Source organism: Myxococcus sp. AB056 (genome assembly GCF_006547365.1).
Lineage (GTDB): Bacteria > Myxococcota > Myxococcia > Myxococcales > Myxococcaceae > Myxococcus > Myxococcus virescens.
On record NZ_VHLB01000002.1, the window covers coordinates 57,672 to 115,342 of the forward strand.

Below are 57,671 nucleotides of genomic sequence, written 5' to 3' on the forward strand. Positions count from 1 at the left end.
GGGACACCCGCGCGACTTCTGGCGCGCGGCGTGTCACCACGCGGACACACGCACTGAAGAGGCCGCCGTCCCACGCCCACGGCGCTTCCTCCAGCAGCCGGTTGTGCACCAGGCTGCCCTCCTCTCCGCCGAGCCAACGCTCCGCCTGCACGTTGGCGGAGACACACTCGAAGTCGACGATGCTGCCGACCGCGGAGCGCACGCTCCGCAAGACGACCACCGCCTCGGAAAGAGGTTCGTCCCCTTCGGTGCCCTGGCACCTGTTGATTCCACGGCCAGATGACATGTCGGCGTGGCCCCCGATGCTGCCGTTGTGAGCCACCCTAACCCCGCAGCAGGGGGTGGGGCCAACCGGTCCCCGGGGTGGCTGAACAGTGCCCGAGCTAACCAGAGCTTCCGATTTCTCCTGTTTCGCTCGACAGCCGAAGCGCTCAGTCGTTGACCTGACAGGGTGAGACTCCTAATTACCCTGGGGCCCTCAGGGTCCACTCATGGACACTTCCTTCACACAGACGCAGGACGGCGGCGCGGCGGGCGACCCTTTCGCCCAGGTGGTTGACGGACTTCGGGCGGGGCAGCGCGTCCGGACGCAAGGGCTCAAGGGGGCAGCGCGCGGGCATGTGCTCGCCCGCCTGCATGGCGCGCTGAGAGCGCCGCTGGTCTGCGTGGCGGTGGACGAGGAAGCCGCCGACGCGCTCGCCGCGGATCTGTCCTTCTTCCTGGGCGGCCAGGGCAGCCTGCTCGCGCCGCGCGTGCTGCGGCTGCCCGCGGACGAGGTGCTGCCCTACGACGAGGTGTCTCCCGACGCGGCGGCCGTCACGGAGCGGCTGGGCGCCCTCTTCCATCTGGGCCAGGGCACGCGATTCCCCGCGCTCGTGTTGTCGGTGCGCGCGCTGCACCGCAAGGTGCTGCCGCTGGCGGTGATGCGCGCGCTGGCCGCGCGAGTGGCCGTGGGGCAGGACTTCGACCGGGACTCGCTGGCGCGCCGGCTGGTGCGCATGGGCTACCAGAACAGCCCCCTGGTGGAGGACGTGGGCACGTTCAGCGTGCGCGGCGACCTGCTGGACGTCTTCAGCCCCCTCTACGACAAGCCCGTCCGCCTGGAGTTCTTCGGCGACACCATCGAGTCCATCCGCGCCTTCGACCCACAGTCCCAGCGCACGGTGGACGCGCTGAAGGAAGTGGACCTGGTCCCCGCGCGCGAGGTGCTGCTCACCGACGAGACGCGCCCACGCGCCGAGTCCGCCGCCCGCGCGGTGGCCGACCGCATCAACCTGCCCACCATCAAGCTGCGCGAGCAGCTGGATGCCCTGCGCGAAGGCCTGCCCGGCTTCGGGATGGAGGGCCTGCTGCCCGGCTTCTTCGAGGGCGGGCTGTCCACGCTGTTCGACTTCCTGCGGGACTGGAGCCCCGAGGCGCCCGTCATCTACCTGGACGACCCGCTGGGCCAGGACCGCGCGGCGGACACGCTGTGGGAGGAACTGGAGCGCTCGCACGGCGCGGCCGAGGCCCGGCAGGAGCTCATCTGTCCGCCGCTGGAGCACTTCCTCTCCCGTGAGGACGTGAACCAGCGGCTGCAGTCCTTCCGCGTGCTGGAGGGCGGTGGGCTGTCGCTGGTGCAGACAGAGCGCCCGCCGGTGCACTTCAGCTTCGGCGGCACCCAGGACCTGCGCGAGGCCATCCTGGCGCACCACGGTGAAGAGGGCGCGCTGTCCCCGCTGGTGGAGCGGCTGGAGCGCTGGCGCGAGCTGCGCGTGGCCTGCGTGGTGGCGTGCGGCACGCTGAGCCAGGCGGACCGGCTGAAGCGGCTGCTGATGGACCGAAACGTGATGGTGAAGGTCCACACGGAGCCGCTGGAAGACGCTGTGGCGCTGTACGAGCCCTCCATCCGCGCGCACCTCTTCACGGGCGAGGTGAGCCACGGCTTCGTGGATGGGCCGGGCGGGCTCGCGGTGCTGGCGGACGAGGAGATTTTCGGCGCGCGCGCGCGCCGGCGTCCCAAGCGCAGCAAGAAGCTGGACGCGTTCGGCTCCGGCTTCGGGGACCTGAAGGAAGGCGACCTCATCGTCCATACCGACTTCGGTATCGGCCGTTATTCGGGCCTGACGAAGATGGAGGTCAACGGCGTTCCCGGGGACTTCCTCGTCCTGGAGTACGCGGGCCGGGACAAAATCTACCTGCCGGTGGGCCGCATGCGGCTCATCCAGAAGTTCTCCGGCGGCGACCCCACGCAGGTGCAGCTGGACAAGCTGGGCACCACGAGCTGGGAGAAGACGAAGAAGCGCGTCAAGGAGCAGCTGCTCAAGATGGCGGCGGAGCTCCTCCAGATTGCCGCCGCGCGCAAGGCGCACCCCGGCCATGCCTTCAGCGCGCCGGACCGGTACTTCGCCCAGTTCGAAGCGGACTTCGAGTTCGAGGAGACGCCGGACCAGGCCAAGGCGATTGAGGACGTGCTGGCGGACATGCAGAAGCCGGAGCCCATGGACCGGCTCGTCTGCGGCGACGTCGGCTACGGCAAGACGGAGGTGGCCATGCGGGCCGCCTTCAAGGCCGCGCTGGACCGCAAGCAGGTGGCGGTGCTGGTGCCCACCACGGTGCTGGCGCAGCAGCACTTCCTGTCCTTCAAGAAGCGCTTCGCGGACTACCCCGTCACGGTGGAGGTCATCTCCGGGATGAAGAAGGCGCCAGAGGTGCGGGAAATCCTCAAGCGCGCCAAGGAGGGCAAGGTCGACATCCTCATCGGCACGCACAAGCTGCTGGGCGGCGAGGTGGCCTTCAAGGAACTGGGCCTGATGATTGTCGACGAGGAGCAGCGCTTCGGCGTGAAGCAGAAGGAGTCGCTGAAGAAGTGGCGCTCCCAGATTGACGTGCTCACGCTGACGGCCACGCCCATTCCCCGCACGCTGCACATGAGCATGTCAGGCGTGCGCGACATGAGCATCATCGCCACGCCGCCGCAGGACCGCCGGGCCATCCGCACCTTCGTGATGAAGTACGAGGACACGGTGGTGAAGGAAGCGATTGAGCGCGAGGTGGCGCGCGGCGGACAGGTGTTCTTCGTCCACAACCGCGTGGAGTCGCTGCCCTCCATCGAGACGCAGCTGCGCGCGCTGGTTCCCCAGGTCAGCATCGGCGTGGCGCACGGGCAGATGGGCGAAGGGCAACTGGAGAAGGTGATGCTCGCCTTCACGGAGAAGAAGTACCAGGTGCTGCTGTGCACCAGCATCATCGAGAGTGGCATCGACATCTCCAGCGCCAACACGATGATTGTGAACCGGGCGGACCAGTTCGGCCTGGCGCAGCTCTACCAGCTCCGTGGCCGCGTGGGCCGGTCCAAGGAGCGCGCGTATGCGTACCTGCTGGTGCCGTCGCGGCGCGCGGTGACGAAGGACGCGCAGCGGCGCCTGGAGGTGCTCCAGAACTTCACCGAGCTGGGCGCGGGCTTCTCCATCGCCAGTCATGACCTGGAGATTCGCGGCGCGGGCAACCTGCTGGGCGACAAGCAGTCGGGCGCCATCGCAGAGATTGGCTTCGACATGTACGCGCAGCTCCTGGAGGAAGCCGTCGCGGAGATGCAGGGCCAGCCGCCCAAGGTGCAAATCGAGCCGGACGTCACGCTGCCCATGCCGGCGCTCATCCCGGACGACTACGTCAGCGACGTCCACCAGCGGCTCGTCTTCTACAAGCGCTTCAGCCAGGCCAGCCACCCGGACGAAGTCACGGACCTGCGCGCCGAGCTGGTGGACCGGTACGGCGAAGCCCCGGACGAGGTGGACCACCTGTCCGAGCTGACGCTGCTGAAAATCGACATGCGCGACCTGCGCCTGCGCGGGCTGGAGGTGGGCACCACCCGGCTGGTGGTGACGCTGGGCGCGGACGCGCTGCTGGATGGCCCCAAGGTGGCGGGGCTGGTGCAGCGCTCCAAGGGCGTCTACCGCCTCACCCCGGACATGAAGCTCATCGCCCGCGCGCCACAGGGCGCCAGTGGCCAGGACCTCATCTCCGAGGCCAAGAAGGTGCTGAGGGATTTGAGCCACTGCGCACTGCCGCAGGCGTAGGCGCGGACCTCGGCGGCCGCTCCGCCGCCGAGGCCGTGCGCTGAGGCGGGTGCTTCCGCCCAAGCGCAGTCACTCAGGCTCAGCGCCCGCCGCAGAAGTGGGCCACGGCGCGAGCCAGGACGGCCTCGCAGCGCACCAGGTCTTCCACGGGCACGTATTCGCCCGTCTGGTGCGCCACGCGGATGTCGCCGGGGCCGAACACCACCGCCTCCGCGCCCAGCTCCGTCATCTGCGGCGCCTCCGTCCCGAAGGACACCGTCTCCGGCGCGTTGCCGCTGGCCTCCGCGAGGAAGCGCACCACCTCCGCGTCCGCCCGCGTATTCACACCCCGGTCCGTGCGCACCACGCGAATCTGCGCCTCGAAGGCGGGCTCGTCCCGCACCAGCTCCTGGCGGATGGTCTCCAGCAACTGAGACACGCGCTCCGGCGGCTGCCCGGGAATGGGCCGCCACTCCACGACGAAGCGGCAGGCACCGGGGATGACGTTCTTCGCCTTGCCGCCCTGGATGACGCCCACGTTCACGGTGGTGAAGGGCGGCTGGAAGCCCTCGTCGAGGTCCTCGCGCAGCACCGTCAGCGCCAGGTGCTCCAGGCGCTGGAGGAAGCGGCCCGCGCGGAAGATGGCCGACGCGCCCGAGTCCGGGTACGCGCTGTGCCCTTCCTTCCCCCGCACCTCCACCTCCGCCAGGCAGTAGCCCTTGTTGGCGCGCACCGGAATGAGGCGCGTGGGCTCGCCGACAATCGCGTGCCGCGCGCGGCCCAGTCCCGCCTCCACCAGCTTCTTCGCGCCCGTCAGACCGACTTCCTCGTCCGCGGTGAGGACCACCATCAGCGGGGCCTTCAACTGCTCGGCGTTCAACGCCGCGTGCAGCGCGCAGGCGATGAAGCCCTTGGTGTCACACGCGCCGCGCGCGTAGAGCCGCCCGTCCTTCTCCGTCAGCCGCAGCGCGTCCGTCCAGGCCGCGTCGTAGGGCACGCAGTCGGAGTGCCCCACCAGGGCCAGCGCGGCGCGGCCGGAGCCGGAACCGCCCTTCACCGCGACGAGGTTCACCTTCTCCACGCCCGCGTCGTCCAGGAACTTCTGGCGCTCCGCGCTGAAGCCCGCGGCCTCCAGGCGCGCCTGCGCGTAGTCGATGAGCGGAACGTTGGGGCGGAAGGACGTGGTGTCCATCGCCACCAACTCCGTCAGGGTGGCCCGCAGCGCGGGCAGCGTGTCACTCATGGGTAAGACCTCCAGGGACGGGTCATGCCACGGCACGCCAGCCCCCGGAAGGCCCTTCCCTCCCCCATGTCTACTCAGCGAACGGACGCCACCTGGGGCGCGGCCTCCTCCAGCGGAGACAGCGAGTTATCCCCCGCTCCAGGCCGCCCCAGGCCCTTGTGCACCGCGGGCGCCGCCGCGTTCACCGCTCCCACGTAGAAGACACCGTGGTAGCCGTCATCGTTCGTTCCGCCCCACGTGTGCACGAAGAAGCGGTCGCCGTTGTCCCGCCCCTTCGCGTCACGCACGCCGCAATCCAGCCGGTCCTTCACGCCCTTGCGGTCCACCGCGCAAATCCACGCCGACCCGCTGTTGTACGCCATGTCCAGCGCCACCACGCTGTCGAGCTCGTCCTTCAGCACCAGCCCCATCGGCCGGAAGGACTTGTCCCAGGGCAGCCCCTTCTTCGTGCGCGAGTGGATGTTGCCGGACAGGACGATGTGGAAGCGCTGGGGGCCCGACTCCACGTGGTGCCGAACCGTCGCCGCCATCGCGTCCTCGCGCGCCTGCCCCTGCATCGTCGGGTGGTCGAAGACGAACACATCCACGTCCAGCCCGCGCGAGCGCAGCTGGCGCAGCTGCTCCAGCATGTTCGCTACCGCCTCGCTGCTGCGGCCGTCCGGGTACGGGCTGCGCCAGAACGGCGCCTCCATCAGCTTCAGCCAGTCATCCTCCGCCCCCGCGCTCTCCAGGAACGCCCCCACGCGCGTCTGGCTCTCCAGCGGCAGCTCCAGCCCCACCGTCACCGGCATGCCGGCCACCGCCACCTGGCATGACGCCTGCGCCACGAAACGCGGCACTTCCTGCGTGCCGTGCATCTCCCCCAGCAGCAACGTGCCACCTGGCTTCACCTGCTTGCCCAACCCCAGGATGGGCAGGCCACATTCAAAGGCCATGGCCTCCGCGCCCGCGTTCGCACTGGGCGTCGTCGCCACCTGCACCGGCTTGGGCGCGTTCTCTTCCTTCATCAGCTTGGGCGCGATGGAGCGGAACACCCGCCACTCCATGACCAGGTCCCGCGAGCCCTGACCCGAACCCGCGTAGAAGGAGTTCTCTCCCCGCGGCGCGGCGAGGCGGGCCTCCCAGTCCTCCACGCTGAGCGTGGGGTCCGACGCGCCCCCCCCTGTCGCCCCCATCATACTCTCTGTCTCCACGGCCGCTTGCCGTTCAGAAAGACTCCCGCCTGTGAGGCCACGGCCCGGCCCCCAATCAATCTCACGGCCCGGAGGACTCAGCGCAGTGCTGGAGCTCTTGGTGATGCGGATGATCCACAGCTTGCTCTTCGTCGGCGTCTCGCGCTTTCCCAGCACCATGTACCGGTGCCAGAAGCTCGAAATCTTCGAGCCGCCGAACTCCTGGCGCCAGTCCGTCTCCAGCACCAGGCTCCCCTTGTCCTCCTTGAAGGGCAGCTTGTTCTCCGTGAAGAACTGCCGCACCTCGGGCCAGACTTCTTCCAGGGGCCGCTCGTAGATGGCCTCGCCATCCGGGATGAACAAGTCACTGAAGGTGCTTCCCTGCCGGGCCGCGCAGCCCACCTGGAAGCACATCAACGTCACCACCGCGAACCACTTCGCGCGCATCGGCCCCTCCGGGAATGAACTCCCGGGGTGAACGCGCCGCGCCCCAATGCCATATCGGAGGAGGACTGCCGCTCAGGCGTACAGCGCGCGAGACAACACCTGGAACGCGCGGCCGCTCTCCTCCGCGAGCGCATGCCTGCCCTCACGGACGACCTCGCGTCCGCCCACCACGACATCGCGCACCGCCGCCTTCTCCGCGCCCAACACGATGGCGGGCAGCAGCGATGCGGGCAAGGCGCCCACGAGCGACGGATGGTGCAGGTCCACCGTGAAGAAGTCCGCGGGCGCGCCCGCCTCCAGGGCGCCCGTGGCGAGCCCCAGGCTCCGCGCGCCGTCCACGGTGGCCATGTCCAGCAGCCGCGCCGCCAGCCCATCCATGGCGCCTCCGCCCGGGTCCAGCACGGCGCGCCGAAGCCGAGACAGCCGCAGGTGCCCTTCCAACTGTCGCGCCTCATCCAGCAGGTCCACCGTGGCCTGGCTGTCCGAGCCCAGGCTGATGCGCGCGCCCGCCTTCACCAGCGCATCCGCGGGAACGATGCCGTCCCCCAGGTTCCGCTCCGTGGAAGGACACGCGCACACCGTGGCCTCGGCCCGGCCCAACAGCGACACCTCTTCGTCCGTCAGGTGCACCCCGTGGACCGCCGTGAAGCCGGGCCCCAGCAGGCCCAGGTCCGCCAGCAACTCCACCGGCCTGCGGCCATGCTCCGCCAGACAGGCTTCGATTTCCTTCGGCTGCTCCGCCACATGCATGTGGACGGGCAGGCTCCGCACGGACGAACCCGCGAGCGCCGCCAGCCACTCCCGAGGCACCGCGCGCACGCTGTGCGGCGCGAGCCCCACGCTGACCGCCGCGTCGGAGCGCACCTCGCGGGCCAGCGCCTCGACCGAACCCAGGAACGTCTCCACGTCCGGGTCGATGAAGCGGCGCTGCCGCGGATTCGCCGCCACGCCGAAGCCCGCACGGGCGTACCCCACGCGCAGCAGGCAGATGCGCAGCCCCACGTCCCGCGCGGCGCGAATCACCGCGTGCGCCAACGTGTTGCGGTCCGCGTACGGCGTGCCGTCGGACTGGTGGTGGACGTAGTGGAACTCCCCCACGGTGGTGATGCCCGCGAGCGCCATCTCCACGAAGGCCTGCCGCGAGGCGACGTAGAGGTCCTCCGGGCTCAGCGACTCAGCGGCGCGGTACATCGCCTCGCGCCAGCTCCAGAAGTCGTCCGCCTCCCGGCCCGATGCCACGTACTCCGTACGCCCGCGGATGAGCCGCTGGAACGCGTGGGAGTGTCCGTTGACGAGCCCCGGCAGCAAGGCCCTTCCCGGCAGCGCGACGGTGCGCGCGCCCGCGGGGACGGATTCTGGGGCCAGGATGCGGCCGTCGGCGCTCACCGCGAGGCCGCGCCCTTCATGGAACCGGCCGCCCGTGTAGAGGAGCTCCGGCTGATAGACAGTGATGTCGCTCACGCCGGCAACTTACGCCAGCGCCACGGGGCGCGCAGCAGCCGCGGCGCGCCCCGTGAAATGCCAGACGTCAGTGGAGCGCGAGCGCCGGAGTCCGGTCTTCCGTCGGAACCCCCGAGTTGTCTCCCCCACCCGGACGTCCCAGCCCCTTGTGCATCGCCGGCGCCGACGCGCTCACCGGCCCCACGTAGAAGACACCGTGGTAGCCGTCACCATTGGTGCCCCCCCACGTGTGCAGGAAGAAGCGGTCGCCGTTGTCCCGGCCCTTCGCCTCGCGGATGCCGCAGGCCAGTTGGTCCTTCACGCCCTTGCTGTCCACCGCGCAAATCCACGCCGACCCGCTGTTGTACGCCATGTCCAGCGCCACCACGCTGTCGAGCTCGTCCTTCAGCACCAGCCCCATCGGCCGGAAGGACTTGTCCCACGGCAGGCCCTTCTTCGTGCGCGAGTGGATGTTGCCCGACAGGATGACGTGGAAGCGCCCCGGGCTCGACTCCACCTGGTGCCGGACCGTGGCCGCCATCGCGTCCTCGCGCGCCTGCCCCTGGGCCTTCGGGTGGTCGAAGACGAAGATGTCCACGTCCAGTCCGCGCGAGCGCAGCTGACGCAGTTGGTCCAGCATGTTCGCCACCGCCTCGCTGCTGCGGCCATCCGGATACGGGCTGCGCCAGAACGGCGCCTCCATCAGCTTCAGCCAGTCATCCTCCGTCCCCGCGCTGTCCAGGAAGGTGTCCACCCGCGTCTGGCTCTCCAGCGGCAGCTCCAGCCCCACCGTCACCGGCGTGCCGGCCACCGCCGTCTGGCAGGACGCCTGCGCGATGAAGCGCGGCACTTCCTGCGTGCCGTGCATCTCCCCCAGCAGCAGCACCCCACCCGGCTTCACCTGCTTGCCCAGGCCCAGAATCGGCAGGCCGCATTCGAAGTCCATGGCCGCCGCGCTTCCCTCTGCGTCAGGCGCCATCGCCACCTTCACCGGCTTGGGCGCGTTCTCCTCCTTCATCAGCTTGGGAGAGATGGAGCGGAACACCCGCCACTCCATGACGAGGTCCCGCGAGCCCTGCCCCGACTCCGCGTAGAAGGAGTTTTCCCCCACCGGCGCATCCAGCCGATCCTCCCAATCCTCCACGGAGAGGCCCGGGGCCGAGGAGCCACCGCCCCCCTTGTCACCGATGATGCGCGCCACACCCCAGTCCAGCTCACGGCCCGCCGGGGCCAGCGCCTTGTTGCGGCTCTTGGTGATGCGGATGATCCACAGCTTGCTCTGGGTGGGGGACTCGCGCTTGCCCATCACCATGTATCGGTGGAAGAAGCCGGACACCTTCGAGCCACCGAACTCCTGGCGCCACTCCGTCTCCAGCACCATGCTGCCCCGGTCCTCGCGGAAGGGCAGGTTGGCCTCCGTGAAGTACTTGCGCACCTCCGGCCACATCTCCTCCACCGGCCGCTCGTAGATGGCCTCCCCATCCGGGATGAAGAGGTCGCTATAGGTGCCAGCCTGATGGGCACAGCCCGTCATCAGGCCCGCTAACACAACCGCCGCGAAGACCACCGAGCGCATTCGTCCCGTCTCCTCGTAGAGCCCCAGCGGGAGCGTAAACGAGGACCGGGCCCCGGCATATCGGCCCGGCAGGGCGGCTCAGGCGGGGGCTTCGGAGCCTTCCTCGGCGATGGCGCGTGCCCGCTCCCAGGGGCGTGTCCGGACGGCGTCGCGAATCCACATCACGTGGCGCCGCTCGTCCTCCCGGTGCTTTTCGATCAGCGCACGGACCTCGGGGCGCCAGTCGAAGCGCAGGGCGACGTCATAGGCGCGGTTGGAGAACTCCTCGTTGCCAAGCATGGCCACCAGCGCGGCCTCGGTGCCCATCATGCTGGACATCGCCGTCAGGCCCACCATCGCCGTTCCCTTGAGGTCCAGGCGCAGCTCCAGCGGCGTCCCGCCCGCCTCGTGGATGAGAGCGTTCAGGTCCTGTACGTGCCGGACGTGGTCGATTCGGAATCCGTTGAGCCGCTCGCGGACCAATGGTTCCGGAATCCGGGCCAGGGCCGCGTCGTAGGCACCCACGGCATCCGCGTCGAGTTGGGCCAGGCTGCGCAGCCGGGCCACTTCCGATTTGTCGGCCATGTCGAACTCCTGCGCTAAGGGGCTCGGGCAATGTGAGAAGGCTGTTCCCGCAAACCAACCCACCTCCTGGACGCGCTGACTGCCCGCCCCTGGGGCAGGCGGACAGCCAGGGCCCAGGTCTTCAGGCATGCACGGCGTCAGAGGGCGCGCGCGGCTGGGTGGCGTGCTTCCTCCGCGCGGCCCTGCGGTGCTTGAGGACAATCACGGCCCCCAGCACCGCGCTCAACAGCATCAGCGCGTTCGTCACCACGAAGACCCAGTTGCCGACCTTCCAACTGTAGAGCGTGAACCCCACGGAGGCCGTCATCTGCCCCACGAAGAGCCACTTGGACACACCCTCGCTCGAGCCTGACTTCCACTGCTTGTGGACCTGGACAGTGATGGTCAACAGCAGGACGAATGAACTGAACCAACCCAGGGCTTCGGCCCCCATGCACCCTCCTGGCCACAGACGATGTGCATGCGCCCTGCCGTGTGCAGCACGCCCGTCACCCCACCGGACCGCCCACCGCGCTCAGCCTGTCCGCGCCGCCGCCTCGCGGTGTCGCGCAATCCATGCCCGCGCCTCTTCGGCCGAATCCACGTAGGCCGTGTCGAGCCGCATCCCGCCGCTCAGCATCGCGCCCACCATGAGGCTCTTGGTGGTGGCCTTCTGCTCCATCGCCGCGCCGATGTAGACGACGCCCAGGAACCAGCCCGCCTGCGCGTGGTCCACCAGGTAGCGGCGCGACTCCGGACTGAGGTGCGAGTCCGTGATGTCCGCGGCCAGGTAGAAGCGCTGCGCGTCCGCCATCTCCCGGTACACGCCACACGACCAGACCGACGTCTCCAGGGTGATGGCGCCCCGGAAGCGCGCCCAGAGGATGTCCGGCGCTTCGAACCACGCATGCTGCTCGCCGTGACGCCACTCCCGGTTCAGGCTCATGGGCCTCCCACGCTGAGACAGGCGCCAGGATAGCCCCGGCCCCAGCGTGGACCCAACAGCCTCCCGGTGCGTACCGTCAGAAGCCGAGCGGCAACACGAAGGCCGTGCCGTTCTGCGTCCCCGTCCGGTAGCTGCGCGGCGCGCCGATGACGAGCATGGGCGGCGAGCTGCCGCTGCCCGGCATCATCGACATCGCCTGCCCCAGCGCCGAGCGCTCCGAGCCATCTCCCACCACCATGAGGAACGGTGAAAGCGCGCCCTGCTGGCCAACCCCGCCAGCATAGAGAAACACCGCGCCGCCGCCGTCGGACGCCTCGGAGGCGCCCGGCGCGCTCACCAGCAGGTCGGGGATGTTGTCGCCCGTGAGGTCCGTGCCGCCCACCAGCCGCGCGCCGAAGTTCACCGCGCGGTGGCGGTGGACCAGGACAACGGGGTTGAGGCCGTCACCCAGCGCGCCCACCACCAGCGGCGAGCCCGCGGACTGGAGCGCCTGCATCCGGTTCACCAGCACCGTCTTGTCGAAGAGCAGCACCACCGGCTGCGTCACGCCGTTGAAGGGCACGCTGGTGGCGCTGATGGCCACGAAGTCGCGCGTGTCGCCCAGGAACCGGCCCGCGCGCGTCATGCTCAGGCCCAGGCCCATGTTGGTGAGCTGCACCTCGCTGTCACCGGCGATGCGCCACACGGTGGCCGTCCTGCGCCCGCCGCAGCGCGAACCGCTCGCGTCGAAGCCCAACAGGATGGCCACGCCCGACCGCGAGCCCTCCGCGTAGCGCCAGGCCAGCTCGTCACAGCCGTCACCGTTGAGGTCGCCCAGCGACACCGGTGAGAACGTTTGAATGTCCATGGACGGCATCGTGTAGACGGGCTCACACATCATGCTCAGCTTCGCCAGCGACGCGTCCTCGGGCGCGCGGCCCAGGAACACCTCCATGCCGTCGTTGCGCAGCAGGCCCACGTCCTGGCGGCCATCGCCGTTCAAATCAAACCCGCCCACCACGCCGCGCCCGATGCCGGTGCGCCGGCAGAGGGCCTCTGGCTCCAACGTGCAGTCCGCGATGATGTTCGGCGCGAACAGCCGGTACGCCGGCTTGAAGCTGCCGTCCGGCTGTCCCAGCGACACCAGGGCGCCGCCCACCGACTGGGAGCCACTGGTGACACACGCGGCGGGCACCGACGTGTACGTGTTGTTGAGCTCGTTGTTGGAGCTCGTGGTGCCCGTGCCCGGCACGTAGAAGTTGGATGCGCCCACCACCAGGTCTGGACGCCCGTCGCCGTTGAAGTCGGAGAAGGCCACGTCCACGCCCACGTTGCGGCCCGCATGGTGCGGCGAGGGCAGGCCCTCCTCCACCACGGTGGCCTGCGCGGGCGCCGACACGTCGTGCACGTAGGCACGGCCAATGGTCAGGGCGTTGCCGTCATTGCTGGTGCCGGGGCCGGACCAGCCCGGCGCGCCCGTGAGCACCAGCGGACGGCCCTGCGGGCCCTGAGCAATCGCCACCGCCTCGCCGAAGCGCTCCACGCTCGGCTTCGCCGGCACCCGGACGCTGGTGCGCGTCCACTCCGTCACCGACGCGCCTTGACGGTGGTACAGCTCCACGCTGCCGGTGAAGGCCCCCTGAGCCGAAGAGGACCGGCCCGCGAAGGCCACCAGCGACGGGTTCGCCGCGGGGCCCCAGGTCGCCAGCCCCGAGCCCAGCGTGTCCGACACCGCCGTCCCGTTGATGACCATCAGCGGCCGGTTGAGGATGCTGCCCTGCGTGAGCGTGGCCAGGGGATAGACGAGAATCTTGCCGCTCCAGCGCAGCGTGCCGCTCCCCACCCCCGAAGGCGCGGACGCGTACGGCGCGCCCAGGAGCAGCTCCAGGCCCGGCTCACCGTCGACGTCCATCACCGCCCAGCTCCGGCCCGCGTTGATGCCGCTGGCCTCGCCGTAGATGCGAGCGAAGGCCGCCTCGCGCGTCACCTGGGGCGGCCGGTTGGCGGGCTCGCCGGTGGCGGAGTAGCCCGTCAAGTCGAACAGCAGCGCACCGCCCGAATCACTGCCGGACTGCAGGCCCCCGCTCGAGCGCAGGTCCGGCGAGTCCGCCCGGTCCACCACCGCCAGCAGCAGTGGAGGCCGCGTGCCCTCGGCGGGGATGACGCCCAGCCGCCACGTGCCCTCGTTGCTGTCCGCCGTGTTGGCCGGCAGCACGTACACGTCCGGCGAGGCCCGGAAGCGCGCGCCTTGCGCACGGGCCAGGAAGACGGAGATGGCCATCTGCGCGCCCGACACCGCTCCGGACGTGTTGTACCGGGACACCCGGCTCAGCGCCGCCAGGTCCACCAGGCCGTCCCCGTTGAGGTCGCCCGTCACCAGCGCGCGGCCCAGCTCGGTGCTGCTGCGCGACACCAGGGCGCCATCCTGCGTCAAATCCCAGCCGCCCAGCCGCACCGTGGGAAGGTCCGGCACCGGCGAGCTCCGCGTCGACGCGTAGATGTCCACCGTGCCGCGGTTGCGGATGGCATTGGTGGGAGCCAGGTCGCCCAGCGGCGAGCCCACCACCACGTCCAGGTCGCCATCGCCCTCGAAGTCCGCGATGGCCATGCCCGAGCCGAACGCCGCGTTGCGGAGCAGGCCGGTGAGCTGCTGGCGCAGCGGCGCCGGCGCCCCGCTTCGGAAGGTGTAGAGGTACACCGCGCCGGCGTTGGTGACGGCCACGTCCGCGCCCGGCGAGGACACCAGCAGCTCCGCGCGCCCGTCCCCATCCAGGTCGCCCGCGGCCAGCGCGTCACCAAACTGCGCCGTCTCCGTGGTGCCGGTGAGCACCCACGTGGGCTCTGTCGGCAGGCCGCCGCTGCCCCCCTTGAAGATGAACACGGCGCCGCCCGACGGCTCGTTCAGGTCGCTCTCGCGCTGCCCCACCGCCAGGTCCAGGTGGCCGTCACCGTCGAAGTCCGCCGTCACCAGGGTGGCCGCGTCGGACAGACGGCCATGCGGCAGTCCCGGCCGCGTCAGCTCGTCCAGCACGCGCACCGACACCCTCGCCGTGTCCCCGGTGAAGGGGTCCACCGCGTTGAGCACCGCCACACCGGTAGCGCCGGGCTCGATGGTCAGCCGGCCGCCCGCCAGCGTCCCGGGGCCGGACTCCTTCGTCCAGTTCACCCGGTCACTGCCACCGCGCGTGGCCAGCGGCACGGACGAACCCGAGGGCACGGCGAGGAAGGCCGGCGCTCCGGTCAGCCGGGCATTTGTGCGGACCTCGTACTGGAGCACCGCCTCGTCTCCCGACTGGGTGTCGCGCACCGTGATGACGTCCAGGCCCTCACGCGTGCCGGCCGTGTAGAGGCCACCAGGCGACAGTGTGGCGCCGGAGCCGTCGGCCGACAGCAGGTACATGGCCGAGCCCAGCACGCCGTCCGTCTCCACCTGGAAGGAGGTGCCCGGCCGCAGCTCCGCGCGCACGGGCGCGACGTTGAACGTCGCCGCCACGCTGACCTGCGTGGTGGCGCTCACGCCCGGGCAGCGCGCGTCTTCCACCAGCAGCGTGTCCGTGCCCGGCGTGCGCCCCGCCAGGAAGCGGCTGCCCACCAGCTCACCCGAGGAGCCTCCCGGCTCCAGCAGGTAGGTGTAATGACCGCTGCCGCCGGTGGCCACCAGGGCCACGGGGCTCGACACACGCACGCGCGCGGGGTGCGCGGAGAGCGTCAGCGCGGCCAGACCCGTGCACTGGTCCGTCTGGTGAGGCTGCGCCACGCGCGCGGGCGCAGGCTCATCCGAGCAGGCCGCGGCAAGGAGCGCGAGGAGGGGGGCCGCGCGGGTCAGTCGGGACATGTCAGGTACCTCGAGGGAGACTGCGCGTTGCTTCAGGGCCTGGCGCCAGAGGAGGCCCAGCGCTGGATGCGGGAGATGAGCTCGGGGTCCATGGGACCGTCGGCGGGCATCCGCTGGTCTCTCACGGCTTCGGTGATGATGGGCGCGTTGGCCCGCCACAGCTCATAGCTGTCGAGCGAGCGCGCCGCGCTGGAGCTGTTGTGGCAGTTGCGGCACCGCGCCTCGTGGATGGGGCGGATGTCCTTGTCCCAGCTCAGCGGCCCCGACGCCACGGGCGCATAGTCGAACGGCACCGAGCGCTGCGCCTCCGAACCATCCGCGTAGCGCGCCACCACGGACAGGACGTAGCGGCCGGCCTCCAGCGACGCGAAGGAGTAGGCGCGGTGCGTCCCGTCGGCCTCCAGGCCGCCCAGGCTGTAGTCCGGCCCCTCCGTGGGAATCTCCGAGTTGCCCAGCTTGTAGACGACGCTCTCGGGCGCCCCGCCCGGCGGCATCACCGCGCGCACCACCAGGCCGTCATTCACCAACTGCATGCCCTGGTAGAGCCCCCGGAGGCGCGGCACCAGCATGTGGCTCAGCGCGACGGACACCCCGCCCTGCTGCACCCAGACGCTGCCGCTCTCGTCCGCGGCGAGGAAATGGAAGTCCCCGGCGCTGGCGTCCCTGGCCGCGCGCCAGACGTTCGCGTCCGCGTCGTACTGGAGCAGCGAGCCGCCCGTCTTCACCCACAGGAAGCGGCCCGAACCCATCAACCGCTGCGGCGTCTCCGGCAGCTCCACGCGGCGCCAGCCGTCCTTGCCCCGGCGCAGCAGGGACTGGTTGGTGAGCGCCCACAGCTCACCGGCGGTCCCCACCGCCGGCCCGATGCCCGCCAGGGCCTGCAGCGACTCACCATCCGCCAGGGGCGCGCTCGTGGTGTGCACCCGGTAGTTGGCGGTGCTGAGGGCCACCGCGACGCTCAGCCCGCCTTCGTGCAGGAACCACACGCCGGGCAGGTTCTCCGGCGAGGGCGCCGCCGCCAGCGAGGTGATGGCCTTCACCGACGCGCCGTCCACCTTCAGCTCCGCCAGCGTGCCCTCCTGCAAGCGGAACAGGCCGCGCGTGTGCGCCAGCCACACCGCGCCGTCGGCGGACTGCGCGGTGGCGATGACGCCCTGCCCCAGCGCGTCCCGCCAGGGCGGCGCGATGAGCCACCCCGACTCCGCCATGAAGAGCCCGGTCTGCGTCTCCACCAGGGCGCTGTGAGGCCCCAGCCGGAAGACGCCGAGGACGCCGCCCGCCGCCGCCTCATTGTCCGGGTGTGGCTCCAGCGCCCCGTACGCGCCGTCCAGCCGCAGCCGGACGAGCTCGCGCGAGGCGGTGGCGAAGACACCCCCGCCCGCCTGGTCCGCGAAGCCGGAAACGGGTGCCAGGGCCGTGACGGCTGGGACCTGGACCGGCTGGAAGGGCGTCGGCTCGGGCTTGTCGAGCGGAAGCGAACGGTCCTCCCCGCATGCCCCCAGGACCACGAGCGAGAGCAGGGAGAGGACGGCGGAGGCGGAAGCCCTCGGATGGATGCGCATGCGAAATGGACGGCTCAGGCGAGAATGGGACGCAGCGGTTCGACGCGGGTGATGCTGTAGTCCAGCCCCGCGGACGCCAGCACCGTGGCGATGACGTGCTCGGGGAGGATGTTCTCGCCGTTCGGGTCCGACGCGCCGTTGCGCAGGTCGAAGGTGCCCGGCGCCATGCCAATGTCGCCGCTGCGGCCGAACACGAAGTTGTGCTTGATGCCGGCCCCCATCAGCAGCGCGGAGTTGCTCAGGTGGTGGTCACGGCCACCGGAGCTGTTGATGAGCGGCGTGCGGGAGAATTCGGAGAACACCATGATGGTGGTGTGGTCCATGAACTTGCCACCCGCGGGATGGTCGCTCTCACGCAGGTCCTTCACCAGCATGGCCAGGGCGTCGAAGCCGCGCCGCTGGTTGTTGGCCTGCGTGAGCTGGCTGCCGAAGTGGGTGTCCAGACCGCCCGTGAGGTTGATGGTGACGCACTGGGCGATGCCCTTCTTCAGCGCGGTCGCCACCGTGGCGGCGCGGCCGCGCTCGCCATTCACGTCGGTGGCGCTGGTCAGGTTGTACTTCGTGCGGATGGCCGCCATCTCCGCGCTGTGCGGCTGGTTGGGCCCAACGAGGAAGTCGAACGACTTGTCCAGTCCCTGGGACTGGATGAGCCGCATCTGCTCCTGGCTGTTGGAGTAGGTGGTGCCCACCCCACGCGCGCCATAGGCCGCCTGCTCGCAGTTGACGGGCTGGCCGCGGAAGTCGAGCAACTGCTTCTCGAGTTCGCTGTCCAGCGCGTCCGCGCTGCCCTTCAGCGTCAGAATCAGGTCGTCCCGGCGGCTGACGCGCAGCGCGTTGGCATAGCCGCCGTACCGGTCGTTGTACGACTCCACGTTGTAGGAGATGGAGGCAATGGGCACGCGCGGCTTCATCTGCCCCACGATTTCCGTCGCCGTGGAGGAGCCACGCGCCGCGCTGCCGATGGGCATCTTCCCGGTGAGGAAGTAGCGGTAGCCCACCTCGTGGCCCAGCGTGTTCATGTTGATGCCGCGCACCACGGTCATCAAGTCGTAGTGCCTGGCCAGCTCGGTGCCCACCGCGGGCCCGAAGTCGATGTTCGACCGGCCCACGCCCGGAAGCTCGGCGGGGATGAGCGGCCGGGACTCGAAGCGGGCGTCGTTGATCTGGTCGTAGCCCGGGAGGATTTTCGTCTCCGAGGCACGGTCCGCGGTGAACTCGGTCGGGTCCCTCGGGTCGAAGGCCAGCAGTTGGTCCCATCCACCGTTGAAGTAGACGAACACGAAGCAGCGGTCCGCCGGCGCCATCTCCGCCGCCTGGGCGAAGGCGCGGAAGGGCAGCCCCCCCAGAAGTGTGGAGCCCATGAAGCCAGCGGTGGCCTTGAGGAAGGTACGGCGCCCGTGGGCACAGCCCTGGGAGCAATTCTCGTCGTGGCGGTTCTTCTTCATCGCGGTCACTCCGAGCTTCAGTAGGTGATGAAGCGCGGGTCCGTCAGCATGGCGATACACACCACGGCCAACGTCTCATGGCGCTTGGAAGAGGAGAGGGTCTGCACCCGGCTCGCGGCCTGGGTGAAGAAGGACGCCCACTTCGTGAGCTCTTCGCCCGACAGCGGCGAACCCCAGAAGCGGGTGGACATGTAGACGAGCTGCGCGCGCACCTCCGCGTCGGTCAGCTTCGTCAGGTCATCCCACTTCTCCGGCAGCAGGCGGCCCATGGTGCGGGCCGACGCGTCCGTCATGCGCATCTCCGCGGACGCCTGACTGATGCACACCTTGCGCGCGCCGTCCTCCAGGAACTTGGCGAACACCAGGTTGGGCTCGATGTTCTCGCTCACCACCAGGGCATAGTCCGCGCGCCCCATGGACGTGGCGCGCGAGTCCAGCTCGCTCCAGCGCTGCCCCACCGCCCCGACGATGGCGGCGTCCAACTGGGCCACGGTGAGCCGGCGCGGGGCGCGGCCCACGCTGCCGTCCTGCTCCTCGGGGTCCGGCAGGGGTGTGAAGTCCCCGGGCTGATGCGGGTTGGCGATGGGCTCGATGACGCCGTCCGCGGACTGCGTGTCATCCTTCGTGCAACCGGAGGCCAGCGCGAGCAGCGCGGCGGTCAAGACGAGGCGGCGCATCAGTCAATCCTCCGGTAGGCGTCGGACGTCACCACACGCTCGATGAGCGCCTTGAGGCGGTGGCCGTTGCGCGCGAAGTCCTGTGCGAAGGGCACCAGGTACATGCGCTGCTCCTCCGCCGTCATCGGGCGGCCGAGGAACTCGGTCCAGATGCGCCGCACCGTGCAGCGCTCCAGGTCACCCGACTGGAGCATCTTCTGCACCAGCAGCGTGGGACCAGCCTCGATGTTCTGCTCTTCGTCCGCCGTGCGGTACAGGTACGTCTTGAGCATGCCCAGGCTGCTGGCACCATCACCGTCGTAGGCCTGCATGATGTACTGGCTGCACTCGCCACCGCAGTTGGTGTCGTTGTTGAGGGCGCAGTCGCGGCACTTCGGGTCGTAGCGAGGGAACTGGTCGGGCGCGAGGAACTGCGCGGAGCGCTCCGCATAGCGGCCCCAGTGCGCGCCGGCGGGCTCCATGGTGGCGTGGCAGTAGTTGCAGCCGCAGCGCACCGCCAGGTTGTTCTCGCGGTTGCACGCGTCCTCCGGCGCGGGCGACGAAGCCCCCGGCGGCGGCGCGAACGTCTTGCAGAGGAAGGCTTCGTAGAAGTGGCTCACCCGCGCGCGGTGCGTGGGGAAGCGGTAGAGGAAGGACGGCGTGGTGAGCACGCCCGCGTGCCCCTCGTCACGCGTGTACTCCGCCCAAGCCTCCGTGTCGTTGTAGGCCACCACCGGCACGGCGCCCTGCGCGGTGGGCGTCGTCACGTTGAAGACGCCCACGCCCTGCTGGTTGCGGAAGTACTCAGACAAGGTGCCATTCATGAACGAGCGGCGCGTGGTGAGGATGTTGAAGTAGGGCTCGTCGCGCTGCACCACCGACTCGGCGATGCGCAGCGGCTCCTCGTTGAAGGCGGCCACGCGCAGGCTGTGCACGTCCCGGATGTCCTGCGCGGTGATGGCGGGCGTCTCGCAGCGGCGCATGCCCACACCACAGCCGCAGCTGCGGTCGGTGGAGAAGCGGGACGTCTCACAGGACGCCATGTTCCAGGGGTTGTGGGTGCGCTCCTGCGCGTCGATGGCGCACACCTTGACGCTCTCCGGCGTCTTGTCGGTGGCCCAGTAGGGCGCGGCCTTGTTCACGAAGCCCTCGCGCAGGATGCAGCCGCGCTGAACCCCGTAGTTGCCCTTGAGTCCGTTGCGCAGCTCCAGGTCCAGCGTGCAGCGCTTCAGCTCGGTGAGCGCTGGCTTGGAGTCCGGGTTCGGGTGCTTGAACGCCTTGATTTTGGCGCCATCCATCTCCTTCACCGTCAGCGCCCGGGTCGTGGTCTTCGTCGGGTCCGGCTCGCAGATGAAGGCCCCCGCGCTGCTGCCCGAGCCGCGCTGGTCGCAGAAGTAGAGGTACTCGTGCTTCGGGTGGCTGGTGCTCAGCAGGTCCGAGCACTTCGCCGTGCCATCCGGCGTGGTCGGCGCGAGCGGCGTACACGCGTAGTAGTTCGTGTCGTAGTCGTAGCTGACGGCCAGGGGCACGCCCTCGTCGTCGTGGCACTTCGTCCGGGGACGCTCGGTGAGCGGCGCCGCGTGCGCGTCTGGCTGCTCCGCCGTGAGGCACTGGTCCTGCGCGATGTCTGAGTTACAGGTCGCGCCATTCGCGCCGCGCAGCGTCGTGGCGGGATTGCCAGCCACGCCATAAGCGGTGGCAATGCCGTTGCCCGTCACCCGCGAGTTCTGGTTGTTGTTGAGGCTTCCGGAGAGGTTCGAGCGCAGCAACGCGCGGTGGTAGTTGCGGATGCGCGCGTTGAACTCGTCCTTCGTCATCATCGCGCGGATGTCTTCCACGCCGATGGAGCCCTTGGCCTGGGCGGCCTGGTACTCCTCGTAGGTGGGGGGACGGCCGAGCAAGTCCAGCGACAACTGCCGGAGATGCCGTTCCAGGGGCACCTTCGCGACAACTGGTGAACAGACAGCCTCCTCTTGAGCGGAGGCTGGCAGGGCCAGAAGCAAGGCGGCACCAGCCAGGCAGGCAAGGTAGCGCACACGGAGCACGGGGGACCTCCGGAAGAGGGGGTCGGGGGGACCGTTCTCAGTATGCAGGAATTACAGTTTCAGTATCCAGTAGTACCCAGTGGAATATTTCATCCCACATGCATTCCCTAGTAGTGTCAGCCAGTTAGCAAGGGTTGCAACGAAGCCCGCCGCGCGAGACATAGGGCCCATGTCGAACGCCGCCCCTGCCGCGCTGCCGCCCCGGGTGAGTGACCGGGCCTTCTTCATCTTCACCGCCGTGGTGTCCGCGCTGGCATTGGCGTTCATCGGGTGGATTCTGCTGGTGCGCGGCGGCGGCCCGGTGGAAGGGGTGAACCTGCGCTTCCTCCCAGCGGTGAACGCGGGGCTCAACGCCACGGCCGCGGCGCTGCTCATCGGCGGGTGGGTGGCGATCAAACGAGGCGCGCGGCAGGTCCACCAGTACCTGATGGTCTCCGCCTTCACTGCGTCCGCGCTCTTCCTGGTCTGCTACCTGTCCTATCACTTCGTGCATGGCGATACGCGTTACGTGGGGGACTGGCGAGGGCTGTACCTGTGCATCCTGGCCAGCCACGTGCTGCTGTCCATGCCCGTGGTTCCCATGGCGCTGGTGGCCTTCTACTTCACGTGGCGCAAGGACTTCGTGCGGCACCGCAAGGTGACGCGGTGGCTGGCGCCCATCTGGGTCTACGTGTCGGCGACGGGCGTCGTCGTGTACTTCATGCTGCGTGGCAGCGCGCCCGCCGTCCTGTGACGCGCTGAAGCAGGGCGACGACGAAGCAGTCAGGTGGAGGGGCGGGCTCCCGAACGCACCGACTCAGGTCGATTTCAGGCGGAGACGGGGGCAGGTGCCTGTTCCTGGCGCAGCCAGTCAGCGAAGGCGTCGAAGGTGTCCTGCGCGCCCGTCACCACGCGGGCATCAAAGGTGGCTTCCGTCGCGGCGATGGAGGCGTGGTTGACGGCGTCACCAAAGGCACGCCACCGGGGCCCGACCTCATCTCCGTACGCGCGGAAGAAGGAGAAGTCGCCCAGAGACACGCCGTCGAAGTGGCGGCGCAGGTGCCGGAGGATGAGCTGGCCGCCCAGTGTGGAGCCTTCCAGCACGTAGAGGCAGCCCAGGGCCTCGGGCACGCCCGCCAGCGAGGGCAGCTCCGCGCAGTGTGGCAACCGTTCGAGCGAGGCATCGTCATGGCCAAGCGCGCGAAGGTCCTCCTTCAGGAGAGGCACCTTCCAACGCGCGTGGACGGACAAGCCGGGAACCGCGTCAAGGCCCAGCCTGGCGAGCCGGGCCTCCAGCGGAACGTAGAAGCCGTGAAGCGTTTCCAGGTGACGTCGGTACGCCGTGGGCGTCAGGTCCGCATCCATCAAACGCACCTGGGCCTCGGTACGCTCGTGGCGCGGGCGCGTCTCACTCTTCAGTCGCTGCATCAAGGACAAGGTGCTTGCACGATGCCGCTGTCACTGCCCGGTGGGAATTGAGAACTGTGGCCAAGTGTCCACCGCTCTACCCCTCGGTCGCTCTGGACACGGGCTCTCGAGCCTTCCTCAGAGACAGAAGCCGCTGGCCATGCACGTCCGTCCCAGCCCACACGTCAGACCAGAGGTGCGGCAGTTGGGCTGGCACGCCCCCGAACCCGTGCCATCGCTGTAGCAGACGTACCCGGGGCGGCAGTCCCCCTGCCCTGTTCCCACCTGCCGCGTGCAGGTCGCCAGACATGCCTTGAGGCCCGAGGAGGAATCCACGATGTAGCACCGCGAACCCGCCGGACACGCGGAGTTGGTGCAATCCATGGAGCAGTACCCTCCCGGATAGTCCGTCACGCACACGCCCCCGGGACAGTCCAGGCTGGAACCGCACGCACTGCCCACCACCAGCGCCGGGTCATCATCGATGGGCGCCAGGGGAATCAGGTCGAAGCTCACGTTCTCGATGCGGTCACCCGCCTCCAGCTCCAGCGGCTCGAAGGAGTCCACGTTGCGCCAGTAGCCGGTGCGCTCGCCGTCCTCGAAGAAGTTGCCATCCTGGTCGTCGTCGATGGTGGCCAACGCGAAGTACGTCCGCGGCGCCAGGGAGATGCTGTACGCGTAGCCCGCCGAGGCGCGCGCGATGGCGATGGCCTCCTCCGAGGCCTGCCACTCCCCTCCCGCGTCCTGCCACACGAACGCAATCAGGGCGTCCAGGTCATTGGTTGCGCCCGCCACACCAATCTTCACCGCCACTGTCGCCGAGCCCGCCGTTCCCGAGCCCACCAGGTCCAGCGTCACCACGGTGTCCCCTCCGGCCAGCCCAGATGCATCCACCGCCACACTCAGCGGGGCCGAGCCGAAGGCGGGCACCCGCACCGTGTTGCCCTGCGGGAATGACACCGCCGAGGCATTGGGCCCTCTGACGCTGGCCGTCACCATCAAATCGCCGCCCCGGTTGCCGCCCACGTTGCTGAGAATCAGCTGCTGCGTGCCGCTGCCCCGGAAGAACAGTGTGGACGTCGTCACGTTGAGCTGAGGGTCCAATTTGCCGGGGTCCTCGTTGGCGACACGGGCCAGCGCCGCGCGCGCGTTGACGAGCCCCGCGCCGCAACCTTCCGGGCACTGCGCGTTGGTGAGCGGCGTGGCGGTCTCCTTCAAGATGCGCTCCGCCAGCGCGGCCGTCAGGTCCGGCCGCGACGCCGCCATCAGCGCCACAACGCCCGCGACGTGAGGCGCCGCCATGCTGGTGCCCTGCGAGAAGGCATAGGCAGGCTGCCCGTTCTCATCCAGCACCGTGGACAACACGCCGTCCGGATAGCCGTCACCGTTCAGGTCCTCGCGCATCTCTCCGCCAGACGCCACCACGTCCACGTCCACGCCGAAGTTGGAGAAGCTGCTGCGTTGGCCCGCCAAGCTGGTGGAGCCCACGCAGATGACGTTCTGCTGGTTGCACGGCGTGCTGTTGCGCGCATCCACATCTTCGTTGCCCGCGGCGACGACGATGATGGCCCCGCGACCCAAGGCTTCATCGATGGCGCCCTGGTACAGCGCCTGCGGCGGCGCGCTGCCACCCAGGCTCATGTTCACCACCTTCGCGGGATTCGGATTGGGCGGCACGCCCGGCACGGTGCCACCCGTGGCCCAGGTGATGGCCGCGGCGATGTCGAAGCTGCTCCCGCCCTTCTTCCCCAGCACCCGCACTGGAAGCAACCTGGCGTTCCAGGCCACGCCCGCGACGCCCACCTGGTTGTTCGTGTCCGCGGAGATGGTGCCCGCCACATGCGAGCCGTGCCACGACGAGCCGCCGCTGGGCGTGTCCCCGCCTTCGTCCCGCGGATTGCTGTCCCGGCCGTCGCCGTCACCCGCATTCTGCGGGTCCGAAATCATGTCGTAACCCGGCAACACATGCGTCAGGTCCGGGTGCGGAACGATGCCACTGTCGATGACGGCCACCACTACGTCCGTTGCGTCCGGCACCAGGTCCCACGCGGCCGGCAGGTTGAGCGTGGGGTAGTGCCACTGAAGGCTGTAGCCCCGGTCATTCGGCGCCGCCGTCGCCCGCATCCGCTCGTTGCGCACCGCGTACGTCACGCCCGGCACCTGGGCGAGCTGCGCCGCCCACTCCTGCGTCTTCGCGGCCGTCACCGCCTTGCCGTCCAGCGGCTCATAGCCCACCAGGTGCACGTACTCACTGGCGTAGCCCTTGTGCACCGCGCGGAAGCCCGGGCGCTGCACCGCCGCCAGCACGCGCTCCGGTGTCAGGCCCGCTTCCTCGAAGCGGAGGATGACGTCCCCGGGAATCGTGGGGTCCTCGCGAGAGGCCCGCTCGAGCGGCGCGGCGCCCAGCGGCGACGGGACAATGGGAAGCCCCGGCACGGCCTTCGGCGCCACCCGCGGCTCGCGCGAGCGCCCCGCGTGCATCCCCCGCAGCGTCTCCTTCAGCGTCTCCAGCTCACCTGCGCGAAACGGAGAGCGCACCGTCTGGGAGGCACCGTCGCCAGCGGACCGTTCACTGCTCCGAAAAGGCGTCAGCGTCCCCTGGATGCGCCCGGTCCTGGAGGACGGCTCCCCCGGGTCTTCGTCGTCGCCTGAACAGGAGGTGGCGGAGAGCAGCAACAGTCCCATCAACAGCAGGCGACGCATTCGGGCGACCCCTCGGAAGAAACGGAAGGGGCGACACCCTAGCATCCACTGCCCGACGGGGCCTCACCACTCAGCTCGCCATCGCCTCGCCGCCATCTTCCGTGTCCTCTCCAACGTTGCCGTCGGCCGCATCGTCCAGTGCGCCGACATCTCGCGGCACGCCGTCCACGTACGTCACCACGTTGCCCGGCATCGCCGGCACCCGCGGCCCGGGCGTCACCACGCCCGTGAGGTTGAGCGGGTCCACACCGGACAGCTGCACCCGCACACCGGACGGAGGCTGACGGCGCACCGAGCGCGCCATGTCCACCGCCTCCGGAAGGGCGAACTGTTCGCCCACGAAGCCCGACACGAAGCGGCCACCGCGCACCTCACCGCGCGCTTCCATGCGGCGGTACACGAAGAGCAGCTCGCGCCACGTGGGCGCCAGCGCCTCGCGCATCACCAGGTCGCGCCAGACGATGCCGTAGCGTTGGAGGAAGAGGCGCGCCAGCGAGTCCAGCACATCGTCTTGCGACTTCGGCTCCGCGGGTGTCAGCAGGCTCCAGCGGCCAGGGCCACCGCGTTGGAGCAGCTTCTGCCGCTTGCGGTGCGCCGGGCTCTGGAGCACGCGCAGGTTCTGCACCGCGTCCGCCGTCACCAGCCCGCGCGCCACCAACTCCCACAACGCGTCCTCGATTTCGGCGGGCAGCCTGCGCGCGCGCGACACCAGGTCCTGGAAGAAGCAGGCGCCGCGCCGCTCCAGCACCGCCACCACGTCCTTGGCGGGCGCGCTCAAATCCGGCGGCGTCCACACGTCCCCGTCCGCCAGCACCGCGTGAGGACGCGCCGCGGTGAGCATCCACTCCAGGTCCTCGCGAAGGGTGAAGGTCAACGACGCGTTGCGCGTGGGCGACGCTCGCGAGCGCGAGGGCGCGGGCTCCGGCGGCGTCACCGGCGCGCCTCGTCGAGGCCCCGGTGTGGGCTTCGCCTCCTTCGTCGTCAGCCGCCCCCAGGCCACCTCACCCGCGTAGCAGGCCCGCTCCAGCAGGTCCGGCGTGTAGCCCCGCATGCGCGCGGGCAGCAGGAAGCGCTCCCACGCGGAGGCCGGTGCCTCATAGCCCTGGAGCAGCCGCACCGCCTTGAGCAGGCCGGTGGAGCCGCGCAGCGCGTCCAGCTCTTCCATGTGGTGCCATCGGAAGAGGAAGCGCATGAAGTCCTGCGCGCTCAGCGGCTCGATTTCCTTGCGCAGCCGCCCCACCGTCAGCCGGTGGATGCGCTGGAGCAGGCGCCGGTCACACCATTCCAGCGGCGGGCTGGCCCCATCCGCCAGGGGGACCTCCGGCGGACGGAAACGGCCGCGCAGCACGTTGCCCTGGGCCTCCAGTTGGTGCATGGCCGCGTTGACGGAGTCCTCGTCCAACACGACGAGCCGGGCCAGCTCCGCCACCGTGGTGGGTCCCAGCATCTCCATGCGTCCGCGCACCACCTGGAGCACGGCGGCGTCCCGCTCCACGGGCCGGTCATGCGCCAGCACCGGCAGCGGCGGCTGCATGGGCGCGTCCGGGAAGAGCACCCGCAGCGCGCTGCCCCGCTCCGCCGACACCAGGAAGCGGCCCGCGGGCAGGTCCATCCACGCCACCCGGCCCTGCTCGAACAGGGGCGTCGCCATGCCGCGCGGCACCTCCGCGGCGGGCAGCAGAATCAGCTGCAACAGCGCGTCGTGCAGCTCGTCCTCGTCGCGCATGGGCGGGGCGGCATCCGACACCACCGTGGCAATCGCCGTCGCGTCCAGCGCGCCGAAGGCCGTCACGTCCTCGGCGGGCATGGCGCGGCGCAGGGCCACGTTGCGCACGCGGCGCTCCTCGGCGGGCGCGTCATCCAGGAAGGTGTAGGGCTGGCTGTGAATCATCGCGTGCGCGAAGAGGCTGGGCTCCGGCACGTCGCGCGCCAGCAGGCGGATGCGGCCATCACGCATGCCGCGCAGCACCTCGCGCAGGCCGTCCACGTCCATGGCCTCGCGCAGACAGTCATCCATGGTCTGCTTCACCAGCGGATGGTCCGGCAACTCCAGGTCGCCACCACCGTGGTTGTCCTGGCAGCCCACCTGCTCCGGGAACACCGACGCCAGCAGGTCCTCGCTGCGGGCGCGCTGGAGGTTGGGCGCCACGCGCTTGCCCCCCATCATCCGGTGCAGCGCGAGCGACCGAGTGGCCACCCATCGGAAGCGCGTGCCGAAAATCGGCGCCTGGAGCACCGCCTGCACCAGCACCTCCTCCACGTGGTCCGGGTGGAGGAAGTCGAAAATCTCCGCCAGCGGGAAGGAGTGCTGCTCGCCCAGCGACAGGAGGATGCCGTCCTCCGTCGCCGCCGCCTGGAGCTCGAAGTCGAACGAGCGGCAGAAGCGCTTGCGCAGCGCCAGGCCCCACGCGCGGTTGATGCGGCTGCCGAAGGGCGCGTGGATGATGAGCTGCATGCCGCCCGCTTCGTCGAAGAAGCGCTCGGCCACCACGGTGGTGTGGCTGGGCACCGCGTCGAGCATCTTCTGCCCCGTGCGCAGATAGCCCATCAGCGCGTCCACCGCGGGCGGCGGCATGCGCAGCTCCTTCTGGAGGAACGCCGGCGCATCCTCGCGCTGCGTGAGTTCCTCGCGCAGGCGGCCCACCTGGAGCGACAGCTCGTCCGTGCGGCCCGGCGCCTCGCCTCGCCAGAAGGGCACGTTGGGCGGCGCGCCGCGCGCATCCTCCACCTGCACCGTGCTGCCCGACACGCGCTGGATGCGCCACGCGGTGCTGCCCAGCAGGAAGATGTCCCCGGGCGAGGACTCCACCGCGAAGTCCTCGTCCAGCGTGCCCACCACCTTGCCCTCGGGCTCGGCGGTGACGTTGAAGGTGAAGGTGTCCGGGATGGCGCCGCCATTGGTGAGCGCGGTGATGCGCACGCCGCGCCGGCCCTTGAGGCGCTGATTCACCCGGTCTCTGTGGAGGTGGATGCCCGCGCGGCCCCGGCGCGCCGCCACGCCTTCGGACAGCAACTCCAGCACGCCCTGGTACTCCTCCCAGGTGAGGTTCCGGTACGAGTACGCGCGCTGGAAGAGACTGAAGAGCGCGCGTTCGTCCCACTCCTCGCAGGCGCACGCGGCGACAATCTGCTGCGCCAGCACATCCAGCGGCTTCTCCGGAATCCGCACCGCGTCCAGGTCTCCCTCGCGCACGGCGTTGAGGAGCGCGGTGCACTCCATCAACTCGTCTCGCGTCATCGCGAAGAGGATGCCCTTGGAGATGCCGGCCTTGTGGTGACCCGCGCGGCCCACGCGCTGGAGCAACACGGAGATGGCGCGCGTGCTGCCCAGTTGCACGACGAGGTCCACGTTGCCCACGTCGATGCCCAGCTCCAGCGACGCCGTGGCCACCATGGCCCGCAGCTGCCCGGACTTCAGCTTCTCCTCCGCGGCCAGCCGGATTTCGCGCGACATGCTGCCGTGGTGCGCCGCCACGGTGCCCTCGCCCAGGCGCTCACCGAGGTCGTGCGCCACGCGCTCCGCCATCTTCCGCGTGTTGACGAAGACGAGCGTCGTGCGGTGCGTCCCCGTCAGCTCCACCAGCCGGTCGTAGACCTGCCCCCACATCTCGTGGCTGGCCAGCGACGACAGCTCCGCGTCTGGAATCTCCAGCGTCAAATCCCACGGGCGCAGGTGGCCCACCTCCACCCGCTTGCACTCCCGGTGGGAGGCGCCGGTGAGGAACCCGGCGATGGCGTCCAGCGGCTTCTGCGTCGCCGACAGGCCGATGAGCTGGGGCCGCGCGTCCGTGAGCGCCTTGAGCCGCTCCAGCGACAGCGCGAAGTGGCTGCCCCGCTTGTCGCGCGCCAGGGCGTGGATTTCGTCCACGATGACGGTACGCACCGCGCGCAACGTGGCGCGCGCCTTCTCCGCCGTGAGATAGAGGTAGAAGGACTCCGGCGTGGTGATGAGGATGTGCGGCGGGCGGCGCACCATCTGCGCGCGCTCCGATGCCGGGGTATCCCCGCTGCGCACCTGGACGCGCAGCTCCTGCGGACGGAAGCCCTCCGCGCGGGCCCGGGCGAGCAGCTCCTCCAGCGGCTGGAGCAGGTTCTTCTGCACGTCGTTGCCCAGCGCCTTGAGCGGCGACACGTAGAGCACCTGCGTGCAGTCCGGCAGCGTGCCTTCCAGTGCCAGCCGAAAGAGCGCGTCCAGCGCGGCGAGGAACGCCGTCAGTGTCTTGCCACTGCCCGTGGGCGCGGCGATGAGCACGTCCTGGCCCGCCTGGATGAGCGGCCAGCCCTCGACCTGGGGACGGCTGGGCTCCCCCAGCCGCTCCGCGAACCAGCGGCGCACCACCGGATGGAACGGTGCCAGCGCCGGATGCGCCGCGTACTCCGTGGCGAAGTCGAGGCTGATTTGCGGGGACATGGGCACCTCCACGGCTAGCCTGAACACAGGTACAGCCCGGCGTCAACGCGACAGAACGTCGTGAGTAGGCCCCCACTGCGGGTGCTCCCCTCACCAGGCGGGGGCCCGGCGGGACGCCAGCCTTGCGTGCGGGCATGACGCTGACGCGTCACGGGAGCAGCGTGACGCGTCATCCACCACCCGGCACAAGCCACCGCACACAGCGGAAGTCCGTGACACGGAGCACGCGCACAGATGCACCGCGCCTCGCCGCCAGGAGGAATGTGCCTTGCACATCGCCCCTCGGAACATGAGGAGCGAAAGCTTGAGCCCCACCCACGAGATTCCCCCGGCCCCCGTCGAAACCAGGCGCCCTGAGCCCTGCCGCAACGGGACGCCCGCCGCCGCGCGGAGGGGCGCGCCATGAGCGAAGCCTCCTACGACGTCGCCATCATCGGAGGCGGCCCGGCGGGCGCGGCCATGGCCGTGGCCTTGCGAGACCTGGCGCCCTTCCTGTCCGTCGTCATGCTCGAGCGAACGGATTACGACACGCACCGCCCGGGCGAGACCTTGTCACCCGACCTCCGCATCCCCCTGTCCCGGCTCGGTGTCTGGAGCAGCTTCCTGCGCGATGGACACCTGGCTTCGCGCGGGACGTCCTCGTGCTGGAGCCACGCGGAGCCCCGCATCCAGGACACGCGGATGTCACCCTGGGGCTCCGCCTGGCACCTGGACCGTGCGCGCTTCGACGAACGGCTCAGCCTGGAGGCAGCCCGGCAAGGCGTCCGCGTCCTTCGCCTGACGACCCTGCTGGACGTCGAGTCCATCGCGAAGGAGGGCTATCGGCTGCACCTCTCCCAACGCAAGACAGGCGCGCTCACGCTGCGGGCGCGCTTCGTCGTGGATGCGACCGGATGGAAAGCCACCTTCGCCATGACCCAGGGCGCGCGGCGCCGCATCCGCGACCGCTGCTTCACCGTTCATGGTGCGTTCCAGCTCCGGCCAGGGGAATCGTTCCCCACGGATGCCCTGGTGGAATCATGTCCGGAAGGCTGGTGGCACTCCGCGCGACTGCCCTCGGACTGTGTCGGCGTCACCCTGGTGGGTGATGGAGATTCCTTGCACGGCCTGCGCTGGGCGACGCCGGAACCGTGGACGGCCCTGCTCGAACAAGCTCCCGTCACCCAGGCGAGGCTGGCGGCCTGCGACTTCGCCGGAGAGCCTCTCGTCGCGGCGCCCGTGCTCGTCGGCGAACTCGACCAGATGCACGGTGAGCGCTGGCTCGCCGTGGGCGATGCGGCCTGCACCCATGACCCGCTGTCCGCCCAGGGAATCATCAGCGCGCTGGACTCCGCGCTCCTCGCCGCCGAAGCCCTGGAGCAATACCTGCGCGGTGAAGAGGATGCGCTCTGCGCCTACGAGCAAACGCTTCATCTGCGCTTCGACGAACACCTGCGCAGGCGAAGCTGCACCTACCGCGAGGAGCAACGGTGGCCCGACGCGCCCTTCTGGAAGAACCGGCACACCGCCTTCCCCGCCCTGACGCCCGCCGCGGGGCAGCGCTCCGCGCCAGCGCCCACCGAGCTCGCGCCATGAGGCACCGCGCGGCCCCGGCGCCTCTCAGAAAATCCAGAGGCGCTCCTTGGGAAACGCGAGCGTGTAGGCCCCCGGGGTCAGCCATTGGCGCGTCGATGCGCGCAGTGTCTGCCCTGCGGCATGGAACTGGTGCTCCCAGCGCCCGCCCACGTAGATGGAGCTCACCAGGGCGGCCGGGAGCCGGTTCTCCCCGGGCTCGGATGCCAGCTGGAGTTCCTCCACGCGGATGACGCCGGTGGCCGTCTCGCCCAAGGCGCCCTCGCCTCGCCGCAGGCCCCACAATGACTGGCTTCCCACCTGGAGCCGCGCCTCGCCGTCGCGCCGCTCCACCACGCGGCCGGACAAGGTGTTGTTCACCCCCATGAAGTCGGCGGCGAACAGGCTCCGGGGCTCCGTGTAGAGCTGCTCCGGCGTCCCGTCCTGCACCATCCGCCCACCGTCCAGCAGCATGATGCGGTCGGCGATGGCCATGGCCTCCACCTGGTCATGGGTGACGAAGAGCGCGGTGAGCCCCAGCCGCTTGATGAGCGCGCGAATCCACACGCGCGCCTCCTCCCGCAGCTTCGCGTCCAGGTTGGACAAGGGCTCATCCAGGAGCACCAGCGGCGGCCCGTAGACGAGCGCCCGCGCCAGCGCCACGCGCTGCTGCTGCCCACCGGAGAGCTGGCTGGGGAACCGGTCGCCATACCCCTCCAGGCCCACCCCCTGGAGCACCTCGCGCACGGCCCGCTCCACCTGCTCGCGGGGCTGCTTGCGCAGCCGCAAGCCGTAGGCCACGTTGTCGAACACCGTCTTGTGTGGCCACAGCGCGTAGGACTGGAACACCAGCCCCAGGTCACGCCGCTCTGGCGGCAGGTTCACCTTCGCCGCCGCGTCGAACACCGTGCGCTCACCAATGTGGATGCGCCCTCGCACCGGCGTCTCCAGTCCGGCGACGGAGCGCAGCAGCGTGGACTTGCCGCTGCCGGAGCGGCCCAGCAGCGCCACCACCTCGCCATCTCGGAAGTCGGCGGTGATGCCCTTCAGGATGTCATTCGCGCCGAGCCGGACGTGGAGGTCCTCGACGAACAACCGGGCCATGCGGTGACTTCCTTCCGGACAGGGAGCGTGTCCGGCCGGCATCGTGCGACAGCTCGCGGAAGGGGGCCAGCGCCAGCGCACCCTCAACGGGTGCTCCAGCGCCTCCACCTGCAACCGAGACACTTGGAGACGGAGCGAGTCCAGCGGGAAGGGCGCGTCGCGGCGGCGCTCCCGCCTCAGTGGACGCGACGGGGACCGGCACCGGCCACGGGCGCCCGGCTGGCTGCCTGCGACCAGGTGACGCGGAAGGTGGCCGCCGTGCCGTCGAAGGCGATGGGCTTCACCTCCACATGCCCCGCGCCCGACGACCGCAGCGTCTCCGCCAGGAAGCCCGCCGCGAAGTCCGGCGTGTCCGCCGTGACGTCCTTCATCCACAGCGTGGCGCTGTCCTGCGTGGACTCCTCCACGCGGACCTCATTGAAGTTGTTGCCAGCCCGGACGTTGTACGGCACCCGCTCCAGCGTGCGCCGCGGCCCCAGCTGGGTGACGAGCGACAGGCTGGCCCGGCCCACCGAGGTCTGCCGGAAGCCCTGGAGGAAACGCGCACCCAGCGCGAAGCTGGCCTCGTGCGGCGGCAGGGCCGGGAAGACATCCTGCGCCGCCACGCGAAGGAAGGCGCGCCACTGCTCCAATGTGTACTGGGGACGCAGCGGCTCCGACAGGTCGAGCCCCACCGCCTTCAAGCGCTGGCGTCCATCCCGGGTGAGATACGGCCCGAGCGCCCGCACGAAGAGCGCTTCCACGGACTGAGCGAAAATGAGCTTCTCTGACGCCATGCACGGAAGGTGGTAGCGGCAACCCCAAACGGGGAGTCGCGAGGCGCCCCAACCGTCAGCTAGTCATCATCGTGGCAGGCGAATGAGGAAGGTCGTGCCCTCCGTCGCACTGGAGGCCACCTGCGCGTCCCCGTCATGCGCCCGGACAATCTGCCGGGTGATGTAGAGGCCCAGCCCCAGGCCGCTGGGCGCGCCCGCATCACTGGCGGTGCGCCGGCCCCGGCGCCAGGCGCCGAAGACGTGGGGCAGGTCCTCCGCGGGGATGGGCGTGCCACGGTTGTGGATGCGCAGCACCACCTCGTGCTCGGAGCCCTCGGCCCACACCCACACGGTGCTCTCCGCCGGGCTGTACTTCAGCGCGTTGGCCACCAGGTTGCCCACGGCCTGCTCCAGGCGGTCGGAGTCCCACTTCCCCAGGCCATCGCCCTTGGACTCCAGCTCCACCACCCGGCCAGGATGGCTGGCGCGCAGCTCGTCCACGGTGCGGCGCACCACCTCGAACACGTCGCACGGCGAGCGCACCACCGGAATGCCGCCGCCCAGCCGCGAGCGCGCGAAGTCCAGCAGTTGGCGAATCATCCGGTCCATGCGCTCGGCGCTGGTGAGGATGCGCTCGGTGAGCATGCCCTGGCGCTCGTCCAGCCCACCCTTGCGCCGCAGTTGCTGCGCGGACATGGACAGCGCGTTGAGCGGGTTGCGCAGGTCATGCCCCAACATGCCGATGAACTGCTCGCGGAACTCCTCCGCGCTGCGCGACTCCGTGACGTCCCGCATGGAGGACATCACCGCCAGGACCTCGCCGCCGACCCCCAGCGCGGGCGACAGGACGTAGTCGAAGTACCGCGGGCCCCGGTCCGAACCCAGGACCATGGTGCCTCGCTGCACCTGCCCCGTGCGAAGGGCCACCCGCACCTGTTCGAGGTACGGCGTCAGCGCCCCATCCGCGGCCTGCATCTCATCCAGTGTCCTGCCCGGCGCATGCACGGCGTGGCTGCCGCGTGAGGCATACAGGGACTGATTGGCCGACAGGACGCGCCCGGTCTCGTCGTAGAGCGCGATGGGGTCCGCCGCGCAGGAGATGGCCAACTCCAGGAGCTGGCGCTGGTGCACCACCTCGCGGGACAGCTCCTTCACCTCGCGCTCGGCCTGGCGCAGCCGGAGCAGCGCGTGGACCTGGGCCACCAGTTCCTCCGGGTCCACCGGCGCCACCAGGTAGCCGTCCGCGCCGTGCTCCAGGCCCTGCGCCCGATCGCCCGGCCCCACGGCCTGTGCGGACAGGTGGAGCACCAGGACACCCTGTGTGCGAGGCGTCTCCTTCAACCTCCGGCACACCTCCAGGCCGCTGATGTCCGGCAGCCGCACGTCCAGGATGACGAGGTCCGTGTCCTCGGTCACCAGGGCCAGCGCCTCCATCCCGGAAGCGGCGTCCACGACGCGGAAGCCCGCGAGCCCCAGCACGCGGGAGGTGACATAGCGGCTGGCCGCGTCGTCGTTGACGTTGAGGATGAGCGCGGAAGTGGGAGGCATACGGAGGTGTGCGGACCAGGCTCTTTCGTAGCCGCGCCTCCGCCTGAACGCCAGATGTTACGGGCACCAACAGGCGCGCTGTCGGGGCAGGCAGACAAGCGACTGTCCAGGAACCCAGCAAAAAGTTCATGGCCAGTGCCGAACGAGCCGTTTCGCGATAGGGAAGGCCGCATGCGTCCTCCCTGTCGCCCTCTTCCCGCGGACGGCCGCTTCCTCCAGGCCGTGGGTCCCACTCCGCTCGTCCCCGTTCGTCTCCACAAGGAGGGCCCCACCATCTGGTGCAAGCTGGAGTTCCTCAACCCCAGCGGCTCCACCAAGGACCGCATCGCGCGCTACATGCTGGAGAAGGCGTGGCGCCAGGGGGAACTCGTCCCCGGCGGCGAGGTCATCGAGGCGTCCAGCGGCTCCACGAGCATCGCCCTGGCGCTGGCTTGCGCCCAGATGGGCCTGCGCTTCACGGCGGTGATGCCGGAGGGCGTCACCGGGGAGCGCATCCTCACCATCCGCGCCTATGGTGGTGACGTGGTGCTGGTGCCGCGCGAAGCCGGCGTGCACGGCGCCATCGTGAAGGCGGAGGAGCTGGCGCGCGAGCGCAAGGCCTTCGCGCCGCGTCAGTTCGAGAACCTGGACAACGCCGAGGCCCACCGGGTGTGGACGGGCCAGGAGATTCTGTCGCAAATCCCGGGCGGGCTGGTGCACGGCGTGGTCAGCGGCGTAGGCACGGGCGGCACCGTGGTGGGCCTGTACCAGGCCTTCGCGGAAGCAGGCTGTCCGGTGACGGCCTTCGTGGCGCGCCCCATCGCCGGCCTGGGCTGCGACATCGAATGTTGCAGCTTCAGCCCCCGCGTCCCGGGCGTGGTGGATGGCATGTCCCGGCTGTACCGCGAGGCGGACATGCCGGGCCGCGTTGAAATCGACGTGTCGGACGACGTCGCCATGAGCACCGCCAGGGCGCTCATCCGCCGCGGCTTCCCGGTGGGACCGTCGTCCGGCCTCAACTACGTCGCCGCGGTGGAAGCCGCGAAGCGACTGGGCCCGGGGGCGCAGGTGGTGACGGTGTTCCCCGACCGCATGGAGCGCTACTTCTCCACCGAGCTCATCCAGCCCAAGCCCGTGCCAGCACGCGGCGCGGCATGAGTTGAAAGGGAATGGCGCGGCGCGTGCGGAGTTGCACGCGCCGTCCCGCCGCGCTATCTGCTGGGCAAGCCCACGCTCATGCTCGTCCGAGTCCTGACATTGCTGGTGGTCCTGGGGCTGCCTCCCATCGCGGGGGCGGCCGAGGGGCTGTTCCATCTCTGCCAGGGCACGGTGAAGCTGGACCTGACGTGTGTCTGCCCCCAGTCGAAGCGGACGAAGGCCGCGCCCGACGCTCAGGAAGCGGGCATCCGTGGCAACCACCACGACTGCTGCGGCGAGCTCGCCGTGCAGCTCCCGGCGCCGGAGCCCGTCACCGCGAGCTCACGCCATGCGTGGGCGCTGACACCCCTGGCGGTGCTTCCCCAGGCTGTCCCAGAGGTGCCGCCAGCGCCCGAGTCCCTGCCCACGTCGTGGGTGCGCATCCGGGGCGTGCATCACGCCACCGCGCCACCGCTGTACCTGCAGCACTGCTCCTACCTCATTTGAGACGTCCGGCCCGCATGCGCTGAGGCCTGGCGGGTGGACGTGTGTCCACCGGCCGGATTCCGCCCGCCGCCGGTGACGTCCTTCTCCCGGCGACAGGCTCGTATCCCGTCATCTGGAGCAGGAAGTCATGTCACCCCATGGAACCTGGAGGCGGTCCGCTACGCGGGCCGTGCTCGCCACCGGCGTCGCCGTGTGGCTGGGCCCCGGCGCGGCCGGAGCCAATGAGCAGCGGTATCAATCCCAACTCGAAGCCATTGCCCGGCAGGCACCGGAGGCACAGGCACCAGAGCCCTTCACGAGCGCCCCCGTGCTGGAGCGCGCGGAGCTGGTGCGGCAGGTGCTCGCGCGCAACCCTTCGCTGGAAGCAGCGCGTGAGGCGTGGCGCGCCAGTCTCGAGCGCTACCCGCGTGAGACGGCGCTCGAAGACCCGATGCTGACCTATGAGGTCGCGCCGCTGAGCATCACTGGCAGCGTGCCCTTCGGACAGGTCGTGGGGCTGAGCCAACAGCTCCCCTTCCCCGGCAAGCGCGGCCTGCGAGGGGAGATGGCGCTGGCGGAAGCGCAGGCGATGCGCGAGGACCGCGAGGCCCTGCGCCTGCGCCTGGCCCTCACGGCCTCCACGCTCTTCGATGACTTGTTCGTCGTGGAGCGCTCGCTCGCCGTCACGGCGGAGCACCTGCGGCTGCTCGGGCAGCTCAAGAAGAGCGCGGAGGCCCAATACGTCACCGGCCGTGCCTCGCAGCAGGATCCGCTCCAGGCGGAGGTGGAGCTGAGCGAGGTGCTGCGCGAACAGGTGATGTTCGAAGCCGAGCGCGAGCGGCTTCGCGCCCAGCTCAACGGCCTGCTGCACCGCGCCCCCCAGGCACCGCTGCCGCCGCTGCCGGAAGCCATGCCCGCGCATGCCGCGGAGTCCGTGCCCGCCGAACGGCTGCAAGACGAAGCGCTGCGCCTGCGCCCGGAGCTGGAGGGCCTGCGGGCCCGGCTCGGTGGCGGCGAGGCCGCCGTCCGGCTCGCGAAGCGCGACTACTACCCGGATGTCATGGTGATGGGTGAGTACAACTCCATGTGGATGGACACGCCCCACCAGTTCATGGCGGGCGTCACCCTCAACATCCCGCTCGACTTCGGCAAGCGGAAGGCCGCTGTGCGCGAGGCCGAATCCGGCCTGAAGCGCCTGCGCCGGGAGGAAGAGCAGCTCATCTCCGACATCCGCGTCGAGGTGGAGCAGGCGCGCTCGCGTGCCGAGGAGGCGCGGCGCGTGGTGGCGCTCTTCCAGGAGCGGCTCATCCCCGCGGCGAAGGACCAGGTGTCCGCCGCCCGCGCGGGCTTCGAGAGCGGCAAGAACAGCTTCCAGGTCCTCATCGAGGCGGAGCGCGGCCTGCGCCGCGTGGAGCTGCGTGAACAGACAGCCCTGGCGGACGTGCAGCGCCGCCGGGCGGAGTTGGACAAGGCCATGGGCCACACCCCGGGACTGCCCCGGAACGGAGAGACGCGATGAGCCCCCCGAACCGCCGCCGCATCGCCCCCTGGCTGGGAGTGGTTGCCCTCGCCGTACTCGTCGCCGTGGCCTGGAAGCCCCTCGCGGGCTGGTTCTTCGGCTCCACGTCCCACACCGGCACCGCGCCCGCGACGCATGAGGCTCACGGCGGCGCGGGCACGCCGCTGCCCGGCGCCGCCCTGGAGTACGCGCGCGCGGCCTTCGAGTCCTACGAAGCCGCACGGGCCTTGCTCGCGCAGGACACCCTGGAAGGACTCGAGGCCAGGGCGGGAGCGTTGAAGGCCGCGCTCCAGCAGGCCGCCGAGGCCACACCGGAGGAGGGCACGCCGCTGAAGGCCTGGCTCCAGCAGGGCGCGGACGGCGCCTCGCAACTCGCTTCGGCGAAGGACGCCGAGGCAGCACGCCAGCACTTCGCACGCGTGAGTGAAGCGCTCATCGCCCTGGCGTCCGCCGACCCGCGGCTCCAGGAAGGCTGGCACATCTTCGAATGCCCCATGGTGGAGGGGGTGAATCAGTGGCTCCAGCGCGAGCCCAAGCTGGAGAACCCGTACATGGGCCGGCGCATGCTGGCGTGTGGAACCACCAGCGAGTGGCGCTCGGCCGCTCCCGCGGGTGCTCACGGCGAGGGGGAAATCGCGCACTACACCTGCCCCATGCACCCGTCCGTGAAGCAGCACGGCCCGGGCGCGTGCCCCATCTGCGGCATGGACCTGACGCCCGTCAGCCGTGCCGAGCTGGCGAGCGGCATCATCCGGGTGGACGACCTGCGGCGGCAGCGCATCGGCGTGAAGACGGCGAAGGTGGAGCAGGCCTCCATGGACCTGTCCCTGCGCGCGCTCGGCCGCGTCACCTTCGACGAGAAGTCGCTGGTGGACGTCACCCTCAAGCTGGACGGCTACATCCACGAGCTGCGCGTCAACGCCACGGGCGAGCCGGTGAAGAAGGGCGACGTCCTCTTCACCCTCTACAGCCCGGAGCTCTACGCCGCGCAGCAGGAGTACCTGCTGGCGCGTCAGAGCCAGAGCGCGGCCAACGCGTCGCTCGTGGGCGCGGCGCGCAAGCGGCTGGAGCTGTGGGGCCTGTCCGCGGCGCAAATCGAGCGCGTCGCCCAGCGAGGCCAGCCGGTGGAGAACATGCCCTTCCTGGCGCCCGCCAGCGGCTACGTGCTGGAGAAGAACGTGGTGGAGGGCGCGGCGGTGAAGGCCGGTGAGCGCCTGTTCCGCATCGCCCCGCTGGCGAAGGTGTGGGTGGAGGCGGACGTGTACGAGCAGGACCTGGCGCGCGTGAAGCCGGGCCATCCGGTGGAAGTCACCCTGCCCTACCTGCCTGGGAAGAAATACGCAGGCAGCGTCGGCTACGTGTACCCGTCCCTGCAAGGCGCCACGCGCACCGGGCGCATCCGCATCGAGCTGCCCAACCCGGAGCTGGAGCTGAAGCCGGACATGTACGCGGACGTCCGCTTCATCCTGCAGGGCGGCGCGCCGCGGCTCCAGATTCCCGACTCGGCCGTCATCTACACCGGCCCGCGGAGGCTGGTGTTCGTGGACCTGGGCGAGGGCCGGCTGCGCCCCCAGGAAGTGAAGCTCGGCATCAAGGGCAACGGCACCTACGAGGTGCTGGAGGGGCTGTCGCCCGGCGACGTCGTCGTCACCAGCGGCAACTTCCTCATCGCGGCGGAGAGCCGCATCCGCTCCGCCACGGATGACTTCGGAGGCAGCCATGCAGCCCACTGAGAACGGCGGACAGGGCTTCATCGGCCGCATCATCGGTGCGTGCGCGCGCAACCCGTTCCTCACCATCCTGCTGGTGGGCGGCCTGGCGGCGTGGGCCGTCCACGCGGTTCGCAACACCAAGCTGGACGCCATCCCCGACCTGTCCGACACGCAGGTCATCGTCTTCACCGAATGGATGGGACGTGGGCCGGACCTGGTCGAGGACCAGATCACCTACCCCATCTCCTCCTCCCTGCTGTCGGCGCCGAAGGTGAAGGCCGTCCGTGGCCAGTCCATGTTCGGCATGTCCTTCATCTACGTCATCTTCGAGGACGGCACGGACATGTACTGGGCGCGCAGCCGCGTGCTCGAATACATGGAGACGGCGCGCGGACGCCTGCCCGCGGGTGTGACGCCCATGCTGGGTCCGGACGCCACCGGCGTGGGCTGGGTGTTCCAGTACGCGCTCGTGGACGAGAGCGGCAAGCACTCCCTGGCGGACCTGCGCAGCCTCCAGGACTGGAACGTGCGCTACGCGCTGTCCAGCGTGCCCGGCGTGGCGGAAGTCGCCAGCGTGGGCGGCATCGTCAAGCAGTACCAGGTGCAGGTGGACCCCAACCAACTGCGCGCCTACGGCGTGACGCTGGGCGAGGTGACACGCGCGGTCCGCGAGTCCAACGAGGACGTGGGCGGCCGGGTGATGGAAATCGCGGGCCACGAGCACATCATCCGAGGGCGTGGCTACATCCGCTCCACACAGGACATCGAGAACATCCCGCTGAAGGTGAGCGGGGACGGCACGCCCGTGCTGGTGCGCAACGTGGCCACGGTGAGCCTGGGGCCGGACATCCGCCGGGGTGTCGCGGAGCTGGACGGCAAGGGCGAGGTGGCCGGTGGCATCGTCGTCATGCGCTACGGGGAGAACGCGCTCACCGTCATCGACGCGGTGAAGGAGCGCCTGGAGGAGGTGCGCGCGGGCCTGCCGGAGGGCGTGGAGCTGGTCGTCACGTATGACCGCTCGGGGCTCATCGAGGAGTCCATCAGCACGCTCAGCCGGGCGCTGGTGGAGGAGATGCTGGTGGTCAGCCTCATCATCTTCCTCTTCCTGATGCACGCGCGCAGCGCGCTGGTCACCATCTTCACGCTGCCCCTGGCGGTGCTGCTCGCCTTCATCCCCATGTACTACCAGGGGCTCACCGCCAACATCATGAGCCTGGGCGGCATCATCGTCGCCATTGGCGCCATGGTGGATGCCTCCATCATCATCGTGGAGAACATCCACAAGAAGCTGGAGGCGTGGGAGGCGGAAGGCCGCCCCGGCGAGCGGCGCGAGGTCATCATCTCCGCGATGCAGGAGGTGGGGCCCTCCATCTTCGGCACGCTGCTGGTGCTCACCGTCGCCTTCCTCCCCGTCTTCACGCTGGAGGCCACCGAAGGCCGGCTCTTCAAGCCGCTGGCGTACACGAAGACGTACTCCATGGGCTTCGCCGCGGTGCTGGCGGTGACGCTCACGCCCGCGCTGGCGGTGCTCTTCATCCGCGGACGCATCCGCCGGGAGGACGAGAACCCCCTCAACCGCTGGCTGGTGGCCCTCTACATGCCGGTGGTGCGCTTCGTGGTGCGGCACGCCAAGGTGGTGGTGGCGCTGTCCGTGGTGGCCATGGCGATGACGGTGCCGGCCTTCATGCGGCTGGGCCATGAGTTCATGCCGCCGCTCAACGAAGGCGCCATCCTCTACATGCCCACCTCGCCGCCGGGCATGTCCATCACCGAGGCCACGCGCATCCTCCAGTCCATGGACGCGGAGCTGAAGCGCATTCCAGAGGTGGTCAGCGTCTTCGGCAAGGCGGGCCGCGCGGAGACGGCCACGGACCCGGCGCCCCTGTCCATGTTCGAGACGACGGTGGTGCTCAAGCCGAAGTCCGAGTGGCGCAAGGGCCTCACCTGGGAAGCCCTGCTGACGGAGATGGACGAGACGCTCCAGTACCCGGGCATGCCCAACATCTTCTGGATGCCCATCCAGACGCGCACGGAGATGCTGGCCACCGGCATCCGCAGTCCGCTGGGCATCCAGGTGTTTGGCGACAACCTGGACACGCTGGAGCAGGCAGCGGTGGCCATTGAAAAGGCCGTGGCCCAGGTGCCCGGCACGCGCAGCGCGTTCGCGGACCGCTCCACCGGCGGCTTCTACGTGGACATCGAGGTGAAGCGGGAAGAGGCCGCGCGCCTGGGCCTGGGCGTGAAGGACATCAACGAGGTGGTGATGGGCGCCATCGGCGGAGAGAACGTCTCCCAGACGGTGGAGGGCCGCGAGCGCTACCCCATCAACGTGCGCTACGCGCGTGAGTACCGCGACAGCCCCGAGCTGTTGAAGGAGGTGCTGGTCCCCACCCCGGCCGGCGCGCAGGTGCCGTTGGCCCAGGTGGCGGACGTGCGCTTCGTGCAGGGCCCGCCGATGATTCGCAGCGAGGGCGGCAAGCTCGTCACCTACGTCTTCGTGGACACCGCGCGGCCCATCGCGGACTACGTGAAGGACGCGAAGGCGGCGGTGGCGCGCGAGGTGAAGACGCCCACCGGCGTGCGCGTGGAGTGGAGCGGCCAGTTCAAGTACTTCGAGCGCGCCACGGAGAAGCTCAAGGTGGTGATTCCCGTCACCCTGCTGCTGGTGTGCCTGCTGCTGTACTTCAGCACGAAGTCCGTGGTGGAGATGGGCATCGTCCTGCTGGCGGTGCCCTTCAGCCTGATTGGCGCGGTGTGGCTGCTGTACCTGCTCGACTACAACATGAGCATCGCCGTGTGGGTGGGGCTCATCGCGCTGGCCGGGCTCGACGCGGAGACGGGCGTGGTGATGCTGCTCTACCTCACCCTGGCCCATAAGAAGGCGGACCAGGAGGGCCGGCTGCGCTCCATGGCCGACCTGACGGAGACCATCGTTGATGGCGCGGCGCGTCGTATCCGTCCCAAGTTGATGACGGTGATGACGGACATGATTGGCCTGCTCCCCGTGCTGTGGAGCACCGGCACGGGCGCGGACGTGATGAAGCGCATCGCCGCGCCGCTGGTGGGCGGACTCGTGACGTCGTTTTTACTCGAGCTGACCGTGTATCCGGCCATCTTCGCCCTCTGGAAGCGGCGCCACCTTCCCCAGGAGCAGCCAGAGGAAGGCACAGGAGAGCCACCCCTGCCCGCCGAAACTCAGACAGCCTGAAAAAGTGCAATCTGGCTGAACCTGGACACCCAAGTTCGCCCCGGGAGTTACGCAACTCCCGGGGCCTGGGCGCCGATAATCCGGGCAGATTCACGCAGCCTCTACCCCCTGGAAGCCCTCATGAGCCTTCGCCTGCCCTCGCTCTCCTCCGTGTTCCGCGCCCCTCAGGCGCAGGCCCCTCGCACCGCCGCCGCCGCGGCCTCCACGGTCTCCGCGCCGCCCGCGGGCCTGCGCAAGGGCGACTCCGGGCCCAAGGTGAAGCAGTTGCAGGATGCGCTCGTGAAGGTGGGCTACATGACGAAGGCCCAGGTGACCACGGGCCCCGGCACCTTCGGTCCGCAGACGGAAACGGCGGTGAAGAAGTTCCAGGCGGACAACAAGCTGCCCACCACCGGCTTCTACGGTGACCTCACGCACGCGGCGCTGAAGAAGGCGCTGGGCACCAGCGGCCCCACCACGCCCACCACCCCGGGCGGCAAGTTCACCAAGCCCGCGGTCATCAACGCGCCCTCGCCGAACCAGAACTCGCGCGGCGGGACGAAGATCGACACCATCGTCATGCACCACACCGCGACCAACAACGGCTCGGGCGACCTGGCGTGGATGCGCAATCCGCAGAGCAAGGTGTCCGCGCACTACATGGTGGACCGCGACGGGAAGATCTATCAGCTGGTCGGTGACGACAAGCGCGCCTGGCACGCGGGCAAGGGCGAGCTGCACGGCGTGCCCTCGGACATCAACAACCGCTCCATCGGCATCGAAATCGTCAACGACGGCAGCGGCAAGACGCCCTTCACCGAGGCGCAGTACAAGTCGCTCACCCAGCTCACCGGTTACCTGAAGCAGCAGCACAACATTCCGATGAAGAACATCGTGGGCCACGCCGACGTGGCGGTTCCCAAGGGCCGCAAGAACGACCCGGCGCCCAACTTCGATTGGAACCGGCTGCGCAAGGGCATCTCCTGACAGTCTTCTTCCCCCGCGTGCGAGGAGGCTCACCAGGTGTGAGTCCCTCGCACGCCTTGCGTTTGGAAACGTGGTAGAAGGTCGCCAGCGTGCTCCGAATCTGGCTCATCGTCTGCCTGTTCCTGTTCGCCCCGGGCCTGGGGGGCTTGATGCCCACCCTCACTGGCGCGGTGGGCGAGGTCTGCACGCAGACCTGCCCGGACGATGATGACCAGGGGCAGTGCGCCCCGGACTGCACCGACTGTACCTGCTGTGCCCACGTGCGCACCGTGGCCGCGCATGCCCCGCCGCTTTCCTTCGTGCTGCTCGTGTCGCGGCCCTTGCGCGTCGCCTACGAGAAGGCCGAACCGTTGTCGGCCGACGGGCGCGACATCCTCCACGTCCCCATAGTCCCCCTCGCGTAGGTCGCGTCCGCCGTCTCGTTCGCTCGCGTCCGCCAGGACAGGTGTGCCCGTGTGTCATCGCGGGGCACGCTCCACCTGACGCACGCCTCCCTTTCGCGAGGTCATCGCCGTGCCCCATCCACTCACGGTGGCAGCCTTCGGGCTCGCCGCCGCACTCGTATTTCCGCGTGTCGCCGCGGCCCAGCCGGGCTCCGCCGACGCAGCGCTGTCCCTTGAAGAAACCCTGGCCCTGGCCCGCCAGCGCGCACCCGCGCTGCTGGATGCCGCGGGCCGCGCCGCCGAGGCCCAGGGCCCCGTGGCGGCCGCCGCATCGCTGCTGAACGACAACCCCACCTTCGAGCTCCAGGCAGGCCCGCGCAGTGCCCCTGGCTCGCCGGGAACCCCCTCAGTGCGTGGGGCGGACTTGAGCGTGGGCATCAGCCAATCCTTCGAGCTGGGTGGAAAGGGCGGCGCCCGCCGGGATTCCGCGCGCGCCGGCCTGGAGATGGCGACGGCCCACCAGCGCGACGCCGAGCGCCGGGTGTTGGGCGACGTCGCCGCGCGCTTCCTCCAGGCGCTGCATGCGCGGGAGCGGCTGAGCCTCGCGCGAGAAGCCGAGGCCGCCGCCCGGGAGACCGCGAACTCCGCCCAGCGGCGCTTCGAGGCCGGTGATGTGCCCGTGGTGGACGTCAACGTGGCGCGCGTGTCCCTGGCCCGCATGCGCGCGGAGGTGGCCACCGCGGAGGGGGACGAGGCCGTCCATCTCCACCAGTTGCGCGCGATGTTGGGCCTTCCGCTCACGCATCCGTTGGCCATCCGCGGTGAGCTGCGCGTGCTCGCGCTCCAGCCTGTCACGCAGGCGAAGGCAGATACCGTGGCGGCGCGGCCCGATATCGCCGCGTTGGAAGCGGAACTCGCCCAGGCGGATGCCGACCGCCGCATGGGCCGGGCGAGCGTCTGGCCGGACATCACCGCGGGGTTTCTGTACCAGCGGGAGATTGATGAAATCGCCTACCTTGGCGCCCTGAGCGTGCCGCTGCCTATCTTCGACCGGGGAGACAACGCCCGGGTAACAGGCGAGGCCCGCGTGCGCCGGCTCCAATCCCTGCTGGCCGCGGCGCGGTTGGAAGTGGACGTCCAGGTGGAGGCCGCGCGCGTGCAGCACCGCAAGCGGCTGGAAGCCGTGACGCTGCTGGAAGCCGACGCCCTGCCGCTGCTCAGTGACAACGAAAGTCTCGCTCGCCGCTCCTACGAAGCCGGAGAGATGGGCCTCGCCGAATTCCTCCTCGTTCGCCGCGACACGCTGGAAGCGCGTGCCGCCTACCTCGACAGCCTCCTCCAGGCGGCCCTCGCCCGCGTCCAACTGGCCGTGGAGACCGGAGCCCTTCCATGAAGCCCCTCCACGCCGCAGTGGCCGCCCTCCTCCTGCTCACCGCCTGCAAGCGCGAGACGCCGCACGACGAGCAAGAACATGGACATGACGAGCCCCCCGCCCAGGCAGGTGCCCACCACGACGAGCATGGCGAGCCCCACGTCCGCATCGCGTCGGAGATGTTGAGAGACCTGCGCATCACCACCGCGCCCGTGGGCGTGCGACCGGGCGGTGAGAATGTCACCGTCCTGGGAGAGCTCACCTTCAGCGAGGACGCCTACGCGGAGGTGGCCTCCCCCATCGCCGCCCGCGTGAGCGCCGTCTTCGCCACCACCGGTCAGGCGGTGAAGCAGGGCGAAAAGCTCGCGGACCTGCGCAGCCCCGAGCTGGGCAAGGCGCGCGCGGCGCTGCAAGCGGCCCAGGCCCAGGCCCAGGCCGCGCGTCAGGCCGCCGAGCGCAAGCGCACGCTCGCGGACGAGCGCATCATCGCGAGCAAGGACGTGCAAGCCGCCGAAGCAGAGGCCGCCGCCGCCGAGGCTTCAGTCGCCGCCGCGCGCGCGGAGCTGGTGGCCCTGGGCGTGAGCGAAGAAGAGCTGCGCGGGGGCAACGTCCCCCCGGGCTTCGTCCTGCGCGCCCCCCTGTCCGGCACCGTCGTCGAACGCACCGCGCGGATGGGGCAGATGGCGGACCCCAACCTGCCGCTGTTCTGCATTGGTGACGTGTCCTCGCTGTGGCTGGTGGTGCACGCCTTCGAGCGTGACGCCGTGCGCATCCAGCGTGGCACGCAGGCCCGCATCACCTTCGCCGCCTTTCCGGGCCAGGAGTTCATGGCGAAGGTGGGCCACGTGGGGCAGCGCGTGGATGCGACTTCACGCACCATCCCCGTGAGGCTGGAGCTGGACAACGCCGACGGCCAGCTCCGGCCCGGCATGTCCGCGTCGGCCTACATCCCGTTGGGGGACCCGGGAGCGCCCATCACCGCCGTGCCCGCGGCGGCGCTCCAGCGTCTGGAAGGTGGCTGGGTGGCCTTCCTGCCCACGGACGCGCGCGGCGTCTTCGAGCGGCGCGAGGTGGGCCGGGGCCGCACGCTGGGCGGCGACGTGGAGGTCCTCACCGGACTGAAGCCTGGCGAGCAGGTGGTGGTGGAAGGCGCGTTCCTGCTCAAGGCGGAGGCGGAGAAGTTGAGCGGCGGAGGGAGTGACGGCCATGCCCACTGAGGCCCCCGACTCCTTGATGAACCGCATCCTGCGGTCCTCCTTCGCCCGGCCTGGTCTCACCGTGGTGCTGGCCCTGGCGCTCTCCGCCTTCGGCGCGGTGGCGCTCAAGGGGCTGACGCGCGACGTGTTCCCGGACCTGTCCGCGCCCATCTTCAACGTCATCGTGCAGAACCCGGCGATGGGCGCGCAGGAGCTGGAGACGGCCGTGGCCATCCCCATGGAGGTGGCGCTCGCGGGCCTGCCCGAGGTGCGCCGCATCCGCTCCACCTCGCAGCTGGGCGTCACCCAGCTCACGGTGGAGTTCGAGCCAGACGCCGACTACTTCCGCAGCCGGCAGTACGTCGTCGAGCGCGTGGCCCAGGCGCAGAGCGAGCTCCCACCCGGCACGGACGCGCCGCTGGTCTCCAGCCTCACCGGGCGGCTCAACGAGGTGTTCGAGTTCACCCTGGAAGCGGAGCCCGGCGCGGCGGAGCTGATGACGCTGCGGGATTTAGCCGAGTTCGAAGTGAAGAACCGGCTGCTCGCCGTGCCCGGCGTCGCCGGCGTGGAGCGCCTGGGTGGCTACCTGCGCCAGTTCCAGGTGCAGCTCGACCCGGACCAGATGGTGGCGCGCGGCATCACCCTGAACCAGGTGGAGCACGCGCTGGAGGGCGCGAACCTGAACGCCTCGGGCGGCTTCGTGGTGCAGGGCCCCATGGAGTGGACGGTGCGCGCGGTGGGGCGCGCGGAGTCCGTGGAGGACCTGCGCGACACCGTGGTCGCCGTGCGCGACAGCACGCCCGTGCTGCTGGGTGACGTGGCCGACATCCGCGAGGCCCCCGCCGTGCGCCGGGGCATCGCCCACCGGTTGAAGGGCGAGGTGGTGAGCTGCCGGGTCATCAAGCAGTTCGGCGCGGACACACAGCAGGTGACGGCGGGCATCCGCGTCGCCATCCAGGAGTTGAAACAGGGCCTGCCGCCCGGTGTGCAGCTCCGCATCGTGTATGACCAGTCGGTGCTGGTGGACTCCGCGCTGGGCGGCGTCAGCCGGGCCATCCTGCTGGGCGCGGTGCTGGTGGTGCTCGTGCTCTTCCTGCTCCTGGGAGACTGGCGCGCGGCGCTCATCGTCACGCTCACCCTGCCCTTGTCCCTGGCGCTGGCGGGCGTGCTGTTGAAGTTCGCCGGCATCGGCATCAACACGATGACGCTGGGAGGACTGGCCATCGCCGTGGGCCTGCTGGTGGACGCGGCCATCATCGTCACGGAGAACATCGTCCACCGCCTGCGTGAAGCGAAGGGCAAGGCTTCGCGGCGCGATGTGGCATTGGCGGCGTCCATGGAGATGGCCCGGCCCATTGCCTTCGCCACGCTCATCGTCGTCTCCGTGTTCATCCCCCTGTTCGCCATGACGGGCATCGAGGGGCGCATGTACCAACCGCTCGCCGCGGCCGTGGTGGCCTGCCTGACGGCGTCGTTGGGCCTGGCGCTGACGCTGGTGCCGGTGGCGTCCGGGCTCTTCCTGCGCGCGCCCCGCGAAGGACAGCCCGAGGACGTGTGGCTCATCCGCAAAATCAAGCACGTCTACGCGCCCATGCTGGAGGCGTGCATGCGCCACGCGGGCCTCGTGCGGCTGGTGGCCCTGGCCGTCACCGTGCCCGCCCTGTCGCTGGCCTTCGTGGTGGGCAGCGACTTCATGCCGAAGCTGGATGAAGGCGCGCTGCTGCTCCAGACGGTGCTGCCGCCGGAGGCCTCGCTGGAGGAGGTGGACCGGCTCAACCACCTGGTGGAGGACGCGCTGCTGAAGTTCCCGGAGGTGGACGACGTGGTGCGCCGCACGGGCCGCGCCGAACGCACGGAGGACCCGATGCCGCACACGCTGTCGGACGTGCTCGTCATCCTCAAGCCGGAGCGGGGACGTTCGATGGAGGAGTTGGAAGCCGCGATGCGCGAGGCGGTGGGACAGGTCCCTGGCGTGTCGACGCTGTTCACCACGCCCTTGGGCATGCGCATCGATGAAGGGCTCGGCGGCAGCCCCGCGGACATCTCCGTGCGCATCTTCGGGCCGGAGCTGGAGACGCTGGCCGGACTGGCCGAGCGGGCGCAGGCCATCATGACGAAGGTGGAAGGCGTGGAGGACCTGCGGGCGGAGAAGCTGACCGGCCTTCCCCAGCTCCGCATCACCGTGAACCGCGCCGCGGTGGCGCGCGTGGGCCTGACACCCGGAGACGTCATCCACGCCGTGAAGGTGGGGATGGTGGGCCAGGAGTTCGCCCAGGTGTGGAAGGGCCAGCGCCGCTATGACTTGCTGCTGCGGCTGGCGGACCACCGCCGGGGCGACGCCACCGCCATCCGGGGCCTGCTGGTGGACGGGCATGACGGCACGCGCATTCCGTTGAGCCAACTGGCCACCATCGAGGAGACGTTCGGCGCGGGCAGCATCCGCCGCGAGGCGGGCAGCCGGCGCATCGCCGTGGAGGCCAGCGTCGCGGGCCGGGATTTGGGCAGCACGGCGGCCGAGGTGCGCGAGCGGCTGGCCGCGGAGCTGAAGCTTCCCACTGGCTACTTCCTGGACGTGGGCGGCCGGGTGGAGAGCCAGCAGCGCGCCGCGCAGGCGATGACGGTCGCCATCGCGGTGGCCCTGCTCGCGGTGTTCATCCTGCTGTACCTGGCGCTGGGCTCGCTGGCGGAGTCGCTGGTCATCATCGCCACCCTGCCGGACGCCTTCGTCGGCGGCATCCTCGCGCTGCTCATCGCCGGGGAGACGTGGAACGTGTCCAGCCTGGTGGGCCTCATCGGCCTGTTTGGCATTGCCGTCCAGAATGGCCTGGTGCTGGTGGCGCAGACGAAGCTGCTCATGCAACACGGCAAGCCCTTCGATGAGGCCATTCGAGAGGCGAGCATCGGCCGCGTCCGCCCCAAGCTGATGACGGCTGGCACCGCCATCCTGGGCCTGCTGCCGCTGCTGGTGCTGCCACTGCACGGCACGGAAGTGGAGCGCCCCCTGGCCGTCGTCATGGTGGGCGGGCTCGTCACCTCCACGCTGTTCACCCTGTTGGTGCTGCCCACCTTCTATGCCTTCGTGCACGGGTGGCAGGAGCGGGTGACACAGCGGCTGGCCGCCCGGAAGGCTGCTCGGGCCCAGACGTCCGTGGCACCCTGAGACGACGCACCGCCAGGTTCGCCGCCGCCCTGTCCTCACAGGGCGGCGGCGAACCTGCGACTACTTCGCGTTGGTGACCATGTCGGCGCGTACCTTGCCGACAATGCCTTCCCACTTCCCGTTGGCGCCATGGCCGTGGGATTCGCCGTCGTCGCGGAACTTCACGAAGTGGTTGGTCCACTTGGCACGGCCGCCCTCACAGGCGTTGGAGCCCAATGTCAGGTCGTTGCAGAACCAGTCGGACGGGTTGCAGTAGGCCCCGCCCGCGCTGCCCGACACGCCGCCCGTGGAGTGGTACGACACCGCGTCGTCGTCCTGCCCCGGGAGGAGCCCCGAGTACACCTTGCCCTTGGCGCCCGCGAACATGTTGAAGCGGATGCCGCGCGTGGTGTTGTGGTTGTACATGGCGCGCGCGGTGGTCGTCACAAGGTCACTGACGATGGGGTCACTCACGGCCCACTCCCCCATGTCCGCCAGCTCACTGCCTCCAGCGGCACCCGACGCCACGTTCACCCACTTGATGTTCCAGCCCGTCTGCGTCTTCCCATCGGTGTTGCCACACACACCGCTGGCATTCGGTTTCGCGTTCTTCTTGTAGCGCGCCGAGCCGCCATACAGCGCCAGCGCGTAACCAATCTGGAGGTTCCCCGCGCTGTGCACCGCGATGTAGCACCAGTTGTCTCCAGTGCAGTAGCAGTCGAGCGCATCCCGGATGTACACATTCTGCCCGCCAATCCGCTGCCGCCCGTCCCAGTTGACGGCCTTCTTGTTCACCCCGGCCGCCGTGGACGCGGGCCCCCAGGCGGAGAAGTCTGCGTAGTTGCCCTGCTTCGTGCCTCCGGAGTTCTTCCCGTGAATCCACAGGGTGTAGTTGGTGGCCAATGCCTGGGGCGCGAACAGCAGCGCCGCGCCTGCCAGCGCCGCGCGAACGGGAAACCGCATGGGGACTCCGGGGGAATTGCGAGGGGGCGCCACGCTAACAGCGCGCGAGTGTTTCAGCCCAGGGCTCCATTCAGATACATGGAGCGGCCCCAGGTATCGTGAGACCCAGTGTCTCCACCGTGTCTCACGACACGCCGCGTCGCAATGGCTCTCAGGTCCGCATCTTCAGTCGTGTTTCATGCACCGCGTCCCCCACGGCGCCAGGCTTCTCACGCTCGGCGGCGCGCAGCAGGCGGAGGATGCCGGGACCGAGCACGTCGATTTCCGTGGAGGCATAGGCCTCCGTGCCGAAGCGGCGGATGGTCTCCGTCTGCTGCCGGAGGATGCGCGCGTCCTGCCCGAAGATGTGGAGCGCCACGGGCATGAGGAGCGGGAGCGCCGCGCGCACCACCCAGCGGGGCAATGGCAGACGAAACGTCACCACCGCGTACACCAGCGTGTCCCAGTCCGACACAGGCGTCATCGCGGAGGTCACCATGATGTGGCTGGTGTCACCGATGCGGTACTCCACCTGGGCGATGGAGGGCATCAGGAAGCGATCGAAGTGCTGCACCACCCCGCCACCCGGCGCGAGCAGCCGGCCCACGAGCCCGCTGGGACGCGGCTCGCCGATGTACTCGGCCTCCACCATGTCCGCGCTCCGGCGCACCACCACGTCGATTTCGTTCCGTTTCTCCTCGGTGCGAAACAGCCCGCCATGGAGGTACGCGGTGTGGGGCACGTCCAGCGTGTTCTCCAGCGTGGAGTGCAGCGAGCCGGGGGCCCGAAGCGTGCGGCGCACGGTGGTGTATTCGCGCGCCTCCAGAAGCGGGAAGCGGTAGGGCTCCGTGGTGGGCTCGACGCCCGGCGTGGAGTAGACCCAGACGAAGCCATCCTGCTCACGCGTGGCATGCGCCGTGGCACAGCGAGCACGCGCGCCGGGCTCGCCCAGGAAGCCAGGGATGGCGCGGCACTGCCCCGCGCCGTCGAAACGCCAGCCGTGGTAGCCGCACTGGAGCTGGCCTTCCTTCACCCGTCCCAGCGACAGCGGCACGTTGCGGTGCGGGCAGCGGTCCACCAGGGCCGCGGGCTTGCCGCCCTCGCCTCGGAAGAGCACCAGGGGTGAGCCCTGGAGCGTGCGCGCCAGGGGCTTGTCTCCCAGCTCACTCGAAGCACAGAGGATGAACCAGGCGTTGGGCAGGTGGACGACGGAGATATGTCCAGCGGGCGTACCGGAGGTGCGCCCCTCCTCGCGAGAGCTCATGGAGCGCACTCTAATCGGCATCGACGGCGCGTGAAGGGCTCCGCGACAGGGCCGTTCCGGCTTGCCTGGACTCTTCCGGGCGCCCCCTCACGCGGGAAGGTCGGCGGCGCGCTGGGCGGCCTCCGGGTTGGGCGTCCGCGGCATGACACCGCCGCCCATCCTCCAGCACGAATCCGAGCACCGGGTACACATGTCCGCGCAAGCATTCATCACCACGTCCTCGCCCATTTGCGCGCAGGACTCCGCGCAGCGCCCGCAGACTTCCGAGCAGGCGAAGCAGGTGCGGCTATGCAGCTCCGAGCCCCGCAGCATGAAGTTCGCGCTCGTCTGGCAGATTTCCGCGCAGTCCATCAGCAAGCGCAGGTGTCTGGCCTCCGCATACTTGCCGCCCATTCCCAGACAATACGTCAGCGTCTCCATGCAGATGCGGTGACAGGCCAGGCAGTCCTCGATGCACTGGCGCATGTCGCTGTCGGCGTTCATCTCTTCGGCTAGAGCCATGGTGTCCACCTTTCCCAGGGTGCGGTGCGTTCGAGCTCAAGGGTGGGCATCCCAGCGCCGCGCGGGTGGGCCTCGGTGGGCCGCCCGCCCCCAGCCCGAGGGAGGGGGCCCGGTACAAGCGGCCTCCCACACAACCGGGCCTACAGCTTCAGCTTCCGCAGCCGGAGCGCATTGCCGATGACGGACACCGACGAGAGGCTCATCGCGGCACTGGCGAAGATGGGACTGAGGAGCAGACCGAAGACGGGGTACAGCACGCCCGCTGCCACCGGCACACCCACGGCGTTGTAGATGAAGGCAAAGAAGAGGTTCTGCCGGATGTTGCGCAGCGTGCCCTGGCTCAGGCGGCGTGCCCGAGCGATGGCCCGAAGGTCCCCCTTCACCAGTGTCACCGCCGCGCTCTCCATCGCGATGTCCGTCCCGGTGCCCATGGCGATGCCCACGTCCGCCTGCGCCAGCGCGGGCGCGTCGTTGACGCCGTCTCCCGCCATGGCCACCACCCACCCCTCCTGCTGGAGCTTCCGGACGGCGTCGCCCTTCGCCTCCGGCAACACCCCGGCGATGACCTCGGTGATGCCCAGCCGCCGCGCCACCGCGTCCGCCGTCGTCTGGCTGTCGCCCGTGAGCATCACCACCCGAAGCCCTTCCTCGCGCAGCAACGCGAGGGCCTCCGGCGTGGAGGACTTCACCGGGTCCTCGACACCGAGCAACCCCGCGGCCTTCCCCTCCACCGCCACCAGCACCACCGTCTGGCCCTCTGCCCGCAGCGCCTCGGCCCGGGAGGTCAGTTCCCCTCCATGCACCTGGAGCGCCTCCGTCAGGGCCGCGTTACCCAGGGCCACGTCGGCGCCCTCCACCTTGCCCACGACGCCCTTGCCCGTGAGCGAGCGGAAGTCCTCCACGGGTGCCAGCGTCACGCCACGCGCCTTCGCGCCCGCGACGATGGCCGCGGCCAACGGGTGCTCACTGCCACGCTCCAGGCTCGCGGCCAGCCGCAGCAGCCGCGCCTCCTCGAAGCCTGGCGCGGGCACTACCGTCACGAGGCGCGGCTTGCCCTCGGTGAGCGTGCCCGTCTTGTCCACCACCAGCGTGTCCACCGCCTCCAGTCGCTCCAGTGCCGCCGCGTCGCGGATGAGGACGCCCGCCTGGGCGCCGCGCCCGGTGCCCACCATGACGGACATGGGCGTGGCCAGCCCCAGCGCACAGGGGCAGGCGATGATGAGCACCGCCACCGCGTTGACCACCGCGTGCACCAACCGAGGCTCGGGCCCCCAGATGGCCCACACGCCCGCCGTCACCACCGCCACCGCGATGACCACCGGCACGAAGACGGCCGCCACCTTGTCGGCGAGCCGCTGAATCGGCGCGCGGGTGCGTTGCGCTTCACTCACGCGCTGGACGATGCGGGAGAGCAACGTGTCCTGGCCCACGCGCTCGGCGCGCATCACCAGTGAGCCCGTGCCATTCACCGTTCCGCCCGTCACCTGCGCGCCCGGGGCCTTCTCCACGGGCAGCGATTCGCCCGTCACCATGGACTCATCCACCGCGCTGGTCCCCTGGAGCACCACGCCGTCCACGGGCACCTTCTCTCCGGGGCGCACGCGCAGCGTGTCCCCGGACTGGACGCTCGCGAGCAGCACATCCTCCTCGTGACCGTCTTCTCCCATTCGCCGCGCCACCGGCGGCGCGAGGCTCAGCAGCGCCCGCAGCGCACCGGAAGTCGCGTGCCGGGCGCGCAGCTCCAACACCTGTCCCAGCGCGACCAGGGTGACGATGACCGCGGCGGCTTCGAAATAGAGGGGCGCGGAGCCGCCGTGCCCCGTGCGCAGTCCCTGTGGCAGGGCCCGCGGCAGCAGCGTGGCGAAGACGCTGAACAGATACGCCGCACCCGTCCCCAACGCGATGAGGGTGAACATGTTGAGGTGCCGGTTGCGCACCGACGCCCAGCCACGCTGGAAGAAGGGCCAGCCCACCCAGAGCACCACGGGCGTGGCCAGCACGAGCTGTGCCCAGGCCAGCACGCCCGCGGACACCGCGTGTTGCACGGGCTGCCCGGGAAGCATGTCCGACATGGCCAGCACGAGCAGCGGCACCGTGAGCACCAGGCCCACGCGGAAGCGCAGCCGCATGGATTGCAGCTCCGGGTCCGGCGGCTCCTCCGCCAGCACCGTGCGCGGCTCCAGCGCCATGCCACACTTGGGGCAGGTCCCCGGTCCGTCCTTCACCACCTCCGGGTGCATGGGGCACACGTACTCGACGCGGGACTCCTGGACGGGAAGCGTCTCTGGCTCCAGTGCCATGCCGCACTTGGGGCAGGCGCCGGGATGCGACTGGCGGACCTCCGGGTCCATGGGGCAGACGTAGAGGGTCCCCGGCGCCGGCGTCGGTTCCGGCGCGGTCTCCGCGGGCGAGAGGTAGCGCTCCGGTTCCGCGCGAAACCGCTCCCGGCACCGGGGATTGCAGAAGGCGTAGGTCAGCCCGGCGTGCTCCAGGTGACCGCCCTTCGGGGCGTTCGGGTCGACCTTCATGCCGCAGACGGGGTCGATGGCGGGCGCATCCCCGGCCGGAGAGGGAGGGGGCGTGCGGGAATGCGGCGCGTGCGAAGGGTGTTGAGGCATGGCGCTTCGAGGCTCCTTTCGCCCAGGCCAACGAAGCACCCGGCCGGCTCCTACTGGGTGTTTCTCTAGAGGTAATCGCTCCTCCGGCCACGGACATTCATCTTGACCTCCAAGCACATTCCCTCTCGCTCCATGGCTGGCCGTCGAGAGCCCCTGGACGAAGAGCAGAGTGCCCTTCACGACTCGTGGGACACGGTGCTGCGCACGGTGGGCCGAGTCGTCCTGGGCACGGTGCTCATCTGGGGGGTGTGCTCGGCGCTGCGGTATGGCGTCCATGCCACCAGTGACACGCTGCTGGCGTTCGCGTCGGGGCGGAGCCTCTGGTGGGCGCCGCTGGTGCTCGCGGGCGTGCTGCTGCTGGGCGGACTGCTGCGAGGGCTGCTCAACCGCCGGCCCGGCTGGAGCGACGTGGCCTCGGATGGGGTAAACGTCGCGCTCTTCAACTACCACATCACCTACGAGGACCCGGCGGACGACCCGCGCCCTCGCTACTCACGGCCCGCCATCCGGCTCGCCCTGCGCAAAGCGGTGGCCACGTTGCTCACGCTGGGCACCGGCGCGTCGGGCGGGCTGGAGGGTCCGGTGGTTCTGGTGGGCGAGTCCCTGGGCGCGGGCGTGGCCCGCATCACCCGTGCCCGCTCCGAGCACACGCTGCGCACCTGCCAACTGGCGGGTATCGCCGCGGCGGTGGGAACGCTGCTCAACGCGCCGTTCGCCGCCGCGCTCTTCGCGCTCGAGGTCGTCTACGGCAACCGCATTGTCTACCGGAAGCTGGCGTACTGCCTGCTGGCGGGAATCATCGCGTACGCGCTCAACAACCGCTTCCTCGGCTTCAAGCCCATCTTCGTGGCGCCGCCGCACCCGCACACGTACACGCTGGGGGAGTACGGCCTCACCGCGCTGGTGGCCGTGGCGGTGTCCGCGCCCGTCGCGCTGCTGTTCGGCCTGACCATGAAGCACACGCGACAGGTGGTGGAGCGCGTCAGCCCGGTGCTGCGCGGCGCCATGGGGGCGCTGTGCACCATCCTGGTAGCCGGAGGGCTCTACTACGGCGCGGGCATGGACTTCCGGCACGTGCTGGGCATGGGCGAGTACACCATCGCCCAGTTGTTGGCGGATGCGCCGGGGCCGCTGTCGCTGTGGTGGTACCTGCTGCTCATCGTGGGTGGGAAGCTGCTCACCACGGGCTTCACGGTGCAGTCGGGTGGCTCGGCGGGCATGCTCATCCCCAGCATGGTGCTGGGCGGCGTGTCTGGCGCGGCCACGGCCCAGATGCTCGCGTCGGTGACGGGCACGGGGCCGGCGGACGTGACGGTGTTCGTGGTGGTGGGCATCGCCTCCGCGCTGGTCGCGGTGGTCGGCGTGCCACTGGCGGCCATTGCCCTGGTGCTGGAGGTGTTCGGCTCCGCGTATGGCCCGCCCGCCGTCCTCGCCTGCTGCGTCACCTACGTGCTGACGCTGCGGCTGTCCGTCTACAACGAGCAGCGCCGCGAGGAGGCGGTGGCGGTGGAACCTGTCGCGAATGCGTGTTCAACGCGTTCATGACGGACGGCTCGCGACCCTGGAAGACGTCCTGGCGCCCCCCGCCGTGAGGACAGCGGTCCTCACGGCACGGTGGACGGGTCCGAGAAGCGCGGGTCCGTCAGGAACTCCGTGTCGGTGAGCGACTCGAGGAATGCCAAGACGTCTTCCTTCTCCTGCTCGGTCAGCGTGAAGCCTCGCACGAAGCCACTCTGCAGCGGACTGGCCTCGCCGCCGCGCACCCGCCGCGCGTGTCCTCCCGCTGCGTAGTGGTCCAGCACGTCCGACAGCGTGGCCAGACTGCCGTCATGCATGTACGGCCCGGTAACGGCCACGTTGCGCAGGGACGGCGCGCGGAAGCGGCCCATGTCCTCGGGACGGCCCGTCAGCTCGATGAGGCCCGGATCCTCGGCAGGGTACGCGCCCTGGCCGTCCTCGTTGTAGAGGCCCGTGTTGTGGAAGGGCAGGATGGGCTCGACCGTCGCCTCGTGCACCGTGGCGTCCTGGAAGTTGAAGCCGGAGTGGCAGTGGTCACACTCCAGCCGCTCCGAGAAGAACAACTCCATGCCCCGCTTCTGCTGCCGCGTCATGGCCTCCACTTCATTGCCATACACATAGCGGTCATACGCCGAGTTACCGGAGATGAGGGTGCGCTGGAACGACGCCAGCGCCCGCGTCAGCGTGGCCACGGACACGGGCTCCGCGGCCTCCGGAAACGCGCGCTGGAACTCGGCCTCCAGCCCCGGGACCGCGCGCAGCCGGCCGAGCAACTCCTCTTCCCTGTCGCCGAAGCCCAACTCCACCGGCTCCTTGCCGAACAAGGGCGCCAACGCCTGCGCCTCCAGCGTCGTGATCGAGGGATTCGCCCAGGTGAGACTCGTGGCATAGGCGACGTTGGCCAGCCCCTGGGAGTTGCGGCGGTGCGTCTCGCCCGTGCTGCCCTGCGACGTCACCAGAGGCTCGGTGAAGGCTCGCGCCGGGTCATGGCAGGACGCGCAGGACTGTGTCTCATTCCGTGACAGGCGCACGTCGAAGAAGAGCCTCCGGCCCAGCTGCACCTTCTCCTCCGTCATCGGATTGTCCTCGGGCACTCGCGGCGTGGGAAACCCCGTGGGCAGCTTCCACACGTAGCGCTCCGCCTCGCTGTCCTTGCCACCACAGCCCGCGCTCAGCCAGGCCAGCACCACCAGCACCCCTGCTCGTCTTCCCACACGCCACACCATGACGTCCCCCTCCTACTCCGCCTTGATGAATGACTGAGGCCCCGGTGCCATCTCCTGGCTCCGGTGCGTCAGCCCCATCCGGCCGAACATGGGCGCACAGTCCGGGTCCGCCTGCTGCGAC

Annotated in this window: 39 protein-coding genes (2 of these 39 cut by a window edge); 14 read left to right on the plus strand and 25 right to left on the minus strand. The window is 70.0% G+C overall.

The annotated features are described in order from the left end of the window. Window positions 1-220 carry the beginning of a PAS domain-containing sensor histidine kinase gene (locus tag FMP39_RS01425; protein WP_141588237.1) on the minus strand. The gene continues 1,220 nt to the left of window position 1, outside the view, so the window shows 220 of its 1,440 coding nt (coding positions 1-220); its start codon is at window positions 218-220; its stop codon lies beyond the left edge, outside the window. Window positions 221-491: 271 nt separating this feature from the next. On the opposite strand from FMP39_RS01425, the gene mfd reads away from it, so the two are divergent. Then, window positions 492-4,058, plus strand: coding sequence for a transcription-repair coupling factor (gene mfd, locus FMP39_RS01430; protein WP_141588238.1), 3,567 nt, complete (start codon window positions 492-494; stop codon window positions 4,056-4,058). Window positions 4,059-4,137: 79 nt separating this feature from the next. Here the strand turns inward: mfd and argE are convergent, their stop codons facing one another. The 12 genes from argE to FMP39_RS01490 all read right to left on the minus strand — a co-directional run bounded on the left by argE (window position 4,138) and on the right by FMP39_RS01490 (window position 20,926). Beyond that, window positions 4,138-5,280, minus strand: a complete 1,143-nt coding sequence (gene argE / locus FMP39_RS01435; protein WP_011551133.1) for an acetylornithine deacetylase — start codon at window positions 5,278-5,280, stop codon at window positions 4,138-4,140. 74 nt (window positions 5,281-5,354) lie between these two features. After that, entirely contained in the window at window positions 5,355-6,866 is a 1,512-nt protein-coding gene (locus FMP39_RS01440; RefSeq protein WP_228557562.1) for a hypothetical protein, read from the minus strand. Window positions 6,867-6,971: 105 nt separating this feature from the next. Further along, the gene (gene hutF / locus FMP39_RS01445) at window positions 6,972-8,360 is read right to left on the minus strand and encodes a formimidoylglutamate deiminase (RefSeq protein ID WP_141588240.1); all 1,389 of its coding nucleotides are present in this window, start codon (window positions 8,358-8,360) and stop codon (window positions 6,972-6,974) included. Window positions 8,361-8,427: 67 nt separating this feature from the next. Beyond that, entirely contained in the window at window positions 8,428-9,915 is a 1,488-nt protein-coding gene (locus tag FMP39_RS01450; protein WP_141588241.1) for a hypothetical protein, read from the minus strand. A gap of 78 nt (window positions 9,916-9,993) precedes the next feature. Continuing rightward, window positions 9,994-10,479 (minus strand): ferritin-like domain-containing protein, encoded by a 486-nt coding sequence (locus tag FMP39_RS01455; RefSeq protein WP_090485163.1) that lies wholly within the window; start codon window positions 10,477-10,479, stop codon window positions 9,994-9,996. Between the two features lie 121 nt (window positions 10,480-10,600). After that, window positions 10,601-10,912, minus strand: coding sequence for a hypothetical protein (locus FMP39_RS01460; protein ID WP_141588242.1), 312 nt, complete (start codon window positions 10,910-10,912; stop codon window positions 10,601-10,603). 81 nt (window positions 10,913-10,993) lie between these two features. Further along, window positions 10,994-11,404, minus strand: a complete 411-nt coding sequence (locus FMP39_RS01465) for a hypothetical protein (protein ID WP_141588243.1) — start codon at window positions 11,402-11,404, stop codon at window positions 10,994-10,996. Between the two features lie 76 nt (window positions 11,405-11,480). Next, window positions 11,481-15,218: an FG-GAP-like repeat-containing protein gene (locus FMP39_RS01470; protein ID WP_141588244.1), complete on the minus strand. Its 3,738-nt coding sequence runs from the start codon at window positions 15,216-15,218 to the stop codon at window positions 11,481-11,483. A gap of 32 nt (window positions 15,219-15,250) precedes the next feature. Continuing rightward, the gene (locus FMP39_RS01475) at window positions 15,251-16,780 is read right to left on the minus strand and encodes a hypothetical protein (protein WP_141588245.1); all 1,530 of its coding nucleotides are present in this window, start codon (window positions 16,778-16,780) and stop codon (window positions 15,251-15,253) included. A 14-nt stretch (window positions 16,781-16,794) separates the two neighbouring features. Then, complete coding sequence (locus tag FMP39_RS01480) at window positions 16,795-18,225, minus strand: DUF1501 domain-containing protein (RefSeq protein ID WP_141588246.1); 1,431 nt, start codon at window positions 18,223-18,225, stop codon at window positions 16,795-16,797. A gap of 17 nt (window positions 18,226-18,242) precedes the next feature. Then, window positions 18,243-18,902 carry a hypothetical protein gene (locus FMP39_RS01485; protein ID WP_141588247.1) on the minus strand — a complete coding sequence of 220 codons (660 nt, stop codon included), beginning with the start codon at window positions 18,900-18,902 and terminating at the stop codon, window positions 18,243-18,245. Further along, complete coding sequence (locus FMP39_RS01490) at window positions 18,902-20,926, minus strand: DUF1585 domain-containing protein (RefSeq protein WP_141588248.1); 2,025 nt, start codon at window positions 20,924-20,926, stop codon at window positions 18,902-18,904. Before FMP39_RS01490 ends, FMP39_RS01485 begins: the two co-directional genes overlap by 1 nt. A 169-nt stretch (window positions 20,927-21,095) precedes the next feature. Between FMP39_RS01490 and FMP39_RS01495 the strand changes: the two genes are divergently transcribed. Further along, the gene (locus FMP39_RS01495; protein WP_011551121.1) at window positions 21,096-21,659 is read left to right on the plus strand and encodes a DUF420 domain-containing protein; all 564 of its coding nucleotides are present in this window, start codon (window positions 21,096-21,098) and stop codon (window positions 21,657-21,659) included. Window positions 21,660-21,733: 74 nt separating this feature from the next. Here the strand turns inward: FMP39_RS01495 and FMP39_RS01500 are convergent, their stop codons facing one another. The 3 genes from FMP39_RS01500 to FMP39_RS01510 form a co-directional block, all read right to left on the minus strand. Next, on the minus strand, window positions 21,734-22,333 hold the full coding sequence (locus FMP39_RS01500) for a biliverdin-producing heme oxygenase (protein WP_141588249.1): 600 nt from the start codon (window positions 22,331-22,333) through the stop codon (window positions 21,734-21,736). 117 nt (window positions 22,334-22,450) lie between these two features. After that, complete coding sequence (locus tag FMP39_RS01505) at window positions 22,451-25,015, minus strand: S8 family serine peptidase (RefSeq protein ID WP_228557551.1); 2,565 nt, start codon at window positions 25,013-25,015, stop codon at window positions 22,451-22,453. 70 nt (window positions 25,016-25,085) lie between these two features. Further along, on the minus strand, window positions 25,086-29,426 hold the full coding sequence (locus tag FMP39_RS01510; protein WP_194858190.1) for a DEAD/DEAH box helicase: 4,341 nt from the start codon (window positions 29,424-29,426) through the stop codon (window positions 25,086-25,088). A gap of 402 nt (window positions 29,427-29,828) precedes the next feature. On the opposite strand from FMP39_RS01510, the gene FMP39_RS01515 reads away from it, so the two are divergent. Further along, window positions 29,829-31,001, plus strand: a complete 1,173-nt coding sequence (locus tag FMP39_RS01515; protein ID WP_141588252.1) for an FAD-dependent monooxygenase — start codon at window positions 29,829-29,831, stop codon at window positions 30,999-31,001. Between the two features lie 24 nt (window positions 31,002-31,025). On the opposite strand, the gene FMP39_RS01520 is transcribed toward FMP39_RS01515, so the two are convergent. The 3 genes from FMP39_RS01520 to FMP39_RS01530 form a co-directional block, all read right to left on the minus strand. Then, window positions 31,026-32,081 carry an ABC transporter ATP-binding protein gene (locus FMP39_RS01520; RefSeq protein ID WP_141588253.1) on the minus strand — a complete coding sequence of 352 codons (1,056 nt, stop codon included), beginning with the start codon at window positions 32,079-32,081 and terminating at the stop codon, window positions 31,026-31,028. Window positions 32,082-32,257: 176 nt separating this feature from the next. Continuing rightward, on the minus strand, window positions 32,258-32,857 hold the full coding sequence (locus FMP39_RS01525; RefSeq protein WP_141588254.1) for a DUF2378 family protein: 600 nt from the start codon (window positions 32,855-32,857) through the stop codon (window positions 32,258-32,260). 66 nt (window positions 32,858-32,923) lie between these two features. After that, a complete protein-coding gene (locus FMP39_RS01530) occupies window positions 32,924-34,384 on the minus strand; it encodes an ATP-binding protein (RefSeq protein WP_141588255.1) in 1,461 nt (486 codons plus the stop codon). Between the two features lie 171 nt (window positions 34,385-34,555). Here FMP39_RS01530 and FMP39_RS01535 point away from each other — a divergent pair, with 171 nt between their 5' ends. The 10 genes from FMP39_RS01535 to FMP39_RS01580 all read left to right on the plus strand — a co-directional run bounded on the left by FMP39_RS01535 (window position 34,556) and on the right by FMP39_RS01580 (window position 49,502). Continuing rightward, window positions 34,556-35,521: a PLP-dependent cysteine synthase family protein gene (locus tag FMP39_RS01535; RefSeq protein WP_141588256.1), complete on the plus strand. Its 966-nt coding sequence runs from the start codon at window positions 34,556-34,558 to the stop codon at window positions 35,519-35,521. A 78-nt stretch (window positions 35,522-35,599) separates the two neighbouring features. Next, window positions 35,600-36,007: a hypothetical protein gene (locus tag FMP39_RS01540; protein WP_141588257.1), complete on the plus strand. Its 408-nt coding sequence runs from the start codon at window positions 35,600-35,602 to the stop codon at window positions 36,005-36,007. A 127-nt stretch (window positions 36,008-36,134) separates the two neighbouring features. Next, entirely contained in the window at window positions 36,135-37,505 is a 1,371-nt protein-coding gene (locus tag FMP39_RS01545; protein WP_141588258.1) for a TolC family protein, read from the plus strand. Next, window positions 37,502-39,238, plus strand: a complete 1,737-nt coding sequence (locus tag FMP39_RS01550) for an efflux RND transporter periplasmic adaptor subunit (protein WP_194858191.1) — start codon at window positions 37,502-37,504, stop codon at window positions 39,236-39,238. Before FMP39_RS01545 ends, FMP39_RS01550 begins: the two co-directional genes overlap by 4 nt. Beyond that, on the plus strand, window positions 39,225-42,425 hold the full coding sequence (locus FMP39_RS01555) for an efflux RND transporter permease subunit (RefSeq protein WP_141588259.1): 3,201 nt from the start codon (window positions 39,225-39,227) through the stop codon (window positions 42,423-42,425). Before FMP39_RS01550 ends, FMP39_RS01555 begins: the two co-directional genes overlap by 14 nt. Window positions 42,426-42,545: 120 nt before the next feature. Continuing rightward, the gene (locus FMP39_RS01560; protein ID WP_141588260.1) at window positions 42,546-43,391 is read left to right on the plus strand and encodes an N-acetylmuramoyl-L-alanine amidase; all 846 of its coding nucleotides are present in this window, start codon (window positions 42,546-42,548) and stop codon (window positions 43,389-43,391) included. An 89-nt stretch (window positions 43,392-43,480) separates the two neighbouring features. Next, the gene (locus tag FMP39_RS01565; protein WP_141588261.1) at window positions 43,481-43,795 is read left to right on the plus strand and encodes a hypothetical protein; all 315 of its coding nucleotides are present in this window, start codon (window positions 43,481-43,483) and stop codon (window positions 43,793-43,795) included. A gap of 109 nt (window positions 43,796-43,904) precedes the next feature. Next, the gene (locus tag FMP39_RS01570; protein ID WP_141588262.1) at window positions 43,905-45,167 is read left to right on the plus strand and encodes a TolC family protein; all 1,263 of its coding nucleotides are present in this window, start codon (window positions 43,905-43,907) and stop codon (window positions 45,165-45,167) included. Beyond that, window positions 45,164-46,363, plus strand: coding sequence for an efflux RND transporter periplasmic adaptor subunit (locus FMP39_RS01575; protein WP_141588263.1), 1,200 nt, complete (start codon window positions 45,164-45,166; stop codon window positions 46,361-46,363). The genes FMP39_RS01570 and FMP39_RS01575 overlap by 4 nt, the downstream gene beginning before the upstream one ends. Further along, complete coding sequence (locus tag FMP39_RS01580) at window positions 46,353-49,502, plus strand: efflux RND transporter permease subunit (protein WP_228557552.1); 3,150 nt, start codon at window positions 46,353-46,355, stop codon at window positions 49,500-49,502. Before FMP39_RS01575 ends, FMP39_RS01580 begins: the two co-directional genes overlap by 11 nt. A 60-nt stretch (window positions 49,503-49,562) precedes the next feature. Here FMP39_RS01580 and FMP39_RS01585 read toward each other — a convergent pair whose 3' ends face one another. From FMP39_RS01585 to FMP39_RS01600, 4 genes are all read right to left on the minus strand, one after another. Beyond that, the gene (locus FMP39_RS01585; protein WP_141588265.1) at window positions 49,563-50,444 is read right to left on the minus strand and encodes a hypothetical protein; all 882 of its coding nucleotides are present in this window, start codon (window positions 50,442-50,444) and stop codon (window positions 49,563-49,565) included. A gap of 151 nt (window positions 50,445-50,595) precedes the next feature. Then, the gene (locus FMP39_RS01590) at window positions 50,596-51,687 is read right to left on the minus strand and encodes an aromatic ring-hydroxylating dioxygenase subunit alpha (RefSeq protein WP_141588266.1); all 1,092 of its coding nucleotides are present in this window, start codon (window positions 51,685-51,687) and stop codon (window positions 50,596-50,598) included. A gap of 87 nt (window positions 51,688-51,774) precedes the next feature. Then, entirely contained in the window at window positions 51,775-52,188 is a 414-nt protein-coding gene (locus tag FMP39_RS01595; protein ID WP_141588267.1) for a four-helix bundle copper-binding protein, read from the minus strand. Window positions 52,189-52,328: 140 nt separating this feature from the next. Beyond that, a complete protein-coding gene (locus tag FMP39_RS01600) occupies window positions 52,329-54,806 on the minus strand; it encodes a heavy metal translocating P-type ATPase (protein WP_141588268.1) in 2,478 nt (825 codons plus the stop codon). A gap of 132 nt (window positions 54,807-54,938) precedes the next feature. Here FMP39_RS01600 and FMP39_RS01605 point away from each other — a divergent pair, with 132 nt between their 5' ends. Further along, window positions 54,939-56,351: a chloride channel protein gene (locus FMP39_RS01605; RefSeq protein ID WP_141588269.1), complete on the plus strand. Its 1,413-nt coding sequence runs from the start codon at window positions 54,939-54,941 to the stop codon at window positions 56,349-56,351. Between the two features lie 59 nt (window positions 56,352-56,410). Here the strand turns inward: FMP39_RS01605 and FMP39_RS01610 are convergent, their stop codons facing one another. Continuing rightward, window positions 56,411-57,550 carry an MbnH family di-heme enzyme gene (locus FMP39_RS01610; RefSeq protein WP_141588270.1) on the minus strand — a complete coding sequence of 380 codons (1,140 nt, stop codon included), beginning with the start codon at window positions 57,548-57,550 and terminating at the stop codon, window positions 56,411-56,413. Between the two features lie 12 nt (window positions 57,551-57,562). Continuing rightward, window positions 57,563-57,671, minus strand: partial view of an MbnP family copper-binding protein gene (locus tag FMP39_RS01615; protein WP_368667054.1) — the end only. The gene runs 749 nt beyond the window's last position; the window shows 109 of its 858 coding nt (coding positions 750-858); the start codon falls outside the window, past its right edge — the gene reads right to left on this strand; it ends in the stop codon at window positions 57,563-57,565.

Excerpts from the sequence above, each read along its gene's own strand:
- FMP39_RS01515 (WP_141588252.1), top strand. The coding sequence starts at position 29,829 with ATGAGCGAAGCCTCCTACGACGTCGCCATCATCGGAGGCGGCCCGGCG.
- FMP39_RS01495 (WP_011551121.1), top strand. The coding sequence starts at position 21,096 with ATGTCGAACGCCGCCCCTGCCGCGCTGCCGCCCCGGGTGAGTGACCGG.
- FMP39_RS01605 (WP_141588269.1), top strand. The coding sequence starts at position 54,939 with ATGGCTGGCCGTCGAGAGCCCCTGGACGAAGAGCAGAGTGCCCTTCAC.
- argE (WP_011551133.1), bottom strand. The coding sequence starts at position 5,280 with ATGAGTGACACGCTGCCCGCGCTGCGGGCCACCCTGACGGAGTTGGTG.
- mfd (WP_141588238.1), top strand. The coding sequence starts at position 492 with ATGGACACTTCCTTCACACAGACGCAGGACGGCGGCGCGGCGGGCGAC.
- FMP39_RS01545 (WP_141588258.1), top strand. The coding sequence starts at position 36,135 with ATGTCACCCCATGGAACCTGGAGGCGGTCCGCTACGCGGGCCGTGCTC.
- FMP39_RS01550 (WP_194858191.1), top strand. The coding sequence starts at position 37,502 with ATGAGCCCCCCGAACCGCCGCCGCATCGCCCCCTGGCTGGGAGTGGTT.
- FMP39_RS01440 (WP_228557562.1), bottom strand. The coding sequence starts at position 6,866 with ATGTGCTTCCAGGTGGGCTGCGCGGCCCGGCAGGGAAGCACCTTCAGT.
- FMP39_RS01600 (WP_141588268.1), bottom strand. The coding sequence starts at position 54,806 with ATGCCTCAACACCCTTCGCACGCGCCGCATTCCCGCACGCCCCCTCCC.
- FMP39_RS01505 (WP_228557551.1), bottom strand. The coding sequence starts at position 25,015 with ATGCGTCGCCTGCTGTTGATGGGACTGTTGCTGCTCTCCGCCACCTCC.
- FMP39_RS01540 (WP_141588257.1), top strand. The coding sequence starts at position 35,600 with ATGCTCGTCCGAGTCCTGACATTGCTGGTGGTCCTGGGGCTGCCTCCC.
- FMP39_RS01585 (WP_141588265.1), bottom strand. The coding sequence starts at position 50,444 with ATGCGGTTTCCCGTTCGCGCGGCGCTGGCAGGCGCGGCGCTGCTGTTC.
- FMP39_RS01525 (WP_141588254.1), bottom strand. The coding sequence starts at position 32,857 with ATGGCGTCAGAGAAGCTCATTTTCGCTCAGTCCGTGGAAGCGCTCTTC.
- FMP39_RS01450 (WP_141588241.1), bottom strand. The coding sequence starts at position 9,915 with ATGCGCTCGGTGGTCTTCGCGGCGGTTGTGTTAGCGGGCCTGATGACG.
- FMP39_RS01575 (WP_141588263.1), top strand. The coding sequence starts at position 45,164 with ATGAAGCCCCTCCACGCCGCAGTGGCCGCCCTCCTCCTGCTCACCGCC.
- FMP39_RS01560 (WP_141588260.1), top strand. The coding sequence starts at position 42,546 with ATGAGCCTTCGCCTGCCCTCGCTCTCCTCCGTGTTCCGCGCCCCTCAG.
- FMP39_RS01470 (WP_141588244.1), bottom strand. The coding sequence starts at position 15,218 with ATGTCCCGACTGACCCGCGCGGCCCCCCTCCTCGCGCTCCTTGCCGCG.
- FMP39_RS01595 (WP_141588267.1), bottom strand. The coding sequence starts at position 52,188 with ATGGCTCTAGCCGAAGAGATGAACGCCGACAGCGACATGCGCCAGTGC.
- FMP39_RS01535 (WP_141588256.1), top strand. The coding sequence starts at position 34,556 with ATGCGTCCTCCCTGTCGCCCTCTTCCCGCGGACGGCCGCTTCCTCCAG.
- FMP39_RS01460 (WP_141588242.1), bottom strand. The coding sequence starts at position 10,912 with ATGGGGGCCGAAGCCCTGGGTTGGTTCAGTTCATTCGTCCTGCTGTTG.
- FMP39_RS01555 (WP_141588259.1), top strand. The coding sequence starts at position 39,225 with ATGCAGCCCACTGAGAACGGCGGACAGGGCTTCATCGGCCGCATCATC.
- FMP39_RS01590 (WP_141588266.1), bottom strand. The coding sequence starts at position 51,687 with ATGAGCTCTCGCGAGGAGGGGCGCACCTCCGGTACGCCCGCTGGACAT.
- FMP39_RS01480 (WP_141588246.1), bottom strand. The coding sequence starts at position 18,225 with ATGAAGAAGAACCGCCACGACGAGAATTGCTCCCAGGGCTGTGCCCAC.
- FMP39_RS01520 (WP_141588253.1), bottom strand. The coding sequence starts at position 32,081 with ATGGCCCGGTTGTTCGTCGAGGACCTCCACGTCCGGCTCGGCGCGAAT.
- FMP39_RS01455 (WP_090485163.1), bottom strand. The coding sequence starts at position 10,479 with ATGGCCGACAAATCGGAAGTGGCCCGGCTGCGCAGCCTGGCCCAACTC.
- FMP39_RS01475 (WP_141588245.1), bottom strand. The coding sequence starts at position 16,780 with ATGCGCATCCATCCGAGGGCTTCCGCCTCCGCCGTCCTCTCCCTGCTC.
- FMP39_RS01530 (WP_141588255.1), bottom strand. The coding sequence starts at position 34,384 with ATGCCTCCCACTTCCGCGCTCATCCTCAACGTCAACGACGACGCGGCC.
- FMP39_RS01500 (WP_141588249.1), bottom strand. The coding sequence starts at position 22,333 with ATGCAGCGACTGAAGAGTGAGACGCGCCCGCGCCACGAGCGTACCGAG.
- FMP39_RS01580 (WP_228557552.1), top strand. The coding sequence starts at position 46,353 with ATGCCCACTGAGGCCCCCGACTCCTTGATGAACCGCATCCTGCGGTCC.
- FMP39_RS01465 (WP_141588243.1), bottom strand. The coding sequence starts at position 11,404 with ATGAGCCTGAACCGGGAGTGGCGTCACGGCGAGCAGCATGCGTGGTTC.
- FMP39_RS01485 (WP_141588247.1), bottom strand. The coding sequence starts at position 18,902 with ATGCGCCGCCTCGTCTTGACCGCCGCGCTGCTCGCGCTGGCCTCCGGT.
- FMP39_RS01610 (WP_141588270.1), bottom strand. The coding sequence starts at position 57,550 with ATGGTGTGGCGTGTGGGAAGACGAGCAGGGGTGCTGGTGGTGCTGGCC.
- FMP39_RS01510 (WP_194858190.1), bottom strand. The coding sequence starts at position 29,426 with ATGTCCCCGCAAATCAGCCTCGACTTCGCCACGGAGTACGCGGCGCAT.